At 63.2% G+C, this 56,676-nt stretch carries 59 protein-coding genes and 1 tRNA gene (1 of these 60 only partly in view); 18 read left to right on the top strand and 42 right to left on the bottom strand.

Translation table 11 applies throughout. From position 1 onward, the window contains the following. The first annotated feature begins 527 nt into the window (after positions 1-527). Positions 528-1,394, top strand: coding sequence for a hypothetical protein (locus LU699_RS13140; protein ID WP_232137202.1), 867 nt, complete (start codon positions 528-530; stop codon positions 1,392-1,394). Between the two features lie 134 nt (positions 1,395-1,528). Here LU699_RS13140 and LU699_RS13135 read toward each other — a convergent pair whose 3' ends face one another. From LU699_RS13135 to LU699_RS13115, 5 genes are all read right to left on the bottom strand, one after another. Beyond that, entirely contained in the window at positions 1,529-2,041 is a 513-nt protein-coding gene (locus LU699_RS13135) for a DUF4209 domain-containing protein (RefSeq protein ID WP_232137203.1), read from the bottom strand. Next, entirely contained in the window at positions 2,016-2,996 is a 981-nt protein-coding gene (locus tag LU699_RS13130; RefSeq protein WP_232137205.1) for a hypothetical protein, read from the bottom strand. The genes LU699_RS13135 and LU699_RS13130 overlap by 26 nt, the downstream gene beginning before the upstream one ends. A gap of 68 nt (positions 2,997-3,064) precedes the next feature. Beyond that, positions 3,065-3,403, bottom strand: coding sequence for a DUF7380 domain-containing protein (locus LU699_RS13125; protein WP_232137206.1), 339 nt, complete (start codon positions 3,401-3,403; stop codon positions 3,065-3,067). A 10-nt stretch (positions 3,404-3,413) separates the two neighbouring features. Further along, a complete protein-coding gene (gene cas2, locus LU699_RS13120; protein WP_232137207.1) occupies positions 3,414-3,686 on the bottom strand; it encodes a CRISPR-associated endonuclease Cas2 in 273 nt (90 codons plus the stop codon). 787 nt (positions 3,687-4,473) lie between these two features. Continuing rightward, a complete protein-coding gene (locus LU699_RS13115) occupies positions 4,474-4,857 on the bottom strand; it encodes a hypothetical protein (protein ID WP_232580201.1) in 384 nt (127 codons plus the stop codon). Between the two features lie 698 nt (positions 4,858-5,555). Between LU699_RS13115 and LU699_RS13110 the strand changes: the two genes are divergently transcribed. The 3 genes from LU699_RS13110 (at position 5,556) to LU699_RS13100 (ending at position 6,758) form a co-directional block, all read left to right on the top strand. Further along, positions 5,556-5,792: a hypothetical protein gene (locus tag LU699_RS13110; RefSeq protein ID WP_232137209.1), complete on the top strand. Its 237-nt coding sequence runs from the start codon at positions 5,556-5,558 to the stop codon at positions 5,790-5,792. 141 nt (positions 5,793-5,933) lie between these two features. Then, the gene (locus LU699_RS13105; protein WP_232137210.1) at positions 5,934-6,167 is read left to right on the top strand and encodes a hypothetical protein; all 234 of its coding nucleotides are present in this window, start codon (positions 5,934-5,936) and stop codon (positions 6,165-6,167) included. A gap of 72 nt (positions 6,168-6,239) precedes the next feature. After that, positions 6,240-6,758, top strand: coding sequence for a hypothetical protein (locus LU699_RS13100; RefSeq protein ID WP_232137211.1), 519 nt, complete (start codon positions 6,240-6,242; stop codon positions 6,756-6,758). Here LU699_RS13100 and LU699_RS13095 read toward each other — a convergent pair. The 8 genes from LU699_RS13095 to LU699_RS13060 form a co-directional block, all read right to left on the bottom strand. After that, the gene (locus LU699_RS13095; RefSeq protein WP_232137212.1) at positions 6,748-7,440 is read right to left on the bottom strand and encodes an ABC transporter ATP-binding protein; all 693 of its coding nucleotides are present in this window, start codon (positions 7,438-7,440) and stop codon (positions 6,748-6,750) included. The two genes, LU699_RS13100 and LU699_RS13095, sit on opposite strands and share 11 nt — an antisense overlap. Before the next feature lie 2 nt (positions 7,441-7,442). Then, complete coding sequence (locus LU699_RS13090; protein ID WP_232580200.1) at positions 7,443-8,495, bottom strand: efflux RND transporter periplasmic adaptor subunit; 1,053 nt, start codon at positions 8,493-8,495, stop codon at positions 7,443-7,445. Positions 8,496-8,508: 13 nt separating this feature from the next. After that, positions 8,509-9,693, bottom strand: coding sequence for an ABC transporter permease (locus tag LU699_RS13085; RefSeq protein ID WP_232137215.1), 1,185 nt, complete (start codon positions 9,691-9,693; stop codon positions 8,509-8,511). 2 nt (positions 9,694-9,695) lie between these two features. Next, positions 9,696-10,760 carry an ABC transporter permease gene (locus LU699_RS13080; RefSeq protein ID WP_232137216.1) on the bottom strand — a complete coding sequence of 355 codons (1,065 nt, stop codon included), beginning with the start codon at positions 10,758-10,760 and terminating at the stop codon, positions 9,696-9,698. 86 nt (positions 10,761-10,846) lie between these two features. Beyond that, positions 10,847-11,329: a hypothetical protein gene (locus LU699_RS13075; RefSeq protein WP_232137217.1), complete on the bottom strand. Its 483-nt coding sequence runs from the start codon at positions 11,327-11,329 to the stop codon at positions 10,847-10,849. A 99-nt stretch (positions 11,330-11,428) separates the two neighbouring features. Then, positions 11,429-12,814: an ATP-binding protein gene (locus LU699_RS13070; protein ID WP_232137218.1), complete on the bottom strand. Its 1,386-nt coding sequence runs from the start codon at positions 12,812-12,814 to the stop codon at positions 11,429-11,431. Then, on the bottom strand, positions 12,811-13,521 hold the full coding sequence (locus LU699_RS13065; protein ID WP_232137219.1) for a response regulator: 711 nt from the start codon (positions 13,519-13,521) through the stop codon (positions 12,811-12,813). The genes LU699_RS13070 and LU699_RS13065 overlap by 4 nt, the downstream gene beginning before the upstream one ends. A 501-nt stretch (positions 13,522-14,022) precedes the next feature. Then, positions 14,023-14,172, bottom strand: coding sequence for a hypothetical protein (locus LU699_RS13060; protein ID WP_232137220.1), 150 nt, complete (start codon positions 14,170-14,172; stop codon positions 14,023-14,025). A gap of 385 nt (positions 14,173-14,557) precedes the next feature. Between LU699_RS13060 and LU699_RS13055 the strand changes: the two genes are divergently transcribed. Together LU699_RS13055 and LU699_RS13050 are read left to right on the top strand one after the other, a co-directional pair. After that, positions 14,558-15,349, top strand: a complete 792-nt coding sequence (locus tag LU699_RS13055) for a chymotrypsin family serine protease (RefSeq protein WP_232137221.1) — start codon at positions 14,558-14,560, stop codon at positions 15,347-15,349. A gap of 27 nt (positions 15,350-15,376) precedes the next feature. Beyond that, positions 15,377-15,697 (top strand): S1 family peptidase, encoded by a 321-nt coding sequence (locus LU699_RS13050; RefSeq protein ID WP_232137222.1) that lies wholly within the window; start codon positions 15,377-15,379, stop codon positions 15,695-15,697. Between the two features lie 106 nt (positions 15,698-15,803). On the opposite strand, the gene LU699_RS13045 is transcribed toward LU699_RS13050, so the two are convergent. The 8 genes from LU699_RS13045 to LU699_RS13010 all read right to left on the bottom strand — a co-directional run bounded on the left by LU699_RS13045 (position 15,804) and on the right by LU699_RS13010 (position 21,888). Further along, complete coding sequence (locus LU699_RS13045; RefSeq protein WP_232137223.1) at positions 15,804-16,265, bottom strand: hypothetical protein; 462 nt, start codon at positions 16,263-16,265, stop codon at positions 15,804-15,806. 2 nt (positions 16,266-16,267) lie between these two features. Further along, positions 16,268-17,251 carry a toll/interleukin-1 receptor domain-containing protein gene (locus LU699_RS13040; protein ID WP_232580199.1) on the bottom strand — a complete coding sequence of 328 codons (984 nt, stop codon included), beginning with the start codon at positions 17,249-17,251 and terminating at the stop codon, positions 16,268-16,270. A gap of 10 nt (positions 17,252-17,261) precedes the next feature. Next, complete coding sequence (locus tag LU699_RS13035; protein ID WP_232137227.1) at positions 17,262-17,822, bottom strand: hypothetical protein; 561 nt, start codon at positions 17,820-17,822, stop codon at positions 17,262-17,264. Then, the gene (locus LU699_RS13030; RefSeq protein WP_232137229.1) at positions 17,819-19,006 is read right to left on the bottom strand and encodes an XRE family transcriptional regulator; all 1,188 of its coding nucleotides are present in this window, start codon (positions 19,004-19,006) and stop codon (positions 17,819-17,821) included. Before LU699_RS13030 ends, LU699_RS13035 begins: the two co-directional genes overlap by 4 nt. Then, positions 19,003-20,358 carry a 7-cyano-7-deazaguanine synthase gene (locus tag LU699_RS13025; protein ID WP_232137231.1) on the bottom strand — a complete coding sequence of 452 codons (1,356 nt, stop codon included), beginning with the start codon at positions 20,356-20,358 and terminating at the stop codon, positions 19,003-19,005. Before LU699_RS13025 ends, LU699_RS13030 begins: the two co-directional genes overlap by 4 nt. After that, complete coding sequence (locus tag LU699_RS13020; RefSeq protein WP_232137232.1) at positions 20,348-20,959, bottom strand: hypothetical protein; 612 nt, start codon at positions 20,957-20,959, stop codon at positions 20,348-20,350. The genes LU699_RS13025 and LU699_RS13020 overlap by 11 nt, the downstream gene beginning before the upstream one ends. Before the next feature lie 102 nt (positions 20,960-21,061). Beyond that, entirely contained in the window at positions 21,062-21,733 is a 672-nt protein-coding gene (locus LU699_RS13015) for a hypothetical protein (protein ID WP_232580198.1), read from the bottom strand. Further along, entirely contained in the window at positions 21,730-21,888 is a 159-nt protein-coding gene (locus tag LU699_RS13010; protein WP_232137234.1) for a hypothetical protein, read from the bottom strand. The genes LU699_RS13015 and LU699_RS13010 overlap by 4 nt, the downstream gene beginning before the upstream one ends. A 710-nt stretch (positions 21,889-22,598) precedes the next feature. On the opposite strand from LU699_RS13010, the gene LU699_RS13005 reads away from it, so the two are divergent. Next, on the top strand, positions 22,599-22,967 hold the full coding sequence (locus LU699_RS13005) for a type II toxin-antitoxin system RelE/ParE family toxin (RefSeq protein WP_232137235.1): 369 nt from the start codon (positions 22,599-22,601) through the stop codon (positions 22,965-22,967). Between the two features lie 19 nt (positions 22,968-22,986). Here the strand turns inward: LU699_RS13005 and LU699_RS13000 are convergent, their stop codons facing one another. Both LU699_RS13000 and LU699_RS12995 read right to left on the bottom strand, forming a co-directional pair. Then, on the bottom strand, positions 22,987-23,313 hold the full coding sequence (locus tag LU699_RS13000; protein WP_232137236.1) for a helix-turn-helix domain-containing protein: 327 nt from the start codon (positions 23,311-23,313) through the stop codon (positions 22,987-22,989). 583 nt (positions 23,314-23,896) lie between these two features. Then, the gene (locus LU699_RS12995) at positions 23,897-24,100 is read right to left on the bottom strand and encodes a hypothetical protein (protein ID WP_232137237.1); all 204 of its coding nucleotides are present in this window, start codon (positions 24,098-24,100) and stop codon (positions 23,897-23,899) included. Between the two features lie 209 nt (positions 24,101-24,309). Here LU699_RS12995 and LU699_RS12990 point away from each other — a divergent pair, with 209 nt between their 5' ends. Beyond that, the gene (locus LU699_RS12990; RefSeq protein ID WP_232580197.1) at positions 24,310-24,975 is read left to right on the top strand and encodes a hypothetical protein; all 666 of its coding nucleotides are present in this window, start codon (positions 24,310-24,312) and stop codon (positions 24,973-24,975) included. 343 nt (positions 24,976-25,318) lie between these two features. Here LU699_RS12990 and LU699_RS12985 read toward each other — a convergent pair whose 3' ends face one another. From LU699_RS12985 to LU699_RS12970, 4 genes are all read right to left on the bottom strand, one after another. Continuing rightward, positions 25,319-25,834: a hypothetical protein gene (locus tag LU699_RS12985; RefSeq protein ID WP_232137239.1), complete on the bottom strand. Its 516-nt coding sequence runs from the start codon at positions 25,832-25,834 to the stop codon at positions 25,319-25,321. Positions 25,835-25,842: 8 nt separating this feature from the next. Then, positions 25,843-27,207 (bottom strand): site-specific integrase, encoded by a 1,365-nt coding sequence (locus LU699_RS12980; protein ID WP_232137240.1) that lies wholly within the window; start codon positions 27,205-27,207, stop codon positions 25,843-25,845. Between the two features lie 303 nt (positions 27,208-27,510). Next, positions 27,511-27,584: transfer RNA gene (locus LU699_RS12975), tRNA-Gly, on the bottom strand. 79 nt (positions 27,585-27,663) lie between these two features. Further along, on the bottom strand, positions 27,664-29,517 hold the full coding sequence (locus LU699_RS12970) for an autotransporter domain-containing protein (RefSeq protein ID WP_232137241.1): 1,854 nt from the start codon (positions 29,515-29,517) through the stop codon (positions 27,664-27,666). A 163-nt stretch (positions 29,518-29,680) separates the two neighbouring features. Here LU699_RS12970 and thiS point away from each other — a divergent pair, with 163 nt between their 5' ends. From thiS to LU699_RS12950, 4 genes are all read left to right on the top strand, one after another. Further along, positions 29,681-29,881 carry a sulfur carrier protein ThiS gene (thiS, locus tag LU699_RS12965; protein WP_232137242.1) on the top strand — a complete coding sequence of 67 codons (201 nt, stop codon included), beginning with the start codon at positions 29,681-29,683 and terminating at the stop codon, positions 29,879-29,881. A 103-nt stretch (positions 29,882-29,984) separates the two neighbouring features. Beyond that, entirely contained in the window at positions 29,985-30,782 is a 798-nt protein-coding gene (locus tag LU699_RS12960) for a thiazole synthase (RefSeq protein ID WP_232137243.1), read from the top strand. 10 nt (positions 30,783-30,792) lie between these two features. After that, positions 30,793-31,548 (top strand): tRNA (guanosine(46)-N7)-methyltransferase TrmB, encoded by a 756-nt coding sequence (trmB, locus tag LU699_RS12955; protein ID WP_232137244.1) that lies wholly within the window; start codon positions 30,793-30,795, stop codon positions 31,546-31,548. A gap of 129 nt (positions 31,549-31,677) precedes the next feature. Then, positions 31,678-33,522, top strand: a complete 1,845-nt coding sequence (locus tag LU699_RS12950; protein ID WP_232137245.1) for an SLC13 family permease — start codon at positions 31,678-31,680, stop codon at positions 33,520-33,522. Between the two features lie 42 nt (positions 33,523-33,564). Here the strand turns inward: LU699_RS12950 and LU699_RS12945 are convergent, their stop codons facing one another. Beyond that, positions 33,565-33,918 (bottom strand): Rieske (2Fe-2S) protein, encoded by a 354-nt coding sequence (locus tag LU699_RS12945; RefSeq protein ID WP_232137246.1) that lies wholly within the window; start codon positions 33,916-33,918, stop codon positions 33,565-33,567. A gap of 77 nt (positions 33,919-33,995) precedes the next feature. Between LU699_RS12945 and LU699_RS12940 the strand changes: the two genes are divergently transcribed. The 4 genes from LU699_RS12940 to LU699_RS12925 all read left to right on the top strand — a co-directional run bounded on the left by LU699_RS12940 (position 33,996) and on the right by LU699_RS12925 (position 37,096). Further along, positions 33,996-34,289 carry a hypothetical protein gene (locus LU699_RS12940; protein ID WP_232137247.1) on the top strand — a complete coding sequence of 98 codons (294 nt, stop codon included), beginning with the start codon at positions 33,996-33,998 and terminating at the stop codon, positions 34,287-34,289. Between the two features lie 69 nt (positions 34,290-34,358). Further along, positions 34,359-35,084, top strand: a complete 726-nt coding sequence (locus LU699_RS12935; RefSeq protein ID WP_232137248.1) for a fumarylacetoacetate hydrolase family protein — start codon at positions 34,359-34,361, stop codon at positions 35,082-35,084. A 41-nt stretch (positions 35,085-35,125) separates the two neighbouring features. Then, positions 35,126-35,554 carry a large-conductance mechanosensitive channel protein MscL gene (gene mscL / locus LU699_RS12930; protein ID WP_232137249.1) on the top strand — a complete coding sequence of 143 codons (429 nt, stop codon included), beginning with the start codon at positions 35,126-35,128 and terminating at the stop codon, positions 35,552-35,554. Between the two features lie 102 nt (positions 35,555-35,656). Beyond that, a complete protein-coding gene (locus LU699_RS12925) occupies positions 35,657-37,096 on the top strand; it encodes a M20/M25/M40 family metallo-hydrolase (protein ID WP_232137250.1) in 1,440 nt (479 codons plus the stop codon). Positions 37,097-37,174: 78 nt separating this feature from the next. Here the strand turns inward: LU699_RS12925 and LU699_RS12920 are convergent, their stop codons facing one another. The 5 genes from LU699_RS12920 to LU699_RS12900 all read right to left on the bottom strand — a co-directional run bounded on the left by LU699_RS12920 (position 37,175) and on the right by LU699_RS12900 (position 44,498). Then, a complete protein-coding gene (locus tag LU699_RS12920) occupies positions 37,175-38,092 on the bottom strand; it encodes a TrmH family RNA methyltransferase (protein ID WP_232137251.1) in 918 nt (305 codons plus the stop codon). A 1-nt stretch (position 38,093) separates the two neighbouring features. Beyond that, positions 38,094-39,584, bottom strand: a complete 1,491-nt coding sequence (locus LU699_RS12915) for an alanine/glycine:cation symporter family protein (RefSeq protein WP_232137252.1) — start codon at positions 39,582-39,584, stop codon at positions 38,094-38,096. 111 nt (positions 39,585-39,695) lie between these two features. Continuing rightward, positions 39,696-40,253 (bottom strand): GNAT family N-acetyltransferase, encoded by a 558-nt coding sequence (locus LU699_RS12910; RefSeq protein WP_232137253.1) that lies wholly within the window; start codon positions 40,251-40,253, stop codon positions 39,696-39,698. Further along, positions 40,246-43,383 carry an efflux RND transporter permease subunit gene (locus tag LU699_RS12905; RefSeq protein ID WP_232580196.1) on the bottom strand — a complete coding sequence of 1,046 codons (3,138 nt, stop codon included), beginning with the start codon at positions 43,381-43,383 and terminating at the stop codon, positions 40,246-40,248. The genes LU699_RS12910 and LU699_RS12905 overlap by 8 nt, the downstream gene beginning before the upstream one ends. Continuing rightward, complete coding sequence (locus tag LU699_RS12900) at positions 43,380-44,498, bottom strand: efflux RND transporter periplasmic adaptor subunit (RefSeq protein WP_232137255.1); 1,119 nt, start codon at positions 44,496-44,498, stop codon at positions 43,380-43,382. Before LU699_RS12900 ends, LU699_RS12905 begins: the two co-directional genes overlap by 4 nt. A 172-nt stretch (positions 44,499-44,670) precedes the next feature. Here LU699_RS12900 and cysK point away from each other — a divergent pair, with 172 nt between their 5' ends. Beyond that, complete coding sequence (gene cysK, locus LU699_RS12895) at positions 44,671-45,630, top strand: cysteine synthase A (protein WP_232137256.1); 960 nt, start codon at positions 44,671-44,673, stop codon at positions 45,628-45,630. A 65-nt stretch (positions 45,631-45,695) separates the two neighbouring features. Here the strand turns inward: cysK and LU699_RS12890 are convergent, their stop codons facing one another. Continuing rightward, positions 45,696-46,178, bottom strand: coding sequence for a hypothetical protein (locus LU699_RS12890; RefSeq protein ID WP_232137257.1), 483 nt, complete (start codon positions 46,176-46,178; stop codon positions 45,696-45,698). 98 nt (positions 46,179-46,276) lie between these two features. On the opposite strand from LU699_RS12890, the gene LU699_RS12885 reads away from it, so the two are divergent. Further along, the gene (locus LU699_RS12885) at positions 46,277-46,795 is read left to right on the top strand and encodes an O-acetyl-ADP-ribose deacetylase (protein WP_232137258.1); all 519 of its coding nucleotides are present in this window, start codon (positions 46,277-46,279) and stop codon (positions 46,793-46,795) included. A 61-nt stretch (positions 46,796-46,856) separates the two neighbouring features. Here LU699_RS12885 and LU699_RS12880 read toward each other — a convergent pair whose 3' ends face one another. From LU699_RS12880 to gap, 8 genes are all read right to left on the bottom strand, one after another. Further along, entirely contained in the window at positions 46,857-47,861 is a 1,005-nt protein-coding gene (locus LU699_RS12880; protein ID WP_232137259.1) for a class I fructose-bisphosphate aldolase, read from the bottom strand. Between the two features lie 110 nt (positions 47,862-47,971). Then, the gene (gene pyk, locus LU699_RS12875) at positions 47,972-49,462 is read right to left on the bottom strand and encodes a pyruvate kinase (RefSeq protein WP_232137260.1); all 1,491 of its coding nucleotides are present in this window, start codon (positions 49,460-49,462) and stop codon (positions 47,972-47,974) included. A 91-nt stretch (positions 49,463-49,553) separates the two neighbouring features. Then, entirely contained in the window at positions 49,554-49,772 is a 219-nt protein-coding gene (locus LU699_RS12870; RefSeq protein ID WP_232137261.1) for a DUF6289 family protein, read from the bottom strand. A gap of 153 nt (positions 49,773-49,925) precedes the next feature. After that, complete coding sequence (locus tag LU699_RS12865) at positions 49,926-50,567, bottom strand: HAD-IA family hydrolase (protein ID WP_232137262.1); 642 nt, start codon at positions 50,565-50,567, stop codon at positions 49,926-49,928. Beyond that, positions 50,564-51,739 carry a phosphoglycerate kinase gene (locus tag LU699_RS12860; RefSeq protein ID WP_232137263.1) on the bottom strand — a complete coding sequence of 392 codons (1,176 nt, stop codon included), beginning with the start codon at positions 51,737-51,739 and terminating at the stop codon, positions 50,564-50,566. Before LU699_RS12860 ends, LU699_RS12865 begins: the two co-directional genes overlap by 4 nt. A 134-nt stretch (positions 51,740-51,873) precedes the next feature. Next, entirely contained in the window at positions 51,874-53,238 is a 1,365-nt protein-coding gene (locus LU699_RS12855; RefSeq protein WP_232137265.1) for a DUF3999 family protein, read from the bottom strand. Further along, positions 53,235-55,949: a DUF2339 domain-containing protein gene (locus LU699_RS12850; RefSeq protein ID WP_232580195.1), complete on the bottom strand. Its 2,715-nt coding sequence runs from the start codon at positions 55,947-55,949 to the stop codon at positions 53,235-53,237. The genes LU699_RS12855 and LU699_RS12850 overlap by 4 nt, the downstream gene beginning before the upstream one ends. Positions 55,950-56,064: 115 nt before the next feature. Continuing rightward, positions 56,065-56,676 carry the 3' portion of a type I glyceraldehyde-3-phosphate dehydrogenase gene (gap, locus tag LU699_RS12845; RefSeq protein ID WP_232137269.1) on the bottom strand. 393 nt of this gene lie beyond the right edge of the window, so the window shows 612 of its 1,005 coding nt (coding positions 394-1,005); the start codon falls outside the window, past its right edge — the gene reads right to left on this strand; its stop codon occupies positions 56,065-56,067.

The raw sequence follows: 56,676 nt of genomic DNA, 5'->3' as shown, positions 1-56,676 counted from the left end.
TCTCACTCCGTCTTAGTCGCTAGTCTTGTCGGGTCACCTTGACCACTGACATGCTGGGCAAGTCTTCTAGGCCCGGCAGTTGAATTCCGGATGGTGTCAGGCTTTGACCGTCAGGAGCAAGGACAAGCACTATCTTTCCGTTGATCGGCCCGTTTAGGGGCAGACGCTTGGAAGGCGGGTATTCTTCTACTACTTCAATTATGAATTTCATTTGAGCAGCCTAGCGATAGGTCGCTTCTTTCTAGGCCATGCCCTGAGATTGTCAACGATGGAGCTGATGAAAGCTCTGTAGCAAGAGTCGCTCAACTCTAAGCTGCGGCTCATTTCCTTCTATATGTGGACTTGCGGATCAGCTGCAATGGCCCTACCCGGGCCGCAGTCGCCATCGAGCTGAGACACCTAGAGGGCCGCATATCGCCTGCTGTCGGCAGACGAGCTGCCGCTATTCGGTAAGGCAGGCGCCGATGACATTTTAATACCGGTAGCGATTGGCGGATCTGAATCGGTCGTGATCCGACTGGTTTCAGATGCCGACGACGCGACGGCAGCTCCCTAGGCTGGCTCCATCCTTCAGATCGGAAGCACCACCGTGCCAACCACTACCGCTCAAGACGCCTGCGAAGCCTATCTGCGCGATCCGCTACAACGCCGATCGCGCGATCCTGCCTGTCGAGTCCGGGATCGCCGAGCGCCTACTGTCCCGCGGTGAGGAGCTGGCCTCTGTTTACGAGGAGATCCTGCAGAAGCTCCCCGAGCATGGCACCGCCTGGAAAACTTTTCTTGGCTGCTGCGTGTTGGCGACCGCTGCCTACTGGAATCCTGACAAGGGACGGAAGAACCGCGACAGCCGAGAACAGCTCAAGGGCGCGAATGCCCGCATCGCACAGCTGGCATCGGAGCTTTCCGATTTGCTGAAAGAGCGCGAGCGCCTGGAAAACACTTCGCCATTCACTGGTTCAAGCCACTACCACATCTGTGAAGTCATCGAAGAAGCGAACTCGGACAACCGCTTCGATCCAACCCGGCTCAAACAGCCGCTGCACGACCTGTGTGGCCATTTCGGTCTGAAGTATTGCCCATCGCTTGCCAGTATCGTCGCGGTCATCGGTCGGGACGCCGGGGCTGCAGTGGTCGAAGCCACCGACCCTCGGACAGCTGTTTTGTGCAACAGCTCCCGCCCCTCGAAGGCCGACCTAATACGCGCCATTCAAGCTGGGATCAAGGACAACCAGCATGGTGGCATGGGTGGCCTGCCACGCTCCTTCAAGCTCTCCGACAGTGCCCTTGGGACACTTGGCAATGTGCTTCTCGATCTCCCGGTCAGCGAACTGATGACCGCAGAGTATGTGAAGAACCTCCGGAGACGCGATCAACCCAAGCGCGCGGAGACCTGACCGACACCTGCGTTCGATCTCTAACCAATCTAGAACGATTTGCAGTTCAACGAGGGGCTCATCAATAGCTATCGCGACCCCTGCCTCTAGACCGTCTACTCGTCTTCAACGCACTTTATTAGGAGGTCAAGCAGCTAGGCATCCGACGCCACGCTAGCGTTATTTACCTCTGCCAGAGGATTTAAGTCATCTATACCCGAGTCAACACCCTCCTGCGCTAGCGCGAGAAGCGTCGGATGATCGCGCCAAGGGAACAGCACCATGCGCCAGATCAGCCACCACAACGAGATCATCCCAGCGCTCTCAGCATCCTGATCTGAAAGCAACCCGTGACAGTAGAGGTTGCACAGATTGAAGCCTGCGGGATCTGTGAGATGAGACTGCAACTCAAAAATCAGATTTTTTACGAAGAATGCTTCCGCTTCCGGCATCGACAAAAGCTCGTTGAGCGTTCGCTCCCTCTGAACGTCGTTTCCGTCCAAGACGGTCGTGTTTCCCCCGGCCAGCTTGATCAGATGTCTGACGATCGGCTCCATCCCTGGCAGCAAGTGTGCCGCGGCGCCAAGCCAGTCTTCTATGAAACCAAAAAACAGTCCACGCGAAACAGACTCCCCCTTAGCCTCAGGAACCACGAATGACGCATCCACGATCCCCTTGATGCTGTCGAAAGAGGGCTGATAGGAAGAATGAAGATGACGAATGGATTGGACAACCATGACGCGCACGCAGGTCGAAGTCAGTCTCCACCGCGCTACGAACCATTTGATCTCGCAACGAGTCTGCGTCGCTTGGATCCAAAGGTGGTCGGCGCGCGACGATGGTCCCATCTGCAGTGGCATGCGTGGAGCCGAAGAGGTGCGAGAGGGGGAATTCCGAAGCACTTTTCACCACGCGCGCTTTGACCTCGTCAAGATCAGCGATTGCGCCGATTCCGAATGCCATACGGAGCAGAGAGTCGAAGAAACTTGGCGCTTGAATTCTCTTGTGTATCCACTCCACCCAATCATTCACATCGATCTCGTGGGAATGGGTCTGATAGTGGTCCAGCGTCGCACGCTCGTATTGGCTGAGCCGCTCACGAAGCTCCTGAACTCTCTGAGGATCTGCTTTAGCCCTTCGGGCCAGCCGTATGCCTTCCAAAAGCTGCATCGGCGCGAGAAGCGGCTGGTGAATAGCAGAGTGCTCCGCTGCACGAACCATCGCTGCACTTTGGGCAAGCAGACTTCGCGTAGCTTCGGCACGCTGGCCGAGCCGCCAGCGCATGCGATGCGCCATCCCATGCCACTCAGCCGCCTGCTGAGGCGAAGACTCGTCAAGCGCTCGGGCCTTAGCCTCGATCTGAGGCGCAATTGCTTCACACGCGTCCCTTGACCGCTCCAACGCCTCGTCACAAAGACGGAAGATCAAGCCAGGCCAGTTGTTCTCGATAGCATGTGGCACTTCGGCAAGGAGAACCGACCAATAGCGAGCTTGAAGCGCTTCGTCACGCTTGCCATAGGCCCTGGAGAGAGCCAGCCCCCGCCGAAGCTCGCCAAGCCCATCGATTGCGCGATCAGTTCCGAAGACCGATTCGACATAGTCCACATAGGAAGTGACGGCCAACAGACCAAGACGCCAGTCTGGAGCCACGCTGCCAGGAGCACTGACCGCCAAGTCCGCGAAGCGAGCTCTCAGCCATGGGTAGGGCGCATCGATGGCAGCTCGCGCGGCAGCGCAACATCGTGCTCACCTAAATCTTCTATTGAAGCGCTGCGCCTACCATCCATCTGTATCGCCGAACCGAACGGCGCATGTGACGGGCTTCGCATGTGCATCGAGACCGCACCACCCAGCAGCCTCAACGCTTGAGCTGCAGTCAACTGACCGTTCTCTCGAAAGACCTCGGCCTGTTCCCACAACTTTCGCGCCACGCCCCACTGACCATGACGGCCGTTTATCTCAGCCGCTGGCGAGGTCCAGTCCAGTCTCTGGTAAACCTCCTCGTCGACCGGAGCTTCAAGAATAGCCATTCACCAGGCCTCACCGGGCGGGAGGATGGCTTTCAATCCAATTGTTCGTTCCAGCCTTCGCTTTCGAATAGTAGTGATTTCTAGTGAGCTCAGTGACCCAGAGCGCGTCGTCTCCGTCCATGAAGCTCTTAAGGTGATCGTGAAGCTCTTTCGCCGTGTTTCCGACCGAAACAAGCCAATAGGAGTTCTGAGTGCGCTGTCCTCCGAGGCGCTCAAGCTCGGCCCACAGCCTCGGATAATCCTTTTGGTTGTTCAGATCATAGGAAACTGTGTAAGTCGTCATCGGCTTGCTCCTTTAGGAAGTTCGATGTTATCACCCGTCCAGTCTCAGAATAAGCGACTGCGGCGCACCTAATGAAACCGTGCAATAAACGCCGGTTCCCTGTCGCATAATCACGCAATCCAGATGCAAGCGATAGAACGGATTCCCAGAAAAAAGGTCTGTCGAGCTCGGCCGTTCTCACTTCTCTCAACGCGCTTGACGGAGTGAATTCGGAAGCTAGCTTGCCCCAATGGAACGGGATCCAGATCAAACGCTCATCGACTACCTAGCAAGCGTTGGCATCATCGCAGTTCGCTGTGCGTCGCTAGACGAAAACAACAAAGATCTTGTCTGGTGCCTGGGCTATGCAAGCGCTACCGAGGAGCTACCCTCATGGGAGTTTCGTTCCCGCCGCGAAGTCTGGCGATGGTGGCAGGGATTTTCGGACCGGCTTATCCAGAACGAATCTTTCGCGGATATGGTCAATAGACGATGCCGAGGCGGCAATGCTTCCGCTAAAGCAGTGCGCGCATGGGCCACCAGCAGACTGAAAGGACCGCGTCCAGATCTGGTGGAGAACTTCTATCAGATCTTTGACCAGAGGCAGGCCTGCCGCAAGCCAGGCTGGCTGCGGACAAGTAGGCTTCAGGGAATCCGATGTGGCGTTGAGACAACATTCTGCGACGCAGTTCTCAGGCATCACTAGCGAGCTGACATCCTCATTTTTGCCTTTGCGAGACTCTCCTCGCACTCCAAGGAGAACAGGTGCTGGACTTGACTACGCACACGACGAAAGCGACGCCACCTATCATCTGAGTTTTCTTAGCTCTTCTTCGAGATTTGCGCCTCCGGGAGCTGCGAGCAAACCATCTTTTTCTTCTGGAGAAATGGGGTGATAGATCATCCAGTTTGCGCTTTTGAGCACAAACAGGTAGTAGCCTGCAAGCTTCGTTTGGTTTGTGATTTCGTAGACGCCCTCTTGGGCTAGCACGAAATGGATGTTCTTCGGCTTGCTCTTCTCGTCGCCTTTCTTCGGATGCCACATTGTCACCGCTCCGACAACTGCAGCCTTGTTTGCCCTGGCAGTAAGCTTGAAGACTTGAGAAACGGCGTCGGATTTATTGCATTGCAGAATAAATCCGCGGCGGCCACCGATCGTCTGAAATGTAAGAGTTTCTCTATAATTCGCCACTTGACTTATCTTCCCCCGGGTGTATTTAGAATATCCACTCTTGCGGTGTCTACCATGTATTGGCTTTTAGTGTGCGACGAAGCTGGCCCAAGTCGGCGAATTGAAGGCCTGAACGAAATCCAGCTTCAGCACATCACTCATATCTTATTGTCTACCAAGTTCGATTGGCACTACGGACTGGAGGGAGACGATCGCGTCATATGCGGCGGCTTCAGGCAAGAGCCTCCCCTAGGCCCCGAGATCTGACTCTCTGCCATCAGAACTCCGCCCACTCGATGATCGGGCGCTGCTGCACGCCCTTATGTCCCAACTGCCCGTGCTTCCCTGAGGGAAGCCCCCAAGGGCGGAGTGTGCAGCGCAAGTCCCCGCGAATGAGCAAAGGGTGTTCCGGACTCAAGGGAGCTGGCTTGTTCGCAGTCTCCAATCGGGACAGGGGCTCCGAACGGGGATCCCAACCATAGGCGGCGGTCCCGCCGTCTTCAAAAGCTTGTAGCGGATACCCAGCAGGCTCACTCACATCGAGATCGTGTAGGAGAAATCCTACTGATCCGTCAGACACACTCTCGACAACATGATTACTGCGGAACCACGAGGAGAGATGGTTCTTGAGGCTCCACGATCGATTACCTTCAGCTCGCCCGCACAGGATGCGGGCACTCAATGATCGATCTCAGACATTGTCAAAAGGAGCTTTGAGAATGTTGAAGAAATTTCGCTTCTCAGCCGCTGCCCTCGTTCTCGCCGGCGCCGCCGCCTTCGTCCCCGCTGCTCAGGCCGCCGAGTCAGTAGAACCCACCGAGGGCACACAGACCGTCGTTTATTGCGATGAGACGGGCTACTGCATCATCATTTTCATCGTCACCTTAGAGCAGTGCCTGCCGGGCGCCAGCAATGTCGGCCTTCGGACGAGCAGCTCTACACCTAGGCGAATTTAGGAGCAGTTCTCCCATACCCGTGCGGCATGGATCTCTCATTTCGTCCAGATCGTGTCTGCTCGTGTAGGAAAAGTCCGATTAACCCGTCAGATCCATTCTCGACATTATGATTTTTTGCTGAAGCGGCGGAAAATTCGGCCTATGGCTGCGGAAATCGACTACCTTCGCAGCGTCCGTTCAGGAAGCGGACATCAGGTGATCGATCTCAAACATTGTCAAAAAGGAGCTTTGCAAATGTTCAAGAAAATTCGCGCTACGGCAGCTGGTCTCGTTCTCGCTGGCGCCGCTGCGCTGGTCCCGGCAGTCCATGCCGCAGAGGTGATCATCATCATCATCTGCGATGCCACCGACTGCCTGATCATCGTCATCACCTAATAAGCTTGTAGGGGAGGCCGGGGGCCGAACCCGTTCGGCCCCCGGTTCAATATTCGCGCCAAGGATCAATCGATGCCCAGTAAAAATAGCTTCCGGAAGTTCATCCTTGTTGCTGCGTTTTGCTCTGCGCCGATGTTTGCAGGCTGCTCCAAAACCAGTGACTCCGCCGGTGTCCAGAGCGCTGGCAACTCCACGGAAGCAACTGCGCCAATGCAGCCGTTCTTCCTGAGTCTTATGAAGTCAGGTGGACAGTTTGGCGGCAGGGTCGCTATCCCGGCGATTTGGATCTTCTCCGCAGATGGCAAGTTGGTCCAGCTCGTTACTTCTGACGAAGAGCTCGCTGGGCTTCAGCAAAATTCGAGCTCAGGAAACACCGCAGCATCTGGACTCACCTGTGAGCAGGTGGACGCCGCGGTCAAAGAAGCAGCGCCCGCCCAAGCCTGGCGCTTCGACTGTGGCAACGGACAGCCTTCCGCGCTGCTGATCACCAATCGGGAAGTTTGCAAGACCTGCGATGCGTTTGAAGCAAAGTTCGCAACACTGGCCGACATTGCCCCAGAGCATCGACAGACTCTCGCGCTCACGCAGTAGGTGCCGACGCCTCCAGCAGGCGACCCTTTTCAAGATGGTGTGTAGTGGCCGCGTATTCCGCGGCCTTCGCGTCGTGGGTCACCATGACGATGGTCTTACCATGATCGCGACTGAGACTCTGTAGCAGCGCCAAAACATCACTCGCGGACTGACGGTCCAAGTCGCCGGTCGGCTCATCGCAGATCAGAAGCTGCGGATCCGCAACGATGGCTCGCGCTATGGCAACTCTTTGTTGTTGCCCGCCGGACAGCTCTGCCGGGCGATGCTTACTTCTTTCCGCCAGGCCGACCAGATCCAGCGCAATCTGGGCACGACGCATTCGCTCTGAGGCCTTCATCCTCGTCAGAAGCAGCGGCAGTTGCACATTCTGAAGCGCCGTGAGAACGGGCATGAGGTTGTAGAACTGGAAGATGAAGCCAACATTCTGACTTCTCCACCTGGAAAGCTCCGAACTGCTCAGCGCATCGATCTGCTGCTCTCCCACTCGCACGGTTCCGCCCGTTGGTCGATCCAGCCCACCGAGGATGTTCAAGAGCGTTGTCTTGCCCGAACCCGATGGCCCCATCATCGCGACAAACTCGCCCTTCTCGATCTGCAGATCAAGAGCCTCAAGAACGGTCACGGAGCCCGCTTGGCCCTTGTAGATCTTTGTCACGCCAGCCAAGTCGATGAAGCTCTCCACGGTCAACCTCCTGTCTCAACTTGTTGGGTTCCCAGATCGGCAACCGACTGGCCAGCCTCGTCAACAAAGCTCACGCGCGCTCCCATATCGGGAACGATGCGCGGATCCTCGATATCGAGACCAACGCGGACTTTGATCGTCGCTCGCCCGCGGTCCGCCGCAGGAATGATGGCAATCACCTTGCCGGGGATCTGGAAGTCGGGATACGCATTGAGATTGACCTGGACACGCATGTCTGGCCTCACGCGACCGATTGACGCCTCACCGACCTCAACCTCGACTTCAAGCGACTCCATATCCACGATCGTGGCGATACCCGTGCGGGTGTAGCCGCTGGCAGCGCTCGGCGAGATGATCTCTCCCACCTGGGCGGCCTTCGAAGTAATGACGCCGCCAAAGGGCGCGCGTATTACTGATAGATCAAGGTTGACCTGGGCAACCTGTGCCTGCGCTTTGTAGACATCGACATTGCCGCCCTGCGTCCTGACCTGCGCGCGAACCTCGTCAACACGCGAACTCGCTTGCTCGGCATCCTGTCTCGCAACGAGGCCTACCGAAGCGAGTTCCTGGGCCCGAGCGCTTTCGCGCACCGCTTGCGCAAGCTGGACCTCAAGTTGTCGCACCGCATGTTCGGCAGCGGTGGCCTGGCGCTGCGAGGCCTGGAGCTGGGCACTCGCCGTCTTGGCATCCAGTTTCGCGAGGATCTGGCCTTTCTCGACCTGATCGCCCTCTTCGAAGAGGACTTCCGTGACGACACCTATGACCTGAGATGACACGGTAGCCGTGCGTCGCGCCACCACATACCCCGATGCGTCGAGCACCGAGTGCGCACCCACGGCAGGCACGGTGGTCGTGCGCGGTGGCTCCATTTGAACGGCGACCGTCCTCTCACCCTGCCCTCTGAAGAAGCCAAGCCATGCGATCAATGCGGCAACAACAATAGCGACCAGGACAAACGGTGCCTTGCCGCGACTCGGCGGCGCCTTCTCCTGCGCCGCTTCCCTGTCGATCTTCAGATCCTTCAACAGCTCGCTTTTGTCTCGTCCCTGTTCCATTACGATCCTTCAGTCAATCTTTCAAAGCGTCAACGAGCTTGCCGCCCAGCACTCGCTTGATTGGTAACGCGGCACTCAACAGACCCAAGGCGAGGCTGTATGCGAACACCATCCCCATCACGCCAGCCGACACAGAGAAGCTTGCGTAGACGGCACTGTTCGCACTTGAGGTTCCGAAGCTCGCGCCATCCAAGAGCGCGTAGACGCAAAGCAGTGCAAGCGCAGTGGCAATCGCGCCCTGAAGCAGCACATCAAGTAGCGACGCAATTACGATCGAAGCGTCTGAGAAGCCGATCGCGCGTAGCGTGGCCATCTCGCGCCTGCGGCGTTCGAGTGCCATGCCCAGCGTCGTGGAAATTGCGAGCACCGCCCCGGTTCCCAGCAGCACCGATATTCCCGCTGCCGCCAACCGAACAAAGCGCACCAGGAAGCCCACTTGTTGCTGGTAGTAGTCAGTCTGGCGAACGATGCGAACCTCCTGAAGTCGAGGGTCATCGCGCACCGCCGCTTGGAGATTTTCCAGCGCATCTTCGGAGCTCAGCCGAAGCCAGACGGAAGAGCTGCGCCCCGAGCGGTTGAAGGCTGCCTGCAGCGCGGAGAAGTCCGTCCAGATCTCCGACTCCCAGAGACTGCCACCGGTCTCAAGCCCACTGGCAACCTGCCAGTCCCGACCTTGGAAAGTAACCGAGCTTCCCCCTAGCGCCGGAAACTGCGATCGCAGCGTGTTGCTGACGGCGACTTCCCTGCTTCCGAAATGCAGCGCATTCGTCAGATCAACTAGGCCCGGATCCAGCAGTTCTAGCGTCTGCGCGTTGATCCCTCGAACCAGCACCGTGCTGCGCTGCCCATCTGCTCGATCAAGCTTGGTGTTCGCCAAGAACTGGGTAGCCATCATCGGCTTCCCATCCGCGAACTTCGCGATGCCCGGCAGTCCGGACAAGACAGCAACCTGCTCGGGCATGAGGCTGCTCGACACTTCGTCAGAGGCGCTCGCCGAAAGGGCCAACGCAATGGTGCTTTGCCCTGTTCCACTGCCAATCCGCTCGATGCCGGATGGGATGGCCAGCATCACCGCAAGCGTGGCTGTCGTGATCAAGAAGCCAGCTGCGATCAGGAGGCTGTCTCTGGGCCGCACTCGGTGAGTCGAGAGGAGCAGCATCAGGACTTGCGCGCTTTCGCGAAATGTTCTGCCTGTCATCATCAAATCCGGAGGTGATCGATGGGCCGCAATCCGGACAAGATGGAAGCCGGCCAAGCCAGGGAGATGGCCATGAGACCGAAAACGCCAGCAGGAAGCGTAATAAGCGCCCATTCCGGAATAGCGACAGATCCGAGCAACCACGATGTGGCGGGTGCCAACGCCTTGAGCAGTCCGTAGGCAGCTATAACCCCGGCCCCTGCTCCCAGCAAAGCGATCACGAGGAGCTCCAGAGCCAATGCCTGGAACTGGGTCGCTCGCCCAAATCCGATCGTCTGCAGCGTGGCCATCGTCGATCGACGCTGCGACACGGCGTGGGCCAGCACCGTCACGAGAACCAAGGTCGCGCACGCCAACATGGCGCCCATGATGAGCATCAGCAAAGACTGGATCTGACCGAACCTCGCCAATGCCGAATCCGTGCTGCTTCCTGTGTCAGCCTGCAAAGGGGGATCGCTGCCGGCGAACTTCGACTCGATCTCATTGGCAAGTTCGGACAGCCGAGCGGACTCCTGGCCGCGCACGCGCACGCGCATGACGAGATCCCGCCTGTCTTCGGGAATGATGTTGTTGATGTAGCTGTAGTGCCCCAACGCGGCCTGATCGCCAAAAGAACTTTGGGAGGGGGGAAGTATTCCGACCACCGTTACGGGAATCTCGACGCCGCTGAGCACATCCCGAGGCGTCAGCGTCATGCCTGGCGTCAGCCCACACTTCGCGGCGATGGCCTGCCCAACCAATAGCCCGTTGGATGTGTTGCTCCACGCGTCGAACATCGCAGCGTCGGCGCCGCGTTCCTGGACGAGCTCAGGAACGAGATCGCCTCCATACGCATTGATGGATACGACGCTTCTGCCATCACTACACATGAAGCCAGCCAAGGTCTGGTAGGAGACGCCCCTGACACCAGGCATGGTCGCGATTTCCAGCGCATGCCTCAACGGGTAGGGAGAACTCGACACGCGCGCGTTTGAGACATTGATCTCCGCGCTCATCGATGACCCGGCGTTATTCACCAGAAACGGCGCTGCGAAGGTGGAAAGCACGAGCCACGCGATCACAGACACCGCTAATGTCCCTGCGAGATACGCCGTGCGACCCGGTTGCTCCCGAATTCGCATCCACATCAGATAGCCGATCGCACGCACTGATGTCACGGCTTAAGGACAAGCGACACATCGATGATGTTGACAGGCACGCCAGCCCTGCTCGTAAGCGCGTCGACTTCCTCCCGCGCTTGCGGGCAAAGCTGCTCACAGGGCTCACGGGTCAGAAGAAGAACCGTCCATCCGGCTGGCTGCGCTGCGATCTCTGCACCCAGGGTGCGGAGGTTTGCGGTCACATCCGTGAGCTTTAGCGCTGAGATTGCTGGCTGCCCTGCTTTACCAACGACCTGCGACAAGCCAGATACGCCCTCGGGACTGTCCAACCTCGCGACGAGACCGCCATCAGGATCGTAGACCCAGATCGCTGGCACCTTCAGGCTTGGGACCTCTGTCCGGGCGAGGCTGACATGCGATTGAAAGAAAGCCCGCATATCCACTGTGGCTCGGACCCTGTCAGCCGACATACCCACGGTGGGTATCGCACCGACGATGAGGCCGATCATCAACGCAACCGAGGCCTTCCTGGTCATTATTTTCTCCGTAGCTAGAAGAGGCGCGTCATTCGCACACGCCATATCTACTACGGCTTCGTATCTGAAGTTTGTCCGACCAGGTCTAGTGCCCGAACTTCAGACAGGTAGCTCAATTCGAGCGATAAGCCCTCTCACAGCGCCGTTGGACAGCACCAGCGATCCGCCGCTTCGCTTGATGGCCAGGTCCGCCGTGGCGAGGCCCAAACCGATCCCTCCGGTTGCTCGGTTGCGAGAAGACTCGCCCCGATAGAAGGGCTCAAGCACCCGCGAAAGCTCATGCTCCGGTATCCCGGGACCATCGTCAGCCAGCTCGATCCAAGCAATTCGTTCCTCAGAGCCGACACGCACCTCGACCGCATGCGCGTAGTTGCGCGCGTTCTCCAGAATGTTTCCGATCGCACGACCCAGCTGAAGCGGACTGGCCATCGTCGACACGGCCAGGCCAGGCATCAGGCGCGCGAAGTCGTCATATGCCCCCGCCTCAATGCAATCCGACACCAGATCTCGAAGCTCGACCATCTCAGCCGGCTCGCTTTCCTGACGATCTCTTGAGAACGCCATGATCTCGCTGATCATGTGCTCCATACGATCGATATCCGCAACCATCCGTGGCACCGCAGGATCCTCAATCGCATGCATGCGCAGCTTCAACGCAGTAAGCGGTGTTCGAAGATCGTGGGCGACAGCCGTCAGCATCCTCGTGCGTTCCTCCGCATGGGACGCCAAGGCACTGCGCATCTGGTTGAGGGCTGCTCCCGTTTGCGCGATCTCGGTGGGACCGGCGACCGGGAACTCCGCCATATCCAGCCCTGACTTGCCGGCGCTTGATGCGGCCTTCGACAGTGCCCGCACTGGGACGGTGATCCGGCGCGCAATCCACCATGTCAGCGGCGCCAGAAGGATGATGCTGACCGCGAACATCAGCAGCACACGGCCACGCCACAGCGAGAGCCATGAGGTGTCAGGACCCACTGTGATCCAGCCATTCTCCGAACGCATCGACACCTGGAACGCAGGCTGGGGGGCATCTTCTGCCAGGTATGCGGCCGCAATCGATGCCAGCAGTTGACTGGGCACCTTGTCCAAATCATCTACCTTGCCGATCGCGTAAGACGCGGATGAGAGATCTGGAGCACTCAGCTTGAATGAAGAGACTCGCTGCGGCTGATCGGTTGGATCCAGCGTATGCACTTGAATATCGGCGAGCGGGCGATCTACGGCGCTTGCGATCGAGACTGCGAGAAGAACATCGCTAGCCCTGGTCGGAGAGCGCGTTGGTGGGGCAGCAGCCTCCTCTCGATGCATTCCGCTGCTCAAAGCCCCAGCAGGGCTCAGCAACGCTGCGATTGCCTCGGAAGGCTTGATCTGTGGGACTGGCGGCGGCCGGATGAAGAAGAAGCTGATTGCGATCGCTTGGCCGATCAGGAAGGCAGCAAGCGCCAATCCACCGACCTGAGCCAGAATTGGAAAGCGTCGGATCACGGGCGCGAAACGCTCGGCCGGAACCGATAGCCTTCACCGCGGACGGTCTCGATGATGACCGCTTCGTCTCGCTCGGCGAGCTTCCGTCTCAAGCGACTGACCGCCAAGTCGACGGCGCGGTCGAAGCTCTCGGAGCCGGGTCCTTGAACCAGATCTTGCAGCCGCGACCTGGAAAGAAGCTTGTTCGGATTGCGGACAAAGGCTGTTAGCAAGGACAGTTCCCCAAGCGTTAGGCGAAGCTCGCTTCCTTGGGGATCCAGCAGAACCTTTTCCTCCACATCGAAGCACCATGCGCCAAAGCGATAGTCGCTAGTTGAGTGACTTTTTGTATCCCGTTCGGCCGCACGAAGATCTCTTCGAAGCACAGACCGAACCCGAGCCAGCAACTCTCTGGGATCGAAAGGCTTTGCGATGTAGTCGTCTGCCCCTCCTTCCAGCCCTAACACGCGATCTGGCGTAGATCCCAGAGCGCTAAGCATCAGGACCGGAATTCTCTGGTCTACAAGTCGCTTGCAGATCGCAACACCGTTCTCTCCCGGAAGCATCACATCCAAGATCACGAGATCAGGGACGATCTCGATGAGCACCGCATCCAAGTTCCGTCCGTCGACCGCGCCCCACGCGCTAAATCCCTGCGACGCCAGGAAGTCGATGAGCGCTTCTCGCACACTTTGATCGTCGTCAACAATAATGATGCGTTGTGTCATGGGCGGGATCGTTGAGTGGGTCTGCAAAGTCCGTAGAGCAGATCAAAGAGTAGCGCCATCACGGACAGGCAGGCTACGCGGCCATGAGACATCTAGTCGGCCATGCACCTCGTCGGCAAACCACCACGCCCCCTGCCCGTCGTGTCGCGCACACGCTAACCAATTGAGAGTGACAGTTTGGCGCTTGCCACTGCCTATGTAGGACTTACCCTACCCCTGTGCTTCGTTCTTTCTTACTTCTGGCATCCACGGCGCACGAAAGCCTTCTCGATCTCATTGCGAGAGCGAAGAACTCTCATAGCGTATTCGCCGAATCTATAATTGGTGGCCGCAAGGCCGAAATCCAAAGCAAGACGATCAGCTTCAACTGCGGCTTCCACATCATCAGAACGCAAACGCTCTCGCGTTCACACTCTTCTCTTCCGAGAGAATTCGGTCGCCTCTGACCAAACTAGATGGGGCTCGCCGAAATAACCGTCCATGAAGCATTTAACACCCACTTCATCGTTCTTCGATATCCAGCATTTCTCGATCGAGTAGCTTCGAATCAATCCAGGAAAGGATCTCGAAAATGCACAGGAAGATGATGATGACGATACCGCTTTCAATTGCGATGATCGCATGCGCTTCGCACCCATCGAGCACAGCCAAACGACCTGTTCTGGCGACTGACCTCAAGGTCCTTCAAGCACCACACGATCCCAATGCAGTCGCGCTTACGGCTCAAGCAGAGGGCGTCGTTGGCGTGACCGACCAAGGTTGCATCACCTTGACGACCAATGGGTCCACTTTGAACGTCATTCTCCCCAGCTCTATCGAGTTGTGGGTTGAGGGTGGATTTGCACTTGGGCTTACTCAACCATCTACAGGTGAGAAATACGAATTCGGGAAACGCTATGTGCTGGGAGGCGGCTCTACCACCGAACCTCCCACAAGCGTCAGTGGCGTAAGCACGCGGACGGCGTGCCTCCCCCCTTATTTCGCGATCAGTGAGATGCGGGCCGCGGAATGACCGTCAAAGTCCATGGAGGACACCATGAGTGCGAAAGGTTACCTTTTAGCAGCATCACTAACGACTTGCTTGGGATTTTCCAGCTACGCTTTGGCTCAAAGTGACAGGATCGTAGCGGACCCCTTGATCACCTCATACTCGCAAGACTACGGCGTCACGCCTAAAGAAGCGGCGCGAAGAATGGCGCAGCTCGGGAAGATATCGGACTTGGAACAACGGTTGCAGACCGAGATCCCTGACCAGTTCGGTGGCCTGGTTGTCGTCCACCAACCAACCTTTCATGTGAAGGTTTTCCTGACCGAGGCGCCAGCGGTCACGCTGTCGCGCTTCACACAGGACAGCATGTTTGAGGCCGTGCAAGGCACCAGGCCGTTGGAACTTCTACAAAGTGCCCAAGCCGAGATTTCAGAGCGCCTCCAGGCCACGGGTATCCAGCACGAGTCCGGTATCGATATTGAGAGCAGCGAACTCAACTTCTATGTTCTCGACGCTACGACTTCCAAGACCGCTGCAGCCGGCGAACTCGCGTCGGTGCCCTACGCAAACATGATCCAGGTGCCCGGCTTTATCGAGACGACCGCGACTATCCAGGGCGGTCGTCAAGTGTCAGGCAGCACGCAGAACTGCACGACCGGCTTCAATGTCGTCCACGCGACCAGCGGGCTTCGAGGCGTTACAACTGCTGGCCACTGCGACAACACACTCACTTACAGCGGGACGACGCTTGCCTTCCAGGCAGAGCTCAATCAGGGCTCCGACGACTTCCAGTGGAACCGCCACGCGGCGTCGACCTATCCCAACCAAATATTCATTTGAAGCGGCCTCCACACGATTACCGCTTCTTTGAGTTCGGCCAGCTTGCCGGTAGGCTGGACCGTGTGCAAATACGGGATTACGGGTGGCTACCGTTGTGGCGAGATCGCGGATAAGAACTCGCAATCGAACTACAACGGAGTGGTTGGCACATACATCCGTGTGCGCAACGCCAGCAACCTTGCGATGTCGATCGCTGGCGATAGCGGCGGACCTGTCTTCGGGTCAAACACCGCCTATGGCCTGATCCACGGGCGTGGCGCAACCGGCACCGCATTCGTCAACGACATGTTCTTTATGCCGATCGAACGGTTCTCCGGACTGGGCATCAGCGTCGTAACCACGCCGTAGCTCGCGGGAAATCCACTCAAGGCTCGCCAGAATTCTGGCGGGCCTTTTTAATCTCGTAAGAATCCTACGGTAAGGCCGCTCATCACGCTTGATTCGTTCGTTGACCTTATTGGCCTTCCTCGAAGGTTCGAATGACCCTCTTGTCGCACCCTTCTCCCAAGACAAGTTGCCAGCGCCTGAAGCCCACACGATGTTCGCCGATCACTGGAAGGCCGGCCAAGAGCCGGACGAATTCTGTCCCGTTCCCACGCTCGCGCTTAACGCAGATTGCGAGTTCCGCACCCATTCGAACCAAAGCGCCTAGGGCATCCCTCTCAGCTCTCGCATCGAAGGCGCTCGCGTCATCTAGTTCGACACGAAGATCAGGAATGATCAATCCGGCCCAGCTGTCACCGTCAGCCGCTTCAAGGTGTTGGTAGATGGATTCGCCACTCAGGAACACGGCGACAGGCGCCTCAACAGATCCAGCGATCAAAAACTCCGGATCGTGTTCTACCAACGGGCGAACCAAGGAAATCGGCCGAGCGAAAATGATTGCGCCAGCCGAAAATTCGTATGGAGTCAACATGTCTACCATTCCGACCGCTGCTGGAGCGGCTCAATCAGAAGTCCCCACAGATATTCCGCGGCCCCTTCTTGAGAGAGCTTGCGCTCCCGATCAGCGCCGAAGGTTGCCACCCCCATCGCCCGAAAGAACATCGCTTGATCGTCAGCCTCTACAGTCAGTGACTCATTCATTGAGTTGCTGCCGGTCGCCTCACCCTGGAAATAGCTAATGCCGCTCCCGAAGTGGCCGCCACCCGTGAAATAGGTCGCGCGAGCGACATCCTTCCCGTCGCGATAAATGGTGGCGAAGAAGCGGTTGGCATCTACACGCTTGAAGAGCCCCTCGTAGCTCGGATTTCGGGCAGACAGCTCGTCGAGCGAATTCTCAATGAACTTGGCGACGAACTCGAAGGTCTCATCCTTGAAGCGATCCTTGTCCCGCTGTGTGAAGGACTTGGCCAGCCCCAAGTTGCTGGAACGGGGGCCCGCTGCTAGAGGCGGCACTTTTTCCTGGGGCGCCGACGGCGCAGGTGCGCTGGGCCTGGAGGCCGGCTCCGTGGGATCTTGCCATCGCTTCGCAGCTTTCTTGACGCCGATGGTGACTTGCAGAAGCGCTTCGTCGATGTCGGCCCACTGCTTAATCGGCTTTCCGTCTTCGGGAACCGCTTGGAGCTTCCCGAATGGCTGCGACTGCCAGTCGCATGCGCGCAGGATCACCGGGATCACGATCGCTTCGCCAGCCTCATGTCGCTGCATGGCCCGCCGCATCTCGATCTCGTAGCAGTATTTCGAGTGGATGAAATCAGAACTCACGAGCAGGAGAATGATTTCGTCTTCTTCGATGTGTCGGTCGATCTGCTGCTCGAAGTCTTGGCCGGCCTCAATGCGTCGGTCATGCCAGATTGAGATCACTCCCTGGCGCTGAAGTGCCATGAGCTGCTTCTCAATTTGATCGCGCATAGCCGCGTCGGCATGCGAGTAGGAGAGGAAGACGCGAGGTGCGGTCATGTCAGATGTCTCAGCATTGAGGATCCTCCGGCAGCTCATCCAGCTGCTGTGCCCACCATGCAAGATGGGGACTTGATCGATTTGGAGTGAACTTGCCTAGATCCCGGACGCGCCGAACTGCCGTAGGCAGTGATGCGAGACGCGTTAAATCATTGCCCGCCCATACCTTCAGCAACTCGGGCGTTGAGATCAGCTGGGCGTAGAGCCGCTCCTTGTTGAGCAGCTTTTGAACGGCACCATCATCTGTGCAGAAAAACAAGCCGCGTGAGGCGGCAATTGCCAATCCTTGAGCCTCACCATCACCTAACCAGCGCGCCAAGTGCACTGTGAGGTCCAGCTCCACGGGCGTCGGCGAAAGTAGCCGCAGTGGATAGCTCCGCCCTATATCCGTAGTGCTCATCCTTTTATCGACAACGCATCCCTTACTGTCGTATTCGCGGACATGGTGGATCTCTGAAGCGGCTGCCGTGCCCAAATGAAAGCCGACAGGATATGCGTGCAAGTTCCTGATGCCGCCCCAGGCGCAATAAAGATTGAGCAGCGTGCAGGCGTCCAGCACATATCCATTCATGCAGGAGCGTTGTTCCGATCCAGAACCGATGCGTTGAGCTTAACCTGAAGCAAGCCCTCTTCGTCTATGCGAGACCTGCGATCCGCGAGATCGCGAGCTTGAAGCGGAGAGCGTCGAATTAGCTTGGCGAATTGACTGGTCGTGATTTCTTCGTTGTTCCACGCCTGAATTGCCAGAAGCAGATACCGCTCCGGGAAAGTGTCTATGACTGGCTTCTGATCAGGCTCCGAAATGCCCGCGTCCCGCTTCAGATCGCTTACACGCACACCGGACTCTTTCAGAAACTCCCAAGTCCCGGATCGGATGAGCTTGAGGCCCTCCATGCGAAGCGTCATTGCATTCATGGAAACGCCGTAGAAGTCTGCAATTCGACAGACATCGCCAACATTGACATCGCCACTGCGTGCTTTTGCATCCTCAAACTGACGGCGCACACCTTCGGCTGGCATCAAGAAATTTGCGGCGAACGCGTCCGCAAACCGTTCACTGAAGGGCTTACGGCCGCCCGCATTGAGATAGTCAACGCCTGGCTTGTCGCGGTCGTAAACGAAGTGTCCATACTCGTGAGCGATGGTCCAACGCATGCGCTCTCGCGGGTGAAGACGGTTGACCAGAATGCAGTAGCCAAACCCAGGAACATACGAGTAGAGACCAGCGAGCCTGGAGTGCATCGCATCAACAAACACATGAACCCCGACCTCGTCTAGCGTCTTCCGCAGATCCCCAATCGGCTCGCGCTCACCAAAGCCCAGACGACTTCTTTCGTATTGCGCCACGCGAGCAGGGAGGGCATCTAACTCTCTCGACGCGCGATCGATAAGCGGGGGCGCCATGACTGGCATAAGCCGGGCATTGTTCTTCTCAAGAAGGAACTGATAGTCATCGACGAACTCCGCGAGCTTGTCGATAGCCTCGCTGACGCCAACCTCCTGCGCTGCCTGGGGGATCTCTCCGCGAAGATGCGGGGCGATCATTGGAGGCGCAGTGTCCTGTCGAACGAGGCGACTAACCTGGGTTTTAAACAATGCTGCGAGCGCCACCAGCTCAGCCGGCCTGACCTCCCGTTCGCCCTTCTCAATGGCGATGTAGGTCGGCCGACTGATACCGATGTGCTTGCCGGCATCCAACTGCGACACGCCAGCGGCCTTTCGAGCCGCCGTCAGTCTTTCGGAAAGCGCGCTCATGCTGCCTTCAACAGATCGGGGGTCGGATTACTAGGCAATGGAGCGTCGGCGTGCCTGGCATAAACGCGCAGAACCTCGGCGGCATGGTGTTGGTGAAGCAAGATCAGATCCTCGGACGACGCCGTCAGATGGGGCAGCGCGCAATGATCATCGAGCCGCTCCTTGATGCCAAGGTCCCCTCGCATCCAACGCTGCGCCTGCCACAGGTAGCTTCGGAAATAGTCATCGTCCAACGCGGTCGATTGCTCCCATAGGGGCCTGCTATATGGAGTGATGTCGACTGCCCCTCCCCCCTCAAGAGCCTGATGTCGTTCGATACAGGCAGCGCAGTAGCCGCAATGACTGATGCCAGGCTCCCTCCACGAAGTGTGGATACAAGAGCGAGACTGCTGCGCCCAGCTCACCAGGCCTGGGGGGTGAGCCAGTCTCGCGACCATGTCTGCTTTTGTCATTTGGGCGAATGGAAGCTCGAAACGAATGGACCGCTCCAGCACATCACTAGCCAAGCGCGTCATCATGGACAGGAAAGCGGGATGGGCGCCACGCGTCGAGAAGCCGCTCGACAAGCCACCTCCCACCAAAGGTAGATTGATCGCGCCATGGCCGTTCTCGTAGACATCGACTACATCGACCCCACAAACAGCGGCAAGCACCGCGCCGGACACGCAGAAGAGGAAGCCCCGAGACCGCTGCGTTGCTTCTTGATCTCGAATTCGCCCCGACCCTTCAAGACGCATTACGAATGATGCATGACTGATCGAGCCCGCATTTGGCAGAGCACGCTGGAGTGCCTTGACCTGGTCTTTAGCTCGGCGGCGGATGGCTGACTGATGACCTGCAGTCAACAGCACGATGTCGCGCTGGCCGGCTTGTATCGCACAGGCCAAGCCTGCCGCGGAGTCCAGTCCACCACTGTATAGAGCCACTCGACTGGGACGCCAATCCGACCCGAAGTCGAGGACTTCCTGATGCCCGGGGGGCGTCGATCGCTTCTGAGCCGAGAACGAAACGAGCCAGAAGTCGCCGGACAAGAAGTTCAAGAGCTCAGCGATCTGGTCTGCGACATGCGGTTGAGACCAGTAGTCGAAGTCGGCTACATGGAAGCAGACTGGGATCGTCCGCAATCCCGCCTCATTTCTGATGCTTGCTTTGCGTCGGTAAATCCGATCGATCGCGTAAGCACCCGCTGCGATGCTGATGAAGTCAATCGAGCGCTCGTCTACGCACGCCAGCAGGTCATTGATCATGGCTTGAGCACTGATGCTCATGTGCCGCGTAACGACGCCGCTTTCAACTTCGAGGTAGCCATCCGCATAACGGACCTGCAGCTGCGACGGGACTTCAGCGAGCACGATGCGTCTCCGTAGGCGATATCGGCCGCGGAGCGGTCAGTGACATTCCTACCAACTGCTTCGAGCTCATCCGCGGCTTTGCGGTCAGTCGTCGCTTGAACGGCACTGGTGCGCCATCTCGCAACGCCGCTTCCAGAATGACCCGGAGATCTGCTTCATAAGTGCCAAACACCTTCGCGGCCTGACTACAGAGCTCGTTGCGCAACTCGTGATCGCGGAAGCGCTCCTCGCGCCCGGCCCGCAACTCCGCCTGGTCCACCAATCGCTGCGTTAACAGTCGAGCAGCGACCGCGGCGACTTCGGCCGGATCACTGCTCTGGCATCGGTTGCGTGCAGCGTTAACCAAGCTTGCCAGCCCCTTCTCCGTGAACTGGGCAATGACCGCCTGGACCTGAAGGGGTGAGCCCAGCGATAGGCGAAGCAGCTGCGACAGCGGGGGACCGTTGCGCAATGCACCGTTCAAGGCGGCACACATGCTCTCCATGTCTGCACCCATGGCCGCTGCGATCTCCTCAACAGAGCACTCAGGATCCTTCAGCGCTCGGCGCGTGCGGACCCACCGCGAGGTGTGCCCCATATCGATGATTTCGTTCTCGGCCATGGGAGAAGCCTATTCGTGCCGCAGACTGAGTGTCAAGTCTAATCTATCTTATTTTGTAAATTTGTAAACAATCGATCTGTAAACTTTTGATTTCATTGACATCTAAACCGTAAGCGGACCAGGCTTGGGTGTCTCGTTCCAACGGCGCGGTGCTTCGAGTTGCCCAACAATTTGATAGCGCTGAACCTGGTAGTCGGCGCCGATGTCTTCGGTAACGACATGGATCAGGCCGGCAGCAGCCAGCAGGGAAATGCCAGCCCGGATTTGATTGGCTTGTGCCCCGGATTTGTCTCGCAGGGTCTTGTGCTGGAGCGCGACGACAGCATTGTTGTTGTGGCGCCCCGCCAACAGGATCAAGTAGAGCTTGAGCGCCACTAGTGCGCTTACGCCACGGTGGGGAAGCTTGGGGATGCGTTCGATCACTTGCCGCCGTGGAAGCTTCGCCCAGCCGCCGGCGCCCTCATCGGCGCGGACCAGCGTGAAGTTCGAAGCGGCCTTCCGATTACCGGGCGCGTAGGCCAGCAGACCTGCCTCGACCCCTCGGTGAATTCCCCGAAGGACCATCACCCGACTCAACTGCGTCAGCTCTTCCAAATCAGACAGGGAAGCCTCCACCTCAAAGCTGGCGGCATCTTTGCGTTCAGCGGCAGCTAGGCCGAGATAGACACGCAGCGCCGCTTGCGAGGTCCCAGCAAATTGCCCTCCCTGCAAAGATACGAGCGCCTCATCGCCAGGCTTAAACCACCATGACGGCAACTTCGACCAAGGCCTCATCTCCGCCCCCCACTCTTCGCCACTCGCTCAATGGTCGTGAGGACGCGAATTCCCAACCGGTAGATCAGGAAGACAAACGCGAGCACCACGACCACCAATGCGATGAACGGGTTGTCCCCAGGAATTGCTTGTAACAGCGACATCAGCCAGTTCATGTGGCAGCTCCAAAACATGCTGCCTGTATTTAAGTTGTCTAGGCCACGCTGTGTCTAGAGAGCGCGATAGGCTGGAGCAATGCTGGAATTTCGATAAAACGCCTAAAAATAACGGAAAAATCGATTGTTATTCTCCGATTTTAGGTGGTTTATGGGAGGACCTGAGGAAGGCCTCATTCGGGCCTCCCGTATACCGATCCAACCCCATTCATGTCTTCACGGGAGGGCGACCCCGTCGCAGTTGAGCATCCGCTTGAACTGGCCCCTCTCATGCGTGGGCGGATCCACCGATGGTTGGTAGGCATCCAGCAACTCACGCTCCCATTACCGGACTAATGGCTTCGCTCGCCGGGGCTTGGGGCTGAATAGTGAAGCTTGATGGTCTCCACGCGCTCCTAGGCATTCGCATGCCCGGTGATGATGGCGACATCTCGGTCCAAGTAGCCGTGTTGCTTTAAATCGGTCACTAGGGTGTGGCGGTGAACGCGAACCGCCTTCGAGAGCCCCAGGTCCGCCATGTAGAGCGAGAACCGGCAGCGTGAGCACAAGTCGTAGCAATACTTATCAGCAGCTTGCAGTTCCGAGAGTTCGATTCAAAACCGGAAGCCATACTCTTCGCCAAACCCGGGGGATCACGCTATGGTTGCCTCGCGATTGCTTGGCTGAGGCGTTCATGGAAGTCAGCGAAAGAACTTCAAAGGAGAAGGGCCGTGCCACTTGACTTCGCTTTCTCATCTGACGCTGCGCGGCGCGCTTTCATGTCGCTCCCACCCGAGATAAGGCAGCAGTTTGGTCACGATTTAAACGCCGTCCAGGAAGGCCAGCGCCCTGTATCGGATTTCGAAGATGTTAGCGCGAGCGTTGGTAGAGGGGCGATCGAACTCAAGGAGAACGGTAGTCCCGCGTATCGCGCGGTATATTGCACCAAGTTCGAGAATACGGTGTTCGTCTTCCACGCGTTTGAAAAGACCGCGCAGGGTGTCGACCGAGCCAACATAGCCACAGCGAAGAAGCGCTACAACGAACTTGTTGCCGATGTAAACGCTCGGGCCCAACAGGCCAAGAGGGCTCGCAAATAAGCGCTGCCCTCGACGACCTTTAGGCCTCGCACACTTCTTCGACCTCGCACTCCATGTGCGCGGCACGCTTGGCCGTTTGAGCGACGAATTTCGGCTTCAGCTCGTAACCGGCCAGCTTCATGAAGCGGATGAGCTTGTCCGATGAGAACTTTGTGATCTTGCCAGTCATCAGTTCGCTCACTCGCGACTGTGGCTCGCCCAAGAGCTCACCGATCTGCTTTTGTCCCATCTCGTGAGCTTCGAAAAAGCCGCGTAGTGAGAGCATCAAGCTCGATCGGAACTTCAGATCTGCCGCCTCTTCTGGGCTGTCCGCGATCGCGTCGAATACGCTCTTGAACCGTTCCACAGTGCCTCTCCCGGATATACGCGTTTGCGTATATTGGCTTCGCATGCCAGTGATGTCAAGTGGGCACTAGGCCTTCCTGGCAGTCCTCGATCGCGATGTATGCGCCAGCGTCCCAAGACGCTCGCCCTTGGCTTGACCTACGGATGCACCACCCCATCCCAGTTGAGCATTCGCTTGAACTGGCTCCTCTCATACCTGGGCAGATCCACCGGTGGCTGGTAAGAATCCAGCATCTCACGCTGCCATCACCGGACTACTGGCTTCGTCCGCCGACAATTGGGGCTAGTCGGATGGTCGTAGTGTCGCTTGATCGTCTCTACCCGCTCCTGGGCTGTCGCGTGCCCGGTGATCAAGACCCCATCTCGATCCATGAAGCCTTGCTGCTCCAGGTTCCCGACTAAGGTATGCCGGAAAGCGTGGAAGCGGACCCCCTTTGGGGAACTCTAGGTCGACCATGTAGTTGCCGAATTGGCTACTGATACATACGCCATACGAGCCCACCGTCTCTCCGTTCTTCTTGGTTCCTGCCGCCAGATTGAGGAATATCCTGAACCGACATGCCTCTCGAACATCTTCAACGAACTCAAGGAAGCCGGCATCCAAGACGGCTCAGGGGATCGGCAGGCAGCGGATCGCAGATTTCCCCTTGACGCTGGTCGCTGGCGCGACCCTGCGCGGCGTCAAGCGCCTCATCCATAGTGGCCCGTATATCAAGGCACCACAGCCCTTCGTCTTGGATGACATTGGCAAGCTTCAGCTGCGAGACCTCGCTAATGCGCAACCCCATGTGGAGGCCTAGGATCGGGCACCACCAGCGGTGCGGCCTGGGGTTGGCGCACTGAGTGAAACCGATGGGGTCGAAGATGCGCTCAATCTCCATATCTGAGAAAGCGCTTTGCAAGGCTACGCTTCTTTAGCCCACTACCAGCAAATTCCCCGATGACCGAAGCGCCCGCAGCTATCTCTACCCCACCCCGCCAACCACGATCGCGAAGCGTGTGGATCAACCGCGCGACCTCTCTGACAGCTCTGGTCGTTGCAGTGGGCACGCTCCTAGGATTTTGCCTTCATCTCACAGGCCATGTCGCCCACATAACGGATCTCGGAAATTGGGGCGTTCAAAGCGATCTTTTTCCTCGTCCCGCCGAGTGGACGATAATCAATGGCTACTATGCAATCTTCTCTGAAACAGCTCGCACATTAAGTGATATGCCTTGGAGCCTAATTGTTACAGTTTGTCTTGCGATCGCTTTCGCAATCCTGGTTCACCGACTGCCAGCGCCCAAGAAACGCGCTCTAATAACTGACCGCCTTCCAAACTGGCTGAAGAACACCATCGCGGCCATTGCTCTGTCGGCACTTTGGATGACAGCGATCTTCTACCTGCTTTTGATTGTGCTGATGATCGCGATCATTCCGGCTGCAGTTGGCCAGCGCGCGGGCGAAGATACCGCTGCACAGAATTTGGCGAGATATCGATCAAGCGAAAATTTGACTGACCCTGACGAACTATGGCGCGGCGGAGAGCTTCTGATGCAAGGTCACATCATCGCTGCGTCAACTGACCTCGTTGCTCTGTTTGATACTGAGCTCGATCAGGTAAGGATCATTGATCGAGCAGGCATCGAAATACGAAGCCGCCCCAGGAAGTCCGCGAAATAGGCGCTGGAGGTAGGACGCTGGTGACAAGAGCGAAAAAAGGCCTTTTAAGGTGGGAAGCTCTGCCTCCATTAGGACGCCTCAAATTGACAATTCTCCTACCTGAGCTAGAAGGATGTCCTTCGCAACGGAGGCATCATGAAGATCGAGGAATTCTGGAACCAAGCTTTCATTTCGGCATTGGCTCGCTTGCCGGTGACAAAGGCCAAATTGGAGGCTGATAGGGCTACCAAGGTCTGTATTGAACAGTGGCAAGATCAACGGAGGGAATGGGCGCCGCAATATTTAACTCGATGGCAGGACCAGGAAATTGCGGCAGTCCCCTTGCTCCTAAAAGACATGGAGCTTAACGACGAGGGACGCGTAGTGAGGAAGGTTTCGTCACGGCAGGCAAAGGAGACAAAGCAGCGAATGCCTTTGAAGCATCAGCACCAAAGTTGATTAATTTTTCAGCCCCCTCTGCAACAAAAACATACTGGACTTTAGCCGCTTGCGGGCGTCCGCGAACTCCTGTCCATACAGCATATACGCACGCTTGCGTCGCATGCTCATAGCTTAATGCCACAGACTGTAAGAATATCTCCTGAAACTCTGGCAATACGAACGGCGCCTCAGAAGGCCGCGCTTCTGACACGATGGTGTAGTCGCGTCGCAATTCTTCCTTAAGTTTGGTCAACTCAAAGGTGTCTCCCAAAGCCTTTGAAATGTCGTCAGCGGAAACTGCTACTGCGAGTGGCGGACGGCTTTGATCGCTCCTTGTGGCATTCAACATCGCTTGCGCTTGGATGACCAGAGCACGCGGCTTCTTACGAGCGAGCTTATCGTCTGTGGTCTTTTTGAGCTCGTGTTCCGAGTGGTTCATAGACAGTCCTACTGATGCAAGTTTGCTGATGTCGAGAGCAAAGGCGCGAATTGAGCTCGTTGATAGCTTTGGAGCTTGAGTGAGGGCGTAAAGGAGGCCAGCACCTCAACACGCCGCGGCAGCGATGCGGTATCCGCAATGTGGATGTAGTGCCGCGCGAGTGTCGGCACCTGTGAGGTGATCGCATGCCCGGTAATCAGCGCGATCTCGCGCTCTGGGATCCCCTGCTCTGCCAGCACCGTCGACATCGTGTGGCGGAATGAATGGAAGCCAGTGCCCTTCTCGACACCGATAGTCTTTACATATGCGCCGAACTGCCTGGACAGTTGCCTGCCGTAGCCCTTGCCGTTCGGGGTGCCATCTTTTTTGGTGCCGGCCGGCAGATGCGGGAACAGCCGCGGGTGGCCCGTCTGACGCATGTCCTCCACGAAGTCGAGGAAGCCGGCTTCGAGCAAGGGCTGCGCCAGCGGCACGAAGCGGATCGACGCCTTGTTCTTGATCTTCTGACCGCGGGCGTTCTTCCAGAAGAAGAGGCCCCAGATCCCATCGACTTCGCGAACATCGTCGATGTAGAGCTGCGCGACTTCGCTGACGCGAGCTCCGGTGTAGAGGCCGATCATCGGCCCCCACCAGCGATGGGGTGAAGTCGCCCACGCCCTGAAGCGTGCGGGCTCGAACATGGCGCTCAACTCGTCGGGCGTAAACGCGCGGCCTGTGTCGAGATCGGTCGAGGTGTCGATCTCAGGCTTGATCGCCTTGAGCGGGTTCTTGCTGAGCAGATCCTGGTTGACCAAGGCGTTGAGGAAGACACCCAAGCGCGACTGGTGCTTGTTGTAGGTGTGCGGCGACACCGGGACACGCTCACGCTTGCCCGCTTCGATGATCTCCAGCACGGACATGCCTCGATATTGGGGCCGCACCGTCGCGCGCTCAGGCCACCAGCGGACGGCATCAAGGAACGCACGCACATGCGATGCCTTGATCTCGCGCACGGGGATGTCGCCCGTCAGCGCGAGGAATATCCGCAACGAATGCCGGCTCTCTGTGATCGTGTCCGGATTGAGCTTGCGTCGTTCCAGGTCGCCCAAGTGCGTCTTGATCTCGTCGGCAAGTCGCGGTGCGGCCTCTACCTCTGGCAAGGCGGCGAGAACCTGAGCATCAACAGGAGCAATCGCGGCGACGGGAGACGCGACGCGCTTCTCCATGACGGCTTCGAGCACACGAAGAAAGTCGTTGCTGTCTTCCAGCCCGTTGACCGTGACGCGCCCGAAGTTCACCCCGTTGACTTGGACCGCGTCCGCCGTCCAATCCATCGTTCCACCCGATGCGGCAGCCGCCCTCGCACTCTCCAGCAGCTTCTTGACATCGACCATCCCTGTCTCCCCTCGACGCACTGCATCGAATGCTTTGGAGAGTGCCATGCCAATGACCGCCGCGTGTAGTCGTGCCTCATCGCCACGGAGCGATCCGAGCGCGCGCACGACAAACCGTGAGCCGACTGCGGATCGAAATTCCGCTGGCACCAGAAAGCGAACATAGAGACCCGAAGGGCGGGTCAGGAAAAGTGGTTTCGGCACGATCGATACCTAAAACGATACCCAAGGGTTTCGATTTCAGGGTCGATGTGATTTCGGAAATCCTTCCCGATCAGTGAGTTAGATCGGGAGGATCCAAGTTGGAGCGGGTGAAGGGAATCGAACCCTCGTCAGTTGCTTGGGAAGCAACAGCTCTACCATTGAGCTACACCCGCGCGAGGTGGGCAGTCTATGCCGGCCCTGCGCGCATTGGCAACGACGCCGCGGGGGCGCCGTTGCCAGTCGAGGCAGGCCTCAGAAGCCGGCGCCGATCGTCGCGAACGCGGTGGTGTTGCTGCCGCCCTTCTGGCCGACCGTCAGGCTGGCGCCGACGTTGGCGTCGAGGCCGAACAGCTTGGTCTGCGTGCCCAGTGTCGCGGTGGCGTAGCTGTTGTCGTAGCCGCGCGCCGGCACTGCATACGGCAGCGTCGAGGGCAGCGACTGCGACTGTGCGAAGGCTTCCGTCGGCGCGTCTTCGAACTCGCGATCGATGGTCACGCGCGCATAGGGACGGAACGCGTCGCTGGCGGCGTAGGCGAACTGCCAGCCGGCGCTGCCGATCAGCGAGTCGATGTCCTGCGACGGATACGCCAGCGAGCTCGACACGGTCGGGTCGCTTTCGGCGAAACCGTCGACTTCGATGCGCTGCGCGACCAGCGACAGCACCGGGCCGTGCTGCAGCGCGCCTTCGCCGAAGTTCCAGCCGGCGCCGATCGCGGCAGTCACGTTGCTGCCGTCGGCCTGACCGGAATGCACGCGCGTCACCGGGCCGATCTGCACGGTGCGGTCGGTGTCGAAGTCGAGCCAGGTGTAGCTCAGCTGCGCGTTGACCCAGGCGCCGCTGTCGGCGCGCCAGCCGACGAATCCGCCGACCGTCGCTTCGCTCTGGTCCCAGTTGCCGCGACGCAGGCCCCAGTCGTTGCCCTGCTTGCCGTAGCCGACGAAGCCGCCGAAGGTCGTGTCGCCCGAGGTCCAGTCCATACCCGCGGTCAGCGCCGGACCGACGCCGTCATAGGCATCGCCGTGGTCGTAGCGCTGCATGTCGGCGCGCACGTCGGCCCACCAGCTGCGGCCCTCGCTACGTGCCGGTGCCAGGCTTAGACGGTTGTTGATGCGATCGGCGCGGGCGCGGCCGCTCACGGTCGCGGACTGCGGCAGCACCGCGATCTGCTGGGGGCCGTCGATCATCGCGATCGCGAGGTCGGCGATCATTTCGTGCGCGCGGCTGGCCGGGTGCACGCCGTCGGCGAACAGATAGGTATCGGCGGCGGACGGGGTGACCAGCGAGTTCGGATTGCAGAACACCGACGAGTCACCGATGCCCGGCTGCGCGCGGCACGCGGCCGAGGTCACGTTGGCGAAGCCGTACAGCGCCGGGCTGGCGGAGACTTCCTGCAGGAAGTGGAAGGTGTCGACCGGGATCACGCGCAGGCCCTGGCTGGCCAGGCCGCCGTAGAGCGCGGTGTTGTAGGTGTTGGCGAGCGCGGTGCCGGTCGCCATCGCGACGGGGCCACCGGCGCGCGATTGCGGGGTCAGACCGATGTCCGGAATCGACGGCACCACGACGTAGCGGGCGCCCGCGCCCTGCAATGTGCCGACCAGACCGACCTGGGCGGTGACCGCCGAGCCGATGATCTGCTGCGCCTGCGCGGGATTGGCGGCAACCGCGAACAGGTCGTTCGCACCGCCCCACACGGTGTACAGCGCGTTCGCATCGGCGCGGCCGCCGTTGGCGGTCAGATAGGTGTTGACCTGCGAGGCCAGCGACGGCGCCGGTCCGAGCGCGGCGATGGCGGTCGCCGACACGCGTGCGCCGCCGGCGGCGTAGTTGTCGCCGACCTGACCGTTGCCGTTGGAATTCGCATCGGTGTCGTAGCGGTCGGCCACGTGCTCGGCCCAGGTCAGGCCCGGGTTGGTGGTGAAGCGGCCGAGGATCGCGCCCGACGGACCGACCGTGCGGACGATGACCGGGCGGAAATAGCCCGAGTCGGTGAGGCTGTCGCCGAAGAACACCGTGCGCGAGAACGTCTCGTCGGCGGCGAATGCGGGCAGGGTGGCGGCAGCGGCGAGCGCGACGGCGAGGGCGGCACGGATGGGCGTGGACGGCATCTGGGGGTTTCTCCTGGAAATTGACGTTGGCCGGCGCGTTCCCGCCGGTCCATCCGGCAGCGCATGGCGCCGAATCGCGGGATCATCCCATGTCGTTTCTGGCGCCGGCACGCCGCAGTGCGGCACGCGTGCGCCGGCTGCGCGAAGCGGCGACAATTCCGCCATGAATATCCGACTCAACGGCGAAGATCTCGCCCTCGACACCGGCAGCACCATCGCCGCACTGCTCACCCAACAGGGACTGGCCGACCGCCGCGTTGCGGTCGAGATCAACGGCGATATCGTGCCGCGCGGCCGCCATGCCGAACACGCGATACAGGATGGCGACCGGGTCGAGATCGTGCACGCGCTGGGCGGTGGCTGAGCATCGGCCCGGCGCGCCCTGGCTGCGCCCGACGACACGCACGGCCCCGACGGGCTGATCACGAACGCCCACATGCCCCGGCCGCATCGGCGATAATCCCCCGATGACCACTGCATCCCCCGCTGATGCCGGCCTCATCATCGCCGGCAAGACCTATTCCTCCCGCCTGCTGACCGGCACCGGCAAGTTCAAGGATCTCGACGAGACCCGCCTGGCCACCGAGGCCGCGGGCGCGCAGATCGTCACCGTCGCGATCCGCCGCACCAACATTGGCCAGAACCCGGGCGAGCCCAACCTGCTCGACGTGCTGCCGCCGGATCGCTACACGATCCTGCCCAACACTGCCGGCTGCTACACCGCCGAAGACGCCGTGCGCACCTGTCGCCTCGCGCGCGAACTGCTCGACGGCCACAACCTGACCAAGCTCGAAGTGCTGGGCGACCAGCGCACGCTGTTCCCGGACGTCGTGCAGACGCTGAAAGCGGCCGAGCAACTGGTGAAGGACGGCTTCGACGTCATGGTCTACACCTCCGACGATCCGATCCTGGCCAAGCGCCTGGAAGAGATCGGCTGCGCCGCGGTGATGCCGCTGGCCGCGCCGATCGGCTCGGGCCTGGGCATCCAGAACAAGTACAACCTGATCGAGATCATCGAGAACGCGAAGGTGCCGATCATCGTCGACGCCGGCGTCGGCACCGCGTCCGATGCGGCGATCGCGATGGAGCTGGGCTGCGACGGCGTGCTGATGAACACCGCGATCGCCGGCGCACGCCATCCGGTGCTGATGGCCAGCGCGATGCGCAAGGCAGTCGAAGCGGGTCGCGAGGCCTTCCTCGCCGGCCGGATTCCGCGCAAGCGGTTCGCGAGCGCGTCTTCGCCCGTTGATGGCGTCATCGGCTGATCGACGAGCGATGACCAACCCGTTTTCCAGCGAAGGTGCCAAGGCCCCGCCGAAGCCGTTCACGGCAACCGAAGGCCGTCGCGAGATCCGCAGTTTCGTGCTGCGCCAGGGCCGATTCACGCCGGCCCAGCAGCGCGCGTTCGATGACGCCTGGCCCAAATTCGGGCTGGACTACCAGGGCACGCCGCGCGATTTCGACGCCGCCTTCGGCCGCAGTGCGCCGCGCATCGTCGAGATCGGTTTCGGTAATGGCACGGCCCTGCGTCATTCGGTGCAGCTGGATCCCGCGCGCGATCACATCGGCATCGAAGTGCATGCGCCGGGCGTCGGCCGCGTGCTCAATGCGCTGACCGAAGACGGCAACGGCAACGTCCGCGTGTATCACCACGACGCGGTTGAGGTGCTGGAACACGAGATCGCCGACGGCGCGCTCGACGAGATCCGCATCTATTTCCCGGATCCCTGGCACAAGAAGCGCCACAACAAACGCCGGCTGGTGAAGCCGGAGTTCGCCGCGCTGCTGGTGCGCAAGCTGAACCCTGACGGCCGCCTGCATCTGGCGACCGACTGGGCCGATTACGCCGAGCAGATGTGGGACGTGCTCGACGCGACGCCCGGCCTGCGCAATCGCGCCGGTCCACGGGGCCACGTGCCACGTCCGCCGTGGCGGCCGCAGACCCATTTCGAAACCCGCGGGCAGAAGCTCGGACACGGCGTCTGGGATCTGCTGTATGACCGCGTCGCCGAAGACGACGCCGGACGCTAGTGCCGTGACACGGGCCCCAGGACGCCGGGTTCGACATCCGCTGCACGCGGCGCCGCGCAGTCTGTTGCCGATGGCCTGCGCCCGCCCCGCTCCACGCGTCACCGATGGCCAGGACGGCCTGCGACCCTGATGGACACCGCGCTCGCCCTCACCACCGACATGAAGATCGTCCTGGCCCTCGTGGGCCTGACGATGGTGCTGTTCGTGTTCCAGCGCGTGCGCGCGGATCTGGTGGCGCTGGTGGTCCTGGTGATGCTGGGGCTGACCGGTCTGGTCGCGCCGGAAGACGTGTTCAACGGGTTCTCGTCGAACGCGACGATCAGCGTAATCGCCACGATGATCCTCGGCATGGGGCTCGACCGCACCGGCGCACTAAACCGCCTCGCGGGCTGGCTGCTGCGGCGGGCCAAAGGCCAGGAAGACCGGCTGCTGATGCTGACCGCCGGTATCGCCGGCCTCAATTCCTCGGTGATGCAGAACCCGTCGGTGATGGCGCTGTACATGCCGGTCGCCGCGCGTCTGGCCTCTCGCTCGGGTCTGCGTCTGGCACAGATGCTGCTGCCGATCTGTGTGGCCATCATCATGGGCGGCACGCTGACGATGGTCGGCTCCTCGCCATTGATCCTGCTCAACGATCTGCTGACCGCGGCCAACGCCAACCTGCCCTCGGGCTCGGCGACGCTGGAATCGTTGAACATGTTCGCGCCGCTGCCGATCGGCCTGGTGCTGCTGGCCGCCGCCCTCGCCTATTTCCATTTCCGCGGCAACCGGCAGCTGGGCGATCTGGGCGACGGCGAAGGCAATGTCACCCCGGCGCGCACGCAGAGTTACTTCGCCAGCGCCTACGGCATCGACGGTGATGTCTACGAACTGGTGGTCACCGCGGAAAGTCCGCTGGTTGGCATGACCTTCGGCGAGGCCGAGTCGATCCACGACGCACCGGTGCTGCTCGCGCTCAAGTCCGAGAACGAGTCACGCCTGGCGCCGCCGTCGGATGCGCGCATCTGGGTCGGCAGCGTGATCGGCGCGATGGGCCAGCGCCAGCAGGTCGCCGACTTCGCCCAGAACCAGTTCCTTCGCCTGAGCACACGGCTGCGCAATTTCGGTGATCTATTCAATCCCAGCCGCGCCGGCATCGCCGAAGCCGTGGTGCCGCCGACCTCGAAATTCATCGGAAAGTCCGCAGCAGAATTGAGCCTGCGCAAGAAGTACGGCGTGCGCTTGCTCGCAATCAACCGCGACAAGCAGGTGATCCGCGAGGACGTGCGTTCGATGACGCTGCGCGCCGGCGACATGCTGGTGTTGCACAGCATCTGGCAGGACCTGGCGAAGACCGCCAAGTCGCTCGACTTCATCATCGTCACCGATTATCCGAAGGGTGAGCAGCGGCCGCACAAGTTCAAGATCGCGATGGCGATCTTCGCGGTGACGATGCTGATCGCGCTCTCCTCGCGCGTGCCGACATCGGTCGCGCTGATGGCCGGTGTCGCCGGCATGCTGGTGTTCGGCGTGCTGAAGATGGACGAGGCCTACAGCGCGATCAACTGGAAGACCGTGTTCCTGATGGCCTGCCTGATTCCGCTGGGCTGGGCGATGGATTCCAGCGGCGCGGCGGCATGGGTCGCCGGGCACACGATCGAACGATTGCCGAGCGGTCTGCCCATCTGGGTGCTGGAGATCGCGGTCGCCTTGCTGACCGCGGCGTTCTCGATGGTCATCAGCCACGTCGGCGCGACGATCGTCGTGGTGCCGCTCGCGATCAATCTCGCGCTCGCGGTGGGTGGCAATCCGACGGCGTTCGCGCTGATCGTCGCGCTGTCGGCGTCGAACAACTTCATGACCCAGTCGAACCCGGTGATGTCGATGATCATCGGCCCGGCCGGCTACAAGGCGCGCGAGCTGTGGCGGATCGGTCTGCCGATCTCGCTGATCTACACGGTGATCGTCGTGCTGATGGTCAATCTGCTGTTCTGATCGAAGCGGTCCAATCGCACGCTGGCACGCAGCGCGCTACGTTCAATCCAGCACGACCTGCCCGTCCTGCACGCGCACCTCGACCGAGCGCAGCGATTCGCCGCGACATGGCCCGGCGACGCATACACCGTCGACGAGCGAAAAACTCGCGCCATGTGCCGCGCACACGAGTTCACCGGTCTTCGCACGCAGGAACTGACCGGGCGCCCAATCGAGACGACGACCTGCATGCGGACAGATGTTCAACCACGCCTGCACGCGCGCACCGTCGCGGAACAGCACCAGCGATTCGGCATCACCGTCCAGCGTCGCCTCCACTTCAGCGAATCCGCCGTCTGCGATGGCGTCGAGCGCGAGCAGTGGCGCGCGCGCTTCACGTGGATTTAACGAAGACATTACAACTCCGATCGGCCCGGGCCCGATACTGGTCGCCGGCCCACAAGCCGCATTGTGTCACGACGTTTACGGAACCCATGTCCAAGCCTTTCTTCCGCGATCTCCATGCCCGATTCGACGCCTCCGGCGTGCGCGCGATGTTCGCGCCGCGCAAACCGCGTCATCCGCTGCTGCGCATCGCGCTCGGCCTGGTCGGCGTGGCGATGCTCGCGGTGCTGCTTGTCGCCGGTGTCTTCATCGGCGCCGCGATGATCCTGTTCGGCATCGCCCGTCGCCTGCTCGTGCGCGGCCCCGCGCCGCGCCGCGACACGCGCATCGTCGACGCCGAATATCGCGTCGTGCGCGAGCGCGACCACGCCGCACTGCGCTGATCCAACTTGCGCGGCGACAGCGCCGCGCCTGTCTTCCATCTTGATGGCGCGTTGCGCCGAGGACCCGCGATGACCGATCCCGCGCGCGATGTCGTGCCCGCTCTCGAGCCCGTGCGCCTGTCGGTGCGGGGCGGTGGCCGTTTTCCGGTACGCCGGGTCTACTGCGTCGGCCGCAACTTTGCCGACCACGCGAAGGAGATGGGTGCCGAGGCGCCAGCCTCGAAGGCCGTGCGTGGGACACCGGTGTTCTTCGCCAAGCCGGCCGATGCGGTCGTGACCGGCGATGCGGTGCCCTACCCCAGCGCCACGCAAGATCTGCATCACGAGGTCGAACTGGTCGTCGCGCTCGGTGCCGACGCGCCTGCGGGCGTACTCGCGGTCGAGGACGCGCAGGCACTGGTGTTCGGCTACACGGTCGGCCTCGATCTCACCCGTCGTGACCTGCAGGCCGCGGCCAAGGCCAAGGGTCTGCCGTGGGATATCGCCAAGGGCTTCGATGCGTCCGCGCCGGTCGGCGAACTCGTGCCGGCATCCGAGATCGGCGCGCTCGAATCTCGCACGCTGCTCCTCGAGGTCAACGGTGTGCAGCGCCAGGTGTCGACGCTCGACCAGCTGATCTGGGATGTGCCCGAGATCCTGCACGAACTGTCGAAACTGTTCGCCCTGCGCGCGGGCGATCTCGTCTTCATGGGTACGCCGGCCGGTGTCGCCGCGCTGCAGCCCGGCGATCGCTGCGTCGCCAGGCTCGACGACGTGATCGCACTGCACCTCGAAATCACTCCGCCGTCGGTATAGTCGACCGCGCTCGTTTCCCCAATACAGTGCAGGAGTGATCCATGGGCATTCTGTCCGAATTCAAGGAGTTCGCGGTCCGCGGCAACGTCATCGATCTCGCGGTCGGTGTCGTCATCGGCGCATCGTTCGGCAAGATCGTCACCGCGCTGGTCGACCAGATCATCATGCCGCCGATCGGCTGGCTGATCGGCAATGTCGATTTCACCGAACTGGCCATCACGCTGCGCGCGGCGTCCGTCGATGCCGTCACCGGCGACGAGATTCCCGCGGTCGCGATCGGCTACGGCATCTTCATCAACACCATCATCCAGTTCACCATCGTCGCGTTCGCGATCTTCCTCGCGGTCAAGTTCATCAACCGTCTGAAGCGCAAGCAGGCCGAAGCGCCGGAGGCGGCCAAGCCGGCCGAGCCGAGCGAAGAAGTGAAGCTGCTGCGCGAAATCCGCGATTCGCTGCGGACGCAGCCCTGACGCAGCGTTCCAGACACGTTCGAGCCATCCGACGGGCCGCGCGCGACAATGCCGCGGCCCGTTTTCTTTCTGCCGATCCCTTTCATCGCTGGAGTCGTCCACATGCGCGTTCCGTCCTTCAGGCCTCTGGCCGCCGCCCTCCTGTCGACCGCGCTGCTGGCCGCATCTCCCGCATTCTCGCAATCGCGTGAGGCCGCGCCGCTGTCGGCGGCTGCGCTGGAACAGGCCGCGCAATTGCGCGAACGCGCCACGCAGGACGGCACCGCGTACGGGTTGATCGAATCGTTAACCACCGAAATCGGCCCGCGCCTGCCCGGCAGCGAAGCGGACGCACGCGCCGTCGCCTGGGCGAAGGCGCGCTTAGAGGCGCTCGGCTACGACAAGGTCTGGACCGAACCGGTGACGTTCCCGAAGTGGGAGCGTCGCAGCGAACATGCCGCCGTCGTCGGCGCGCATGCACAGCCGCTGGTGATCACCGCACTCGGCGGCAGCCCGGCTGGCGACGTCACCGCGGAACTGGTGCGCTTCGACAGCGTCGCCGCGCTGGAAGCGGCCGACCCCGCGACGCTGCGCGGCAAGCTCGCGTTCGTCGACGTGCCGATGGCGCGTTCGCGTGACGGCAGCGGGTACGGCGCTGCCGGTCCGGTGCGTGGCCGCGGTCCGTCGATCGCCGCGCGCAAGGGCGCCGCCGGCTATCTGATGCGCTCGATCAGCACCAGTCCGCATCGCGTCGCCAATACCGGCATCACCCGTTTCGATGCCGACGTCACCCCGATTCCCTCGGCCGCGCTGTCGTTGCCCGACGCCGACCAGCTCGCGCGCCTGCTGACCCGCGGACCGGTGCAGGTGCATCTGGCGCTGGATGTCGGCTGGAACGGCGAGTACACCTCGCAGAACGTCATCGGCGAAATCACCGGCCGCGAAGCGCCGGGCGAAATCGTGCTGATCGGCGGGCATCTGGATTCATGGGATCTCGGCACCGGCGCGGTCGACGATGCATCCGGCGTCGGCATCACGATGGCCGCCGGTCACCTGATCGCGCAGCTGCCGCAACGCCCGCGCCGCACGGTGCGCGTAGTCGCGTTCGCGAACGAAGAACAGGGCCTGCTCGGCGCACGCGCGTACGCCGAGGCACACGGCGGCGCTGACGTCATCGCGCAGCACATCGTCGGCGCGGAAAGCGACTTCGGCGCCGGCCGTATCTACGGCTTCAATACCAGCGCACCCGCCGGACAGCGCGCGACCAGCGACGCGATCGCCGAAGTGCTGCGTCCGCTCGGCATCGACTACCTGCAGGACAAGGGTGGCCCGGGTCCGGACATCTCCCCGCTGGCCGCCAAGGGTGGCGCCTGGGGCTGGCTGGGCCAGGACGGTACCGACTACTTCGATCTGCACCACAACGCCAACGACACCTTCGACAAGGTCGATCCCGACGCGGTTGCGCAGAACACCGCCGCCTACGCCGTGTTCGCGTGGCTGGCAGCGGAATCGGAAGGCGGATTCGGCAGCGCGCCGAAGACCGAGGCGACGCCGGAGCACTGACGCCGGCTCATCGCATCGCGCACCTGCGCGATGCGGCGTTCGAGCACTCGCGCAGTCAGCGCAAGTGCCAGCAGCCGCTCACGCGCGGCTGTGCTGGGTCCACTGCGCCAGCAGCACGGCCGTCGCCGAGGCGACGTTGAGACTCTCGACCTTGCCGCTGCCAGGAATGCCGAGGCGCAGATCGCAGGCTTTGGCGAGTTCGGGATCCATGCCTTCGCCTTCAGAACCGATCACGAAGACGACGCGTTCGGGCAGCGGTTTCGCGAACACGCTTTCGCCGCCGCGCACCACAGTCGCCGCGAGCGAAAACCCGACGCTGCGCAGTTGCGCGATCGCATTGTCATCGCGACCGAGACGCACGAAAGGGACTGATTCGGCACCACCTTCGGCGACGCGCGCGGCAGCGCCGGACAGCGCCAACGGCGAGGTCTTCGGCAGCAGGATCGCGCCCGCGCCGAAATGCGCGGCCGAGCGCAGGATCGCGCCGAGATTGTGCGGATTGCCCACACCGTCGAGCCACAGCGCGCACACCGGACCGGCCGGCAGCGTCTGCAGCCACGTGCCGAGCGACTGCGGCGCTTCACGCAGCACGTCGGCGACGACGCCTTCATGGTGCGAGCTGGCGGCAAGCTTGCGCAGATCGTCTTCGGCGACCACGCGATAGCCGACACGGTTCGCCGCGCACCACTTCAGCAGTGGCTGCAGCTGCGGAATGCGGGCCTCGAGCAGATAGAGCTTGCGGATCGCCCCGGGTCGACGCGCGAACACGGCGTCGATCGCGTTGCGTCCGTAGAGGCGCATCTCGCGCCGGTCTTCGGTCTCGCCGTCCTCCGCGTCGTCCGCGCGTACGTCAGGACGCGGCGCTGCAGCGCGCGGCGGCGGCGGCGCTGACGTCTCGGGACGCGAACGCGCGCCCCATGGGCTGTCACGACCGGGAGCGGGCGCTGGCGTGCGTGGCGTGTCGCGGCCACTGCCGGACCAGGGGGACTTCGTCATATCAGGGAGCCTTGCGCCAGAAATCGGCGTTGCGGATGCCGAGCTTGTCGGGATCGAAGATCGGGTCGAGACCCTGCTTCTTCTGCGTCTCGTAATCGCGCAATGCGAGCATGGCGGGTTTCTGCAGGATCAGGATCGCGACGATGTTGAGCCAGGCCATCAGGCCGACGCCGATGTCGCCGAGCATCCACGCCATCTCCGCGCTGCGCACCGCGCCGAAGATCACCATGCCGAGAATCGCGAGGCGCAGCAGCAGCGTGCGCGTCGGACGGGCGACGTGGTTGTTGAGGTAGGTGAGGTTGGTTTCGGCCATGTAGTAATAGGCCATGATCGTGGTGAACGCGAAGAAGAACAGCGCCACCGCAACCATTGCCGCGCCCCAGCCCGGCAGGATCGATTCGATGCCCGCCTGGGCGAAGCCCGAGCCCGCTTCCACGCCAGGCAGTGCCTGATGCAGCACGGTGCCGTCGGGCATGATCACGTTGTACATGCCGGTCGCCAGGATCAGGAACGCGGTCGCGGTGCAGACCAGCATCGTGTCGAAATAGATTGCCCACGCCTGCACGTAACCCTGCTTGGCCGGGTGCGAGACCTCGGCCGCGGCGGCCGCATGTGGGCCGGTGCCCTGGCCGGCCTCGTTGGCGTAGATGCCGCGCTTGACGCCCCACTCGATCGCCAGGCCCAGCATCGCGCCAAAGCCGGCGTGCACGCCGAACGCGCTCTCGAAGATGATGCGGAACATCGTCGGCACGAAGTCGTAGTTGATGATCATCACCGCGACCGCGATGAAGATGTAGGCCATCGCCATCACCGGCACGACCAGTTCGGCGAATGCGGCGATGCGCTTGACGCCGCCGAAGATGATCACCGACAGCATCAGCGCCACGGTGATGCCGATGCCGGCCTTGAGCGCGGTGCGCGCCTCCATGCCCATCCACTGGCCGGACAGGTCACCGCAGACCGAGGTACCCACGCAGGCGTTGGCGATGCTGTCGGCGATCGCATTCGCCTGCACACCCGGCATCAGCAGACCGGCGGCGATCAGCGTCGCGAACGCGAACGCCAGCGCGTACCACTTCAGGCCCATGGCCTTTTCGATGTAGTACGCCGGGCCGCCGCGATAGCGTCCTTCGCTGTCCTTTTCCTTGTAGATCTGCGCCAGCGTGCACTCGACGAACGAGGTCGAGGCGCCGAGGAACCCCATCACCCACATCCAGAACACCGCGCCCGGGCCGCCGAAGGCGATCGCCGTCGCGACACCCGCGATGTTGCCGATGCCGATCCGGCCGGCCATCGACATCGCCAGTGCCTGGAACGAGGACACGCCCGCATTCGAGCTCTTGCCGCTGAAGGTCAGCCGGGTCATCTCGACAAAGCCGCGGACCTGCATGAAACGGGTGCGGAATGAAAACCAGAGGCCCGCACCGAGGCACAGCGCGATCAGCGCCTTGCTCCAGATCAGCCCGTTCAATGCACTGAGTAAGGTATCCACGTGGCGCGATGCTCCGGTCGGGTGGCTGTCGCGATCCCCATCGCAACTGGCGGACACGATACCCGGATTTCCGCGCTGCGTGCCGCGCCATGACCGCTTTTCGCGGGCGGATCAGTCGATCGCGGCCTCGCGCAGCAAGCCGAAGACGCGCAGATCGTGCAGACCATCAGGTTTGCGGATCGCGCCGCGCAGCAGGCCTTCCTCGACGAAACCATTGGCCTGCAGCACCCGCGCCGAGGCCGGATTGATGTCGAGCACATTCGCCTGCAAGCGCGTCAGCGACAGCGCGTCCATCACCCAAGGCAGGTACAGCGCGACGACCTGGCGCATCACGCCGCGGTTCCAGTGCGCGCGGCCGAGCCAGTAGCCTAGTTCCGCCGAGTGCGCGCGCTCGCCGCCGGCGACATGGCGCACGCCGATGCTGCCGCACGCCGCGCCGTCGATCTCGATCGCCAGCACCGGCAGCGACAGATCGACCACGCGCCCGGCGAGGAAGGCCTCGCCGTCGGCGCGTGTATAGGGATGCGGGAAACGGTCGCTCAGGCCGCGGACGATCGCAGGATCGTCCGCGTGGTGCAGCAGCGCGTCGAGATCATTGGCGCGCCAGCGACGGAGCACGAAGCCCGCACCATCAAGGCGCACCGCATCCCAGCGCGCGGCGTCAGGCATGGCCGCTGACCACGGGCGTCTCGTCTTCCAGGCGCTCGAGTTCGTGCGCCAGTGCCTCCGGCGAACGCGTGAACGGCGCGAGCAGCGCATAGAACGCCGGCACGACGAACAGCGACAGCAGCGTCGAGAACGCGACGCCGAAGATCACCACGATGCCGATCGTCGCGCGGCTCGCCGAACCCGGGCCGCCGGCCACGACCAGCGGGATCGCACCCATGATCGTCGCCGCCGAGGTCATCAAGATCGGACGCAGACGCACCGCCGAGGCTTCGGCGATCGCCTCGCGCACGGTGCGGCCGTCATCGCGCAGCTGGTTGGCGAACTCGACGATCAGGATGCCGTTCTTCGCCGCCAGGCCGATCAGCATCACGATGCCGATCTGGCTGAAGAGATTCAGCGTTCCCCCGGTCGCCCACAGGCCGAGCAGCGCGCCGAGCACCGCCAGCGGCACGGTCAGCATGATCGACAGCGGATGGATGAAGCTCTCGAACTGCGCGGCCAGCACCAGATAGACGATCAGCAACGCCATCGCGAAGGTCAGCAGCACCGCGCCGCCGGCTTCCTGGAATTCGCGGCTCTCACCCTTCCAGTCGACCTGCGCGTAGTCCGGCAGTTCCTCGGCCGCGACCTCGTTGGTCCACGCGATCGCCTCGCTCATCGTGTAGCCCGGCGCGAGACCGGCGGCGATGGTGATCGAACGCAGACGGTTGAAGCGGTTGAAGCTGCCGGGCTCGGCGATCTCGCTGAGCGTCACCAGGTTCGACAGCGGCACCAGCGTGTCATCGCGACCGCGCACGAAGGTGCCGGTGAGATCGGAAGGCGACATGCGGCGGTCACGATCGGCCTGCAGCAGCACGTCGTATTCCTCGCCGTTGTCGACGAAGGTCGTGACCTGGCGCTGGCCCATCATGGTTTCCAGCGTGCGGCCGATCTCCTGTACCGAGACGCCGAGGTCGGACGCGCGCGCGCGATCGATGTCGACGCGCATCTGCGGACGCGTTTCCTTGTAGTCGGAATCCGGATCCTGGATACCCGGGTTCTCGCGCATCCGCGCCAGCATGCGGTCGCGCCACTGCGCGATCTCCGCGTATTCCGGGCCGCCGAGTACGAGCTGGTAGCGCTGGCCGCGGCCACCGACCAGACCACCGGGCACGTTGGCGCGCGCCTGCACGCCCGGCAGTTCGGCCAGCTGACCGCGCAACTGTTCGACGACGGACGCGGTGCTGACATCGCGCGTGCGCCAGTCCTGCAGGAACACCACGATCTGTCCGGTGTGCATGTCCTCGCTGCCGCCCCAGCCGCGCGGCACGCGCGAGTTGGCACGTTCGATCGGCTGGTCGTCGCCGACGAGCGGCGCGAAGATCCGCTCGACCTGCTGCATCTGCGCAACCGTGTAGTCGTAGCCCGCGCCTTCCGGACCATCGACGCCGATGAAGAAGCGGCCACGGTCTTCAGCCGGCGACAGCTCGCTGGGCACGCGCCAGTACAGCAGCACTGCGGCCACGGCACAGATCGCCATCGCGCCCGTCACCACCAGCAACAGGCGAGCGCCCGACAGCGCCACCAGGCTGCCGACGCGCCGGCCGTACCCGTTGGACAGGCGCGTGAGGTGACGGTTGGTCCACGCGTTGAAGCCGGTCTTCTTGTGGCTCTGCGGACGCACGAGCTTGGAGCACATCATCGGCGTCAGTGTCAGCGCGATGAACGCCGACAGCGCGACCGCGCCGGCCAGTGCGACCGACAGCTCGCGGAACAAGCGTCCCGAGTTGCCTTCCATGAAACCGACAGGTAGGAACACCGCGACCAGCACCGCGGTCGTCGCGATCACCGCGAACGCGACCTGCGCGGTGCCGCGTTTGGCCGCGACCAGTGGCGGTTCGCCGAGATCGGCACGGCGCTGCACGTTCTCCAGCACGATGATCGCGTCGTCGACGACGAGGCCGATACACAGCACCAGCGCGAGCAGGGTCAGCAGGTTGATCGAGAAGCCGAAGGCGTACAGCGCGATGAAGGCCGCGACCAGACACACCGGCACGGTGATCGCCGGAATCAGCGCGGCGCGCAGGCTGCCGAGGAACAGCCAGATGACGACGAACACCAGGCCCATCGCTTCGGCCAGCGTCCAGTACACGCGACTGATCGCCGCATCGATGAAGACCGTGTTGTCGGCAGCGACGAAGATCTCGGTGCCTTCGGGCAGCGTCTGCTGGATGCGCTCGGCCTCGGCGCGCGCGGCGTGGGCCACGTCGAGCGCGTTTGCGATCGAGGTGCGCACGATGCCGAGACCGACGTTGGGCACCGAGTTGCTGCGCATGTAGGAACGGCGCTCGGCCGTGCCCAGTTCGATCCGGGCCACGTCGCCCATGCGGATCACGTAGCCATCTTCGCCACGGCGCAGCGGAATCGTCGCGAACTGTTCGGGCTCGCGATAGCCGCGCTCCACGCGCAGGGTGAAGTCGCGCGTTTCCGACTCGACGCGGCCGGCCGGCAGTTCGACGTTCTCGTTGCGCAGTGCGGTTTCGACATCGTTGGCGGTGATGCCGCGCGCCGCCATCGAATCGCGGTCGAGCCAGATGCGCATCGAGTAGCGCTGCGCGCCGCTGAGCTGCACGCGGGCCACGCCGTCGAGCGAGGACAGACGGTCGACGACGTAACGGTCGGCGTAGTCGCTCAGCTCCATGGTGTCCATCACCGTGGAGCGCATGTTGAGCCACATGATCGGGTCGGCGTCGGCCTCGACCTTGGAGATCTCCGGCGGATCGGCCTCGATCGGCATGCGGTCCATGACGCGACTGATCGCGTCGCGCACGTCGTTGGCAGCCGCCTCGATGTCGCGGTTGAGATTGAATTCGATGGTGACGTCGGAGCGGCCGTTGCGGCTGCGCGACTCGATGGTGCGGATGCCCTCGATACCGGCCAGCGCATCCTCGAGAATCTGCGTGATGCGGGTCTCGACGACCGCGGCCGATGCGCCGGGATAGCTGACGTCGACCGAGACGATCGGCGGGTCGACGTTCGGCAGTTCGCGCACCGTCAGGCGCATGAACGCCATGATGCCGAGCACGACCAGCAGCAGGCTGATGACGGCCGCGAACACCGGCCGCTTGATCGAGAGATCGGACAGCTTCACTGCGTGTCACCCGCCGGTGCGGCCTCGTCGGCCTGCTGCGCTTTCGCTTCCTGCACCGTGCCCTCGGTGATCTGCATGCCGGGGCGCAGCTTGCCGGTGCCGTCGACGACGATGCGCGTGTTCGGCTCCAGACCGTCGAGGATCTCGACCAGCCCTTCCGCGCGCACGCCGACCGTCACCGGTGCCTGCTCGACGGTCTCGTCCTCGCGCACGCGATACACGAAGGTGTCGCGGCCGACCTGGATCACCGCGATCTCCGGAATCATCAGCGCCTCGCGCGCCGCCTGCTGCAGGCGCACCTGCACCAGCATGCCGGGGCGCAGTTCGCGATCCGTATTCTCGAACGCGCCGCGCACGGTCACCGCGCGCGATTGGGGATCGATGCGCGCATCGACCGTCTGCACCACGCCTTCGAAATCGCGGCCCGGGAACGAGGCCACACGGCCGAACAGGCGCTGGCCGTTGACCACGCGCGACAGCTGCGTCTCGGGCACCGGGAAATCGACATAGACCGCGCCGATGTCGTCGAGCGTGGCGATCGGCGTGCCCGGCGTGACCAGTGCGCCCGGGCTGACCTGGCGCAGACCCAGCACGCCGGCGAACGGCGCGCGGATGGTGCGGTCGCTGATGTTGGCCCGCATCTCGGCGACATTGGCGCGCGCCGAATCGCGGTTCGCACGCAAGGTGTCGACGGACGCGCGCGCGATCAGCTGGCTGTCGACCAGCTCGGCGCCGCGGCGGAACTGGCTGTCGGCATCGATCGCCGCCGCCTCGGCCGCCTGCAAGGTGGCCTGCTGCTGGTTGCCGCTGAGCGTGATCAGCGGCGCGCCGGCCGCGACCTCGTCGCCGCTGTCGAAGTGCACGCGCTGCACGATCTCGCTGACCTTGGCGGTCACGGTGATCGACTCGCGCGCATTCACGGTACCCAGCGCGGTGACGCTGTCGTTCCATTGCCGCGGCGCGGCGACGGTCGTCGTCACCGGCACGGGCGCGGCAGCGGCCTGGCCGGACGGTCCGGCCTCGCCCCCGCCGCATGCGGACAGCACGAGAGCGGCGGTCAGGCCAAGGGCGCGCGACAGAAACGCGGGGCGGACGGAGACATGCGACTGGGACAAGGGACGCTACCGGGACAGAAAACCGCCCGATCTTACCCGGTGGTCCGTGACACCGACCGTGCCATCGGATGGGCATGAAAAAACAGCGTTCCACGTCAACCGCTGGCGGCCTCGTGCGTTATGGCCCAGTCTGGTCCGACCGCGCTCAGCGCCCGTGTCGAGGCACCCCCCCATGGCCCTGTACGACAACATCCTCCAGACCATCGGCAATACGCCGGTCGTGCGTCTGCACCGCATCGCCCCGCCGAACGTCGAACTCTACGCCAAGGTCGAATCGTTCAACCCCGGTGGCTCGGTCAAGGACCGCCTCGCGCTGGCGATCATTCTCGATGCCGAACAGCGCGGCCTGCTTAAGCCGGGCGATACCGTCGTCGAAGCGACGTCGGGCAATACCGGCGTGGCGCTGGCGATGGTCTGCGCGGCGCGCGGCTACAAGTTCGTCGCGACGATGGTCGAGACCTTTTCGATCGAACGCCGCAAGCTGATGCGTGCTTATGGCGCCAAGGTGATCCTGACCCCCGCCGCCGAACGCGGCAGCGGCATGGTGAAGCGCGCGAAGGCGCTGGCCGAGGAACACGGCTGGTTCTGGGCCAGCCAGTTTGAGAATCCCGCCAATCCGGCGTATCACCGGCAGACCACGGCCGCCGAGATCCTGCGCGATTTCGCCGGCCGTCGGCTCGACCATTTCGTCACCGGCTGGGGCACGGGCGGCACGCTGACCGGCGTGGGCGAAGTGCTGAAGGTCGCGCGCCCTGAAGTGAAGGTCACCGCCTGCGAACCGGCCGGCGCCGCGCTGCTGCAGGGCAAGGAATGGGCACCACACAAGATCCAGGGTTGGACGCCGGACTTCATCCCTGCGGTGTTGAACCGAGACATCGCGACACAGGTGATCTCGATCGATGACGGCCTGTCGATCGAGACTGCACGCCGGCTCGCCGCCGAGGAAGGCATCTTCGTCGGCATTTCCGCTGGCGCGACCGCGGCGGCTGCACTCGAAGTGGCGAAGACCGCCAAGGACGGCGACGTGATCCTGATGATGCTGCCCGACACCGGCGAGCGCTACTTCTCCACGCCGCTGTTCGCCGACGTCAACGAAGGCTCCGACGACGACTGGTTGGCCGGTCTGCCCTGACGGCTCTATGCATCGGCGCATGCATTTGCGTGCGCCGATGCGTCCGACGTACCCGGGCTGACGGCTCAGCCCAGCCAGATCGCCAGGCCACCGCCGACGATCACCAGCGCGAGCACCCAACCGAGCCAGCCGAACTGGCCGCTGTCGCCGCGCACCACGGTTTCCTGGCGTGCCTCGCGCATCAATGACGAGCTGTGCTTCGCGATCGCGTCGCGTGCCGCTTGGTCGCTCAGTCCCGGCTTGACCTCGCGCAGACGCTTCGCGGCGTCGACGATGTTGCCGGTTGCGAGCTTCGCGGCGACTTCGCTGGGCAGCGTGCCGCTCGACGGGGGCGCGGCGCCGCCCGCGGGCCGGAACCGGTCATCGGGATCGAGCGCATCCGACGGGTTTTCCGCCAGGCGCTGCACCGCATCGCGCGCGTCGGCGAGCTTCAGCCCGGGATTCGCGTCGCGCAACTGCTTGATCGCCTCGATGGCGCTGCCGCGCCGCAACGCGTCATGGACCGCGAGCGGCACGTGCAGGCGTGTGGACCGGGAAACGACGCTCATCGGTGACCTCGGCGATCGGAAATGCCGGACCAGCCTAATCGCCACCTCCGCGCGAAAGACTCACCCGGTCTCCACGCCACGGCGCCGTGCCTGCCTGCATGCCGATTCTCGAAGCCCGTCAGGCCGACATCACCCGCGTCGACGCCGATGCGATCGTCAACGCCGCGAACGAAACCCTGCTCGGTGGCGGCGGTGTCGACGGCGCGATCCATCGTGCTGCCGGGCCTGGCCTGCTGCAGGCGTGCCGCGCTTTGCCGGAAGTACGTCCCGGCGTGCGCTGTCCGACCGGCGAAGCGCGGATCACGCCGGGCTTCGGATTGCCTGCGCAATCGGTGATCCACACCGTCGGCCCGGTATGGCGCGGCGGCGATGCCGGCGAAGCCGAGGCGCTCGCGGCTTGCTATCGCAACGGCCTCGCGCTCGCGGCAGCGCACGGTCTGCAGCGCATCGCGTTTCCGGCGATCAGCTGCGGCGTCTACGGCTATCCGATCGATCAAGCGGTGTCGATAGCCGTCGACACCGTGCGCGCGTGGTCCGGTGCATCGCCGACGCAGGTGCTGTTCTGCTGCCACGACGCCCCGATGCTCGCGCGTTACGAGGCCGCACTGGCGGATTGAAGGTCGCACACGAAAACGCCGGCACGAGGCCGGCGTTTCCAGAAGCTAGCCAGTGTCGAGATCAGCCGTCGAACTTGCCCTGCGCGGCCAGACCGTTGTCGCGCGCGCGTGCGTAGACGGTGTCTTGCGCCTTGCGCACATTGCCATTGAGATCCTGCGACCACAGCTTCAGCGCAGCCTGCTGCATCGCGCGGCCGTAGGAGAACGACAGCGGCCACGGATTCGGACCGAGGCGGTTCATCGCATCGAGATGCGCGGTGGCCAGTTCGTCGGACTGGCCGCCCGACAGGAACACGATGCCCGGCAGGATCGCCGGCACCGACGACTTCAGGCACATCAGGGTCGCTTCGGCGACCTCTTCAATGTCCGCCTCTTTCTCGCAGTCCTTGCCCGGCAGCACCATTGACGCCTTGAGGATCGTGCCTTCGAGCATGACGTTCTGGCTGTACAGCGCATCGAACAGCCCGCGCAGCACGACCTCGGTGACTTCGTACGACGTCTGGATGTCGTGGTCGCCTTCTAGCAGCACTTCCGGCTCGACCATCGGCACCAGGCCCTGCTCCTGGCAGAGCGCCGCGTAGCGCGCGAGCGCATGCGCGTTGACGTCGATGCAGGTGCCTGACGGCATGTCCTCGCCGATCGTGATCACCGCACGCCACTTGGCGAAGCGCGCGCCGAGCTTGTAGTACTCCTCGAGGCGCGCGCGCAGGCCGTCGAGGCCTTCGGTCACCAGCTCGCCGGGGAAGCCCGCCAGCGCGTGCGTGCCCTTGTCGACCTTGATGCCCGGGATGATGCCGTGCTGCGACAGGTACTTCGCGAACGGCACGCCGGCCTTGGTCGACTGGCGCAGGGTCTCGTCGAACAGGATCGCGCCGCTGATGTGCTCCGACAGCTTCGGCGTGGTGAGCAGCAGCTCGCGGTAAGCGCGACGGTTCTCTTCGTTGTTCGGAATGCCGACCTGCTCGAAGCGCTTGCCGATCGTGCCCGTCGACTCGTCGATCGCGATGATGCCCTTGCCCTTCGCCACCATGGCCTGGGCGGTTTCGGCAAGCTGTTCGATGCTCATGACGGGGTTCCGGGATCGCGGCGGGAAAGGGCCGCGATTATAGCCCGCGCATCGGCCAGGCTTCCGGAGACATCGTGTCGCTGGCGCAGCCAGCGCGCGCAAACCGGGCGTTACAGCTCGCCCAGCCCCTCGGCGCGGCCGTCGACGCCGACCTGCAGCAGGCGCAGCGTGTTCGTGGCGCCGTGGGTTTCCATGTGCTCACCGCTGGTGAACACGACGCGCTGTCCGGGGCCGAGCAGGCCCGCTTCGACCAGCAGGCGCACGCTGCCGCGCGCGGCTTCTCGCGGGGTCTGGCCGCGGCTGTCGTAGTTGAACGGGAACACGTCGCGCATCAGCGACATGCGCCGGCGCGCGCCATCGTGGCGGGCGAAGGCATAGATCGACGCACCGCCGCGGAAACGCGACAGGTAACGCACGGTGCCGCCCGATTCGGTCATCGCGACGATCGCGCCGACACCGACGTGCTCGGACAGGAACATCGCCGCCATCGCGATCGCGTGGTCGGCGCGTTCCAGATTGCGCGGTGCCTTCTCGAAATCGGTGTCGTGGGCGAACTGGCGCTCGGCGCCGACGCAGATGCGCGCCATCGCTTCGACCGCGCGCACCGGATACGCGCCGGCGGCCGTCTCGGCCGACAGCATCACCGCATCGGTGCCGTCGATGACCGAGTTGGCGACGTCCAGCACTTCGGCGCGCGTCGGCATCGGGCTTTCGACCATCGACTGCAGCATCTGCGTCGCGGTGATCACCACCTTGTTGCGGGCCAGTGACTCGCGAATGATCTTCTTCTGCAGGCCCGGCAGCTCGGCATCGCCGATCTCGACCCCGAGATCGCCACGCGCGACCATCACCACATCACTGGCGTCGATGATCTCGGTGAGGTTGTCGATCGCCTCGGTGCGCTCGATCTTCGACACCAGCGCGGCATCGCTGCCGTGCGAGCGTGCGATCGAACGCGCCTCTTCCATGTCGGCAGCGTTGCGGCAGAACGACACCGCGATGAAGTCGACGCCGATGTCGGCAGCGACCTTGATCAGCTGGCGGTCGTGATCGGTCAGCGCGCCGAGCGACAGGCCGCCGCCCTGCTTGTTGAGTCCCTTGCGGTTCGACAGCACGCCGTCATTGAGCACGGTGGTGACGATGCGCGCGCCTTCGACGGCGGTGACCTGCAGCTGCATCAGGCCATCGTCGAGCAGCAGCACGTCGCCGGCTTCCACGTCGCCCGGCAGGCCGAGATAGCTGACGCCGACTTCTTCGACGGTGCCCGGAGGCGCCGCGGGATCGGCGACCAGATCGAAGCGCGCGCCGGCGCGCAGCTGCACCTTGCCGTCGACAAACTTCTCGATGCGGATCTTCGGGCCCGGCAGGTCGGCGAGGATGCCGATCTCGACGCCGGCGCGATCGGCCGCGGCGCGTACGGCTTCGGCGCGCACCTGCTGCGAGGCAGGATCGCCATGCGAGAAGTTGAGGCGGACGGCGTTGACGCCGGCGGCGATGAGCGCATCGAGGACCCCGGGCGCGTCGGTCGCGGGGCCCAGCGTGGCGAGGATACGGGTGCGGCGACGGTGCGCCGGAACGGAAGGCAGGTCGGTCGTGGTCATGGCGCCAAGTCTAATGTCCACCGGTGGTCAGCCGCACGTTGCACGGCAACATGAAAACGGCGCACCCGTGTCGGCGCGCCGTTCTCGAAGCTTACTGCGAAACCCCGCAGCCGGCGCGGACGACCACGTTGTCGGTCACCTCGCCCCAGGCCTGGTTCGGCACGCAGCCGAACGTCGCCTCGCCGACCAGCACACCGGCATCGTCGTAATACATTTCTGCGCCGGGAAATCCGTTCGCGCCGGCGATGCCGGCACCGGCCAGCAGACAGGTGGCCAGAATGCCGAGGCCCCATCGGGTCCGTGTCTTCATGGTGCTGCCCTCCACTTCGCGGCAAATCGCCGCCGCCTCACCCTCGCAGTGAAGCGGTAGTGGCAGGTTGGCGAAGCGTTAAAGCACGCGGGCCAGCGCGCGTTTCCGGCGCCGGGTCTCGCAGTGAACGCGACCCGTGCACGGTGCTGTCGCTCAACCCAGTGCGGCCAGCAGCGCAGCAGGCGATTCGACGACGACATCCGCGCCCGCGGCGCGCAGCTCATCCGCAGCGCCGAAGCCCCACAGCACGCCGATGCCGCGCATGCCGTGCTGGCGCGCGCCTTCCATGTCGTAGCGACGGTCGCCGATCATCGTGGCGTCCGTTGCGGTCAGCGCGAGACGCGACAGCGCCTCGGCGATCAGTTCGCGCTTGTACCGACGCGTGCCGTCGTCGCTGGCGCCGACCACGGTTTCGAATGCCGCGCCGAACGGCAGCGCATCGAGGATGCGTCGCGCGAAGCCTTCGTTCTTCGAAGTGACGACCGCCAGCCGGTGACCGGCGGCCTGCAGCGTTGCGATCGTTTCGGGGATGTCGGCGTACACCGAATGCTCACGCCAGCCACGCGCGTCGTAGCGTTCGCGATACAGCGCGACCGCCTGTTCGGCACGCGTACGATCGCCGTCGAACAGCGCCTCGTAACTGTCGCGCAGCGGCGGACCGATCCACGGCAGCAGCGCCTCGCGTGACAGCGGCGGATGCCCCAGCGCATCGAGCGTGTGCGCGATGCCGCCGAGGATGCCTGGCTCCGAATCGATCAGGGTGCCGTCGAGATCGAAGAACAGCGCCTGCGTCATGCGCCGCGGGCGTCGAGCGCCGCGACCGCCGGCAGCGTCTTGCCTTCGAGGAATTCCAGGAACGCGCCGCCACCTGTGGAGATGTAGGACACGTCATCGGCGATGCCGTACTTGTCGACTGCCGCCAGCGTGTCGCCGCCACCGGCGATCGAGAACGCCTTCGACGACGCGATCGCGCGCGCCAGTGCTTCAGTGCCCTTGCCGAACGCGTCGAACTCGAACACGCCGACCGGACCATTCCAGACCACGGTGCCCGCGTCGGCGATCATCGCGGCGTAGCGCTTCGCGGTGTCCGGGCCGATGTCGAGGATCATGTCGTCGGCCTCGACCGCATCCACCGCCTTGACCGTCGCCGGCGCATCGGCCGCGAACGCAGGCGCGACGACGACGTCGGTCGGCACCGGAATGTCGGCGCCGCGTGCCTTGGCGTCAGCCATGACCTGCTTCGCGGTGTCGAGCAGATCGGTCTCGACCAGCGACTTGCCGACGCTGTGACCCAGTGCTGCGATGAAGGTGTTGGCGATGCCGCCACCCACGATCAGCTGGTCCACCTTGCCGACCAGCGACGACAGCAGTTCGAGCTTGGTCGAGACCTTGCTGCCCGCAACGATCGCCAGCAGCGGACGCGCCGGCGCGTCGAGCGCCTTGGCCAGCGCGTCGAGTTCGGCCATCAGCAGCGGGCCACCGGCGGCGGTCGCAGCATGGCGAATCACGCCGTGCGTCGAGGCCTGCGCGCGGTGCGCGGTGCCGAATGCATCCATGACGAACACGTCGCAGAGCGCCGCGTACCTCTTCGACAGCGCCTCGTCATCAGCCTTCTCGCCGACATTCATGCGGCAGTTTTCCAGCAGCACCAGCTGGCCCGGCGCGACGTCGACACCGTCCACCCAGTCGCGCACCAGCGGCACGTCGATACCGAGCAGCTCGGATAGACGCGCGGCCACCGGCGCCAGCGAGTCGGCCTCGCTCCAGCTGCCTTCCTTCGGACGCCCCAGATGCGAAGTCACCATGACCGCCGCGCCCTGCGCCAGTGCGGCCTTCAGCGTCGGCAGCGACGCGGTGATGCGCTGGTCGGAGGTGATCGTGCCGCCGTCGACGGGGACGTTGAGATCCTGCCGGATCAGCACGCGCTTGCCGGAAAGGTCGAGGTCGGTCATGCGGACGATGGTCATGGCGCTGGGCTCGCTGTATTCGGAAGGAGAACGCGTGTGCGTCAGCCGTCCATTGTCAGCGGTGTAGACGTGGACAGGCAAACCCGGCGCGAATCATTCCGGCAGGCGCGCTCGCGCGTGGTCGCCTCGCGATCTCAACGCGGCTTCGGCGCCTTCAGCAGACTCAGCGCGAAGCCGCCGACCAGCAGCACGCCCAGCACCAGCACGCCCCACAGCAGCCAGGTGCCCCAATCGCGCGGCGGCGTGTCGTCGAGTGCGGCTGGACCGGCGAGTTCCGTCCGCGCGCCGAGCGTCGCGACGGCCGGTGCCCAGCGACCGCCATTGCGCGCTAGTAGATCCGCCAGCAATGGCGCCACCGCGGCATCGACGCGTTTGGCGCGGCCACTGCCCGCGCGCAGCGAGAACGGCGCGGCGCCCTCGGCGACGAACACCAGACGCTCCGGCCGATAGCCGAGTCGCAGCACGGGCGCCGCGCCGGCAGCGGGTGCATCCGGCACCAGACGCCACTGGCGCTCGCGCACGGCCACATCGAGCGCGAGCGGTGGCGTGCGGGAACCCGCATCCGCGCCGACCCGGTAGACCAGCCAGTCGTCGGCGATCGTGCGCCACGGGGCGGCGTCGTTCTCACGCACCGACAGCGTCCAGCGCGCGGTCGTATTGCCGTCGAGGCCGAGATCCACATGCGTCACCGGCACGCGCGCATCGAGATGGAACACGACGCCCCCCTCGGCATCGGCCGGTCCGGCCGGATCGAGCGCGCGCCACTGCAGCGCGGGCGCATCGGACACCGCCGGCGATTCGCCAGTCACCGACACGATTGCCGGCATCACACCGGCGCCGGCACCCGGCGAAAGACGCAGATAGCGCATGCGCACCGGCGTATCGAACACGATCCGCCGCTCGACCAGTCTCTCTTCGCCGCGACGCAGATCGAGCAGACGACCGCCTGCGGACAACGGCTGCCAGTCGCGCAGATCCTCCGAACCTTCGACCCGCATCGTGCGCTCGAACGCCACGTCCGCGACGCCCCAGTCCAGCACCAGCGCCTGCAGCGGCAGTGCCGATGCGCTGGCATCCACCAGCAACGCGGCCGGCGGCGCGTCGCCCGGCGCGGGCCGCCACTGGATGCGACGCAGGCGACCGTCGGGATCGAGTTCGCTGATCGCGGCGATGTCGCTGCCCACGCGCGCGGCCGTTGCCGGCAGCGGGAACCAGGCCAGCGCCTGCGTCGTGCGGCGTGCCGCGGGCGCAGGTGCCGACTGCAGCAGCGCTGGCACCTGATTGCCATCTCCATTGACCACCACCAGATCGCGCAAGGCCGGCGACACCGTGGTCGCGTAGACCGCTTCGTCGAGTTCGACCTGGTAGGCGCCGGCATCGGACGACGGCAGGCTCAGCGGCCATTGCGCGACGAAGGCCTCATCGCCGGCGGCTGCGATCGCCACGCTGCAGAAGACACCGCCGACGAGGACGGCCAAGCATTTCAGAGTCCGATTCATGCGCCGGCCTCCTGTGCCGGTTCGAAAGTGGGGGTGCGCGGCGGCGCCGGCGCGAAGAAGCCGACGACCGTGCACAGCAGGCCATAGGCGATGAAGGACCCGATGCCCCACAGATTGCCGAGATGGCTGCGATCCACCAGCACCAGTTTGGCCAGCACGATCGCCATCAGCACCGCGCCCGCCAGCCACAACACGCGCTGACCACGGCGCGAGCCGATGACCCAGCCGAGCACGCCGAGCACGCTCCACACGATGGTCAGACTGGTCTGCGCCAGGCTGCTGTCGACGAGCGCCATGTTCCACGGCACGCCGCCCCAGTGATGCGCGCCACGCAGCGTGATCGCGGTAACCAGCAGAAACGCGCCGGCCGACAGCAGCGGTACGCGAGCGCGCAGCCCGACGAGTGTATCGCCGCTCCACAGCCAGCGCGCGATCAGCAGCAGCGCTGCGATCTGTGCAAGGTCGAGTGGATTGACGACTGCGATCCACGGCAGCGGCGTGGGATCGCCAGCGTCACGCAGCGCCACACACCACCAGAGCGCCAGCAGCACACAGCACGTCGTGCGGAACATCGCGCGCATCGGATCGAATGCCGCGCCGAGTGGATGCGTGAGCCACGGCCAGCGCAGCAGCGACACCGCAGTGATCACCAGCCAAGGCGCGACCGCGGCGACCAGCCACCAGCCATCGCCGCCACCGATCCGGTCGGACAGCTGCACCAGCAACAGCGACACCGCGAACGGCCACAGCAGCCACCAGACGAACTGCGCGGTACGGGCAAACCCGCTGTCGCCGACACGCAGGCACAACAGGCTGCGCACGCCGAGCGCAGCGAACACGAGCCACGCCCAGATGCCGTTTCCGGCGAACGGCTGCTGATGCGCTTCGGCCTGCAGGATCGCCAGCGGCAGCGCGGCAGCCAGTGCCAGGCATGCAGTGCCGGCAAGCAGCGGATCGAACACGCGCCGGTTGCGTTCGGCCGCCAGCCAGCCGGTGACCGCGGCCAGCACCAGCCACGCATCGGGGACATCGCGGGCGGGCAGTACGCGCTGCAGTTCGAAGACCCATGCACCGAGCCACCAGAGCATCGCCCAGATGTAAGCGATGCGCGCGGCTGCGACCGCGCCCGCACGCGAATACGCCCAGGCGATCGCGAATCCGGCGATGACGAACAACATCGCGCCGACGAACAGGCCGTGCACGAACGGTGTGTCGTCGATCGTCGTGTTGCCGGCCGCGAACACATATGCGACCAGCGCCGCGACCTGCAGCGCGATGCCCGACCAGCGCGGCAGACGCCGCTGCTGCCGCAGGCCCAGCCACACCAGCGCCGCACCTTCGAGCGCGAACACGCTGGCGGTGGCCTGCGCCGACAGCGCCAGCGGCACCGCCAGCGTCGCGAAGCCCGCGGCCAGCAAGGCGTAGCACTGCTGCAGCACCTCGAAGCGACCGCCGCGACGCAGCCACCACGACAGGCCGGCGTACACCGCGGCGAGACCGAGTGCACACAGGGCCAGCGTGGTCGTGTCGTCGCGCATCAGCCCCGACTGCAGCGAGAACGCGATCAACGGCGTGCCGAACACGAGGCAGCCATCGATCAGATCGCGACGCCCCATCGGCCGGCGCCGCGCGTGCAGCAGGGGCACCGCCAGATAGATCGCGAAGAACAACGCGAGGAACGCCTGCGCGGACGCGTAGTCGGTAGCATCGTAATCGAGCACGCCCCAGAGCGTGCCGATGCCGAAGGTGAAGACGAAGCCCAGCAGATTGAGCAGACGCCAGGCGCGGAACCACGCGATGGCGACGATCGCCGCATTGAGCACCGCGTAGTAACCGAACAGCGCGACGTGGTTGCCGCTGCCGGTCGACAGCCAGACCGGCGCGAGGAAGCCGGCCAGCACCGCGAACACCGCCAGCGCCATCGCACCCTGCAACACCGCCAGCGCACCGGCGCCGAACACCAGCGCCACACTTGCGGCGAACGCGAACTCCATCGGCACCAGCCCGAACATCCGCGATGCGGCGAATACCACCAGCAGCAGGATGCCGATCATCCCGCCCTGCAGGCTCAGCGCGAATGTGCGGTGACTGTCACGACGTATCCAGCCGAAGACCAATCCGGCGACTGCAGCAACAGATACGCCGACCAGGCGCAGCGACACCGGCACCTGCAGCAGGCCCTCGTCACTCGCGTACTTGAGCAACGCGGCGACGCCGGCGAACAGCACCAGCATGCCGATCTTCACCGGCACGTTGCCGGAGGTGAACCACTGCCGGACCAGACGCAGGCCGCGCTCGAACACGTCCGGTCCTGCCGGCGCAGCCGGTGCAGCGCGCGGGGCATCGGACGGCATCGGACGCACGGGGTCCGCATCGCGCCAGGTCTCGCGCGGCGGCGTGGGCGGCAACGGCGGCGGGCCAGCGGCGGGTGCAGGCGATGCGGGGCGTATCGGTTCCGTGACCGGCTTCGGCGCAGCTGCAGGAGGCTCGACGGGCGCGGCCACCGAAACTGCGGGCGCTGCGCGTGAGGCCACCGAAGGCGCCGGCGCTGCTGGCATCGCCCGACCGGCGATCTCCGCGCGCAGCCGTTCGCTGAGGTCTTCAAGATCGGCCACGCGGCGGCGCAAGCCGAACAGCATGACCAGTCCGACGATCAGCAGAACAGGCACCGTCAGCAGCGCGAGCCCGATCAGTACGACGAGTTCTTCCATGGCACCCCCCCCGCGGCGCCGGAGGGCGCGCCCGGCCACCTTACGCGGCGAACTCCCGAAAACAAGAAGCCCCGCATGTGCGGGGCTTCGGGTATCGCGTCGCGAGACTGCGCGGTTACTTGGCCGCGACCACGCGGACCATCTCCAGACACTTGTTGGAATAGCCCCACTCGTTGTCGTACCAGCTGACCAGCTTGACGAAGGTCGGGTCGAGTGCGATGCCGGCCTCGGCGTCGAACACGGAGGTGCAGGTCTCGCCGCGGAAGTCGGTGGCGACCACCTTGTCCTCGGTGTAGCCCAGGATGCCCTTGAGCGCGCCTTCGCTCTGCGCCTTCATTTCGGCGCAGATCTCTTCGTAGCTGGCCGGCTTGTCGAGTTCGACCACCAGATCGACCACCGACACGTCGGACGTCGGCACGCGGAAGCTCATGCCGGTGAGCTTCTTGTTGAGCTCCGGGATCACCACGCCGACGGCCTTGGCCGCGCCGGTTGACGACGGAATGATGTTCTCGAGGATTCCGCGGCCGCCGCGCCAGTCCTTGTTGCTCGGGCCGTCGACGGTCTTCTGCGTCGCGGTGGCCGCGTGCACGGTGGTCATCAGACCGCGCTTGATGCCCCACTTGTCGTGCATGACCTTGGCGATCGGCGCCAGGCAGTTGGTGGTGCACGAGGCATTGGAGATGATCGCCTCGCCCGCGTAGGTCTTGTCGTTGACGCCGAACACGAA

Origin of the sequence: Luteimonas fraxinea (assembly GCF_021233355.1) — a bacterium.
In the GTDB taxonomy this organism is placed as follows: Bacteria; Pseudomonadota; Gammaproteobacteria; order Xanthomonadales; family Xanthomonadaceae; genus Luteimonas; species Luteimonas fraxinea.
Note: the sequence above shows the minus strand (reverse complement) of the source record. Positions and strands in the feature narration are given on the sequence as shown.

Coding starts and splice junctions, on each gene's coding strand:
- LU699_RS13140 (WP_232137202.1), top strand. CDS start 528: ATGCCGACGACGCGACGGCAGCTCCCTAGGCTGGCTCCATCCTTCAGA.
- LU699_RS13125 (WP_232137206.1), bottom strand. CDS start 3,403: ATGGCTATTCTTGAAGCTCCGGTCGACGAGGAGGTTTACCAGAGACTG.
- cas2 (WP_232137207.1), bottom strand. CDS start 3,686: ATGACGACTTACACAGTTTCCTATGATCTGAACAACCAAAAGGATTAT.
- LU699_RS13110 (WP_232137209.1), top strand. CDS start 5,556: ATGTTGAAGAAATTTCGCTTCTCAGCCGCTGCCCTCGTTCTCGCCGGC.
- LU699_RS13105 (WP_232137210.1), top strand. CDS start 5,934: ATGGCTGCGGAAATCGACTACCTTCGCAGCGTCCGTTCAGGAAGCGGA.
- LU699_RS13100 (WP_232137211.1), top strand. CDS start 6,240: ATGCCCAGTAAAAATAGCTTCCGGAAGTTCATCCTTGTTGCTGCGTTT.
- LU699_RS13090 (WP_232580200.1), bottom strand. CDS start 8,495: ATGGAACAGGGACGAGACAAAAGCGAGCTGTTGAAGGATCTGAAGATC.
- LU699_RS13085 (WP_232137215.1), bottom strand. CDS start 9,693: ATGACAGGCAGAACATTTCGCGAAAGCGCGCAAGTCCTGATGCTGCTC.
- LU699_RS13075 (WP_232137217.1), bottom strand. CDS start 11,329: ATGACCAGGAAGGCCTCGGTTGCGTTGATGATCGGCCTCATCGTCGGT.
- LU699_RS13065 (WP_232137219.1), bottom strand. CDS start 13,521: ATGACACAACGCATCATTATTGTTGACGACGATCAAAGTGTGCGAGAA.
- LU699_RS13055 (WP_232137221.1), top strand. CDS start 14,558: ATGAGTGCGAAAGGTTACCTTTTAGCAGCATCACTAACGACTTGCTTG.
- LU699_RS13045 (WP_232137223.1), bottom strand. CDS start 16,265: ATGTTGACTCCATACGAATTTTCGGCTGGCGCAATCATTTTCGCTCGG.
- LU699_RS13040 (WP_232580199.1), bottom strand. CDS start 17,251: ATGACCGCACCTCGCGTCTTCCTCTCCTACTCGCATGCCGACGCGGCT.
- LU699_RS13035 (WP_232137227.1), bottom strand. CDS start 17,822: ATGAATGGATATGTGCTGGACGCCTGCACGCTGCTCAATCTTTATTGC.
- LU699_RS13030 (WP_232137229.1), bottom strand. CDS start 19,006: ATGAGCGCGCTTTCCGAAAGACTGACGGCGGCTCGAAAGGCCGCTGGC.
- LU699_RS13020 (WP_232137232.1), bottom strand. CDS start 20,959: ATGGCCGAGAACGAAATCATCGATATGGGGCACACCTCGCGGTGGGTC.
- LU699_RS13015 (WP_232580198.1), bottom strand. CDS start 21,733: ATGAGGCCTTGGTCGAAGTTGCCGTCATGGTGGTTTAAGCCTGGCGAT.
- LU699_RS13010 (WP_232137234.1), bottom strand. CDS start 21,888: ATGAACTGGCTGATGTCGCTGTTACAAGCAATTCCTGGGGACAACCCG.
- LU699_RS12995 (WP_232137237.1), bottom strand. CDS start 24,100: ATGGGGTTGCGCATTAGCGAGGTCTCGCAGCTGAAGCTTGCCAATGTC.
- LU699_RS12985 (WP_232137239.1), bottom strand. CDS start 25,834: ATGAACCACTCGGAACACGAGCTCAAAAAGACCACAGACGATAAGCTC.
- LU699_RS12980 (WP_232137240.1), bottom strand. CDS start 27,207: ATGGTCGATGTCAAGAAGCTGCTGGAGAGTGCGAGGGCGGCTGCCGCA.
- LU699_RS12970 (WP_232137241.1), bottom strand. CDS start 29,517: ATGCCGTCCACGCCCATCCGTGCCGCCCTCGCCGTCGCGCTCGCCGCT.
- thiS (WP_232137242.1), top strand. CDS start 29,681: ATGAATATCCGACTCAACGGCGAAGATCTCGCCCTCGACACCGGCAGC.
- LU699_RS12960 (WP_232137243.1), top strand. CDS start 29,985: ATGACCACTGCATCCCCCGCTGATGCCGGCCTCATCATCGCCGGCAAG.
- trmB (WP_232137244.1), top strand. CDS start 30,793: ATGACCAACCCGTTTTCCAGCGAAGGTGCCAAGGCCCCGCCGAAGCCG.
- LU699_RS12950 (WP_232137245.1), top strand. CDS start 31,678: ATGGACACCGCGCTCGCCCTCACCACCGACATGAAGATCGTCCTGGCC.
- LU699_RS12945 (WP_232137246.1), bottom strand. CDS start 33,918: ATGTCTTCGTTAAATCCACGTGAAGCGCGCGCGCCACTGCTCGCGCTC.
- LU699_RS12940 (WP_232137247.1), top strand. CDS start 33,996: ATGTCCAAGCCTTTCTTCCGCGATCTCCATGCCCGATTCGACGCCTCC.
- LU699_RS12935 (WP_232137248.1), top strand. CDS start 34,359: ATGACCGATCCCGCGCGCGATGTCGTGCCCGCTCTCGAGCCCGTGCGC.
- mscL (WP_232137249.1), top strand. CDS start 35,126: ATGGGCATTCTGTCCGAATTCAAGGAGTTCGCGGTCCGCGGCAACGTC.
- LU699_RS12925 (WP_232137250.1), top strand. CDS start 35,657: ATGCGCGTTCCGTCCTTCAGGCCTCTGGCCGCCGCCCTCCTGTCGACC.
- LU699_RS12920 (WP_232137251.1), bottom strand. CDS start 38,092: ATGACGAAGTCCCCCTGGTCCGGCAGTGGCCGCGACACGCCACGCACG.
- LU699_RS12910 (WP_232137253.1), bottom strand. CDS start 40,253: ATGCCTGACGCCGCGCGCTGGGATGCGGTGCGCCTTGATGGTGCGGGC.
- cysK (WP_232137256.1), top strand. CDS start 44,671: ATGGCCCTGTACGACAACATCCTCCAGACCATCGGCAATACGCCGGTC.
- LU699_RS12890 (WP_232137257.1), bottom strand. CDS start 46,178: ATGAGCGTCGTTTCCCGGTCCACACGCCTGCACGTGCCGCTCGCGGTC.
- LU699_RS12885 (WP_232137258.1), top strand. CDS start 46,277: ATGCCGATTCTCGAAGCCCGTCAGGCCGACATCACCCGCGTCGACGCC.
- LU699_RS12880 (WP_232137259.1), bottom strand. CDS start 47,861: ATGAGCATCGAACAGCTTGCCGAAACCGCCCAGGCCATGGTGGCGAAG.
- pyk (WP_232137260.1), bottom strand. CDS start 49,462: ATGACCACGACCGACCTGCCTTCCGTTCCGGCGCACCGTCGCCGCACC.
- LU699_RS12870 (WP_232137261.1), bottom strand. CDS start 49,772: ATGAAGACACGGACCCGATGGGGCCTCGGCATTCTGGCCACCTGTCTG.
- LU699_RS12865 (WP_232137262.1), bottom strand. CDS start 50,567: ATGACGCAGGCGCTGTTCTTCGATCTCGACGGCACCCTGATCGATTCG.
- LU699_RS12860 (WP_232137263.1), bottom strand. CDS start 51,739: ATGACCATCGTCCGCATGACCGACCTCGACCTTTCCGGCAAGCGCGTG.
- LU699_RS12855 (WP_232137265.1), bottom strand. CDS start 53,238: ATGAATCGGACTCTGAAATGCTTGGCCGTCCTCGTCGGCGGTGTCTTC.
- LU699_RS12850 (WP_232580195.1), bottom strand. CDS start 55,949: ATGGAAGAACTCGTCGTACTGATCGGGCTCGCGCTGCTGACGGTGCCT.